Genomic DNA, 46,769 nt, shown 5'->3' on the forward strand with positions numbered 1-46,769 from the left:
GTCGGCCTCGGCCTCGTCGGACAGCAGCAGCGCCCGCGTCATCATCTTGGCGTCGGTCTTCTGCGCGCCGGGGCGAACGATGATGCGGCCCTGGAACACCGAATGGCCGCGCTCGTCGACCACGGCGCGGAAGATCTCGCGGCTGGCGCAGTTGGCCGCCGCGTGATCGAGAAACAGCGTGGTGTCGGCGTGCTGGCGGCCATTGAGCAGATTGACGCCGTTGGTCTCGACCCGGGAGCCCTCGCCTGCGACCGCGATGACGGCCTGATAGCGGCTGACGAGCGAACCGGTATTCATCCCGAAAGTGTTGAAATGCGCGCGGGCGCCCAGCGTCACCACCGCGGAGCAGACGTTGAAGGCCTCGCGACCGTCTTCGACCAGGCGCACATGATCAAGCCGCGCACCATCGCCAATCGAAACGATCAGGGAGTCGTGGACCTGATAGGCCTTCGCAGCCTCCGCGCCGATGTAGCTCTCCACCAGGGTCGCTGTTGCGGCCTTGCCGACACGGATCAACGAGCGCGTGAACATCGCCGCCGGCGCTGCACCGCTGGCGATATGGACGATGTGCAGGGGCTGGCTGAGCGCGGCGCCGTCGGCGACCTCGATCACGAGGCCATCGGTCATCATCGCGCTGTTGAGCGCTACCATGGAATTGGAGTTGTCAGGCGCGAACAGTTGCTCATGCAGCGCCGTGTCCCCGGCCTCGAGCACATCGCGCAGCGTGCGGATGCCGAGTCCGCGCTCCAGATCGGTCATTTCGGACAGCTTTGGCGCGAATACGCCATCCACCAGCACCATTCGGCGCACGCCCGCGATGGCGTGAAGCTTCAAGGCACTGCCTGCGCGCTTCAGCGCGGCGGCATCGGGTGCCGCGGCAAGCGGCAGCAACTCGCGCATCAACACGCGCAGGTCGGTGTATTTCCAGTCCTCGATCCGTCGGTGCGGCAGTCCCACGCGTTCGTAAGCCTCAAAGGCCCGCTGACGCGCATCCGCGACCGGGCCAGTCCCGGGCAGCCGGTCCCGCGCGATCGCAAAGATATCGTCCAATGCGCGCATGGTTTCGGTTTTTGCCAGTGCCAGATTCATCATCAATTCCGTCTTGAATTCCCTTTTTGGGCGTCAGGCCGCGTCTTCGAACTGGGCGTAACCGGACGCCTCGAGTTCCAGCGCCAGCTGCTTGTCGCCGCTTTTCACCACGCGGCCTTTCGACATCACGTGAACGAAGTCCGGCACGATGTAGTTCAACAGCCTCTGATAATGCGTGATCACCACCATCGCCCGATCGGGCGAACGCAGCGCGTTGACGCCATCGGCGGCAACCCGCAGCGCGTCGATGTCGAGGCCGGAATCCATTTCGTCCAAAATGCACAGGCTCGGCTCGAACAGCGCCATCTGCAGAATCTCGTTGCGCTTCTTTTCGCCGCCGGAGAACCCGACATTGACGCCGCGGCGAAGCATGTCCTGCGGAATATTCAGGCTTTTGGCGACCTCGCGCACCTTCTTGAGAAAATCCGGGGTCGAGAATTCGCTCTCGCCGCGCGCCTTGCGCTGGGCGTTCAACGCCGTGCGCAGGAATGTCATGGTGGCGACGCCGGGAATCTCGACCGGATACTGGAACGCCAGGAACACGCCCTTGGCGGCGCGCTCGTCGGGCGCCATCGCGAGCAGGTCCTCGCCCTTGAACAGGATTTCGCCGCCGGTGACTTCATAGCCCGGCTTGCCGGCGATGACATGGCTCAGCGTCGATTTGCCGGAACCGTTCGGCCCCATGATCGCGTGCACTTCGCCTTTGTTCACGGTGAGCAAAAGCCCATGGAGGATTTCACGCTCCTCGACGCGGACCTGCAGATTTCTGACTTCGAGTAGTGCAGTCATTCCTTTTCCTTCTGAACTGTCGCAACCGCATTCAGCTGCGCCGGCTTATTCAATCTAATCGGGTCGGTAGGGGCACCCATGGAACCGAGCACGATCACAAAAAAGAATCCCATACCGCCGAACTTTAAAAGCGCGCCTCCGAACAGCTTCGTCTCTTGCCAACCTCCGAACGCACCAACCATCGCGATGAAGCCACCGACGAACGCCGCAATCAGCGTCAGCGCGAGCAGCCACCAATAGGCGATAATGAGAGCGTTGATAACGAGTACCAAGACTCTCCCAATCGCCCGGATCACCCCACGCTCCCCTCCAGCGAGATCGAGATCAGCTTCTGCGCTTCCACCGCGAATTCCATCGGCAGTTGCTGCAGCACGTCCTTCACAAAGCCGTTGACCACGAGGCCGACCGCCTCTTCCTGGGACAGGCCGCGCTGCACGCAATAGAACAGCACGTCCTCGGAGATCTTCGACGTCGTCGCCTCGTGCTCGAACAGCGCCGAGGAATTCTTGGCCTCGATATAGGGCACGGTGTGCGCGCCGCATTTGTCGCCGATCAAAAGCGAATCGCAGGCGGTGAAATTGCGCGCGCCGGTCGCCTTGCGGTGCGCCGTCACAAGCCCGCGATAGGTGTTCTGCGAAACGCCGGCCGCGATGCCCTTGGAGATGATCCGGCTGGTGGTGTTCTTGCCGAGATGAATCATCTTGGTGCCGGAATCGACCTGCTGGTGGCCGTTCGAAATCGCGATCGAGTAGAACTCGCCGCGTGAATTGTCGCCGCGCAGGATACAGCTCGGATATTTCCAGGTGATCGCCGATCCGGTCTCGACCTGGGTCCAGGAAATCTTCGAATTGTTGCCGCGGCAATCGCCACGCTTGGTGACGAAATTGTAGATGCCGCCCAGCCCTTCCGAGTTGCCGGGATACCAGTTCTGCACCGTCGAATATTTGATCTCGGCGTCGTCCAGCGTGACCAGTTCGACCACGGCGGCGTGGAGCTGGTTCTCGTCGCGCTGCGGCGCGGTGCAGCCCTCGAGGTAGCTGACATAGGCGCCCTTGTCGGCGATGATCAGGGTGCGCTCGAACTGCCCAGTGTTGCGCTCGTTGATGCGGAAATAGGTCGACAGTTCCATCGGGCAGCGCACGCCCGGCGGCACGTAGACAAACGAGCCGTCGGAAAACACCGCCGAATTCAGCGTGGCAAAGTAATTGTCCGAGGTCGGCACCACCGTGCCGAGATACTTCTTCACCAGTTCGGGGTGCTCACGGATCGCTTCCGAGATCGGCATGAAGATCACGCCGGCCTGCTTGAGCTCCTTCTGGAAGGTGGTCGCCACCGAGACCGAATCAAAGACGGCATCGACCGCGATCTTGCGCTCGCCTTCAGGGCGCACCACGCCTTCGAGCACCTCGACTTCGCGCAAGGGAATGCCGAGTTTCTCGTAGGTCTTCAGGATTTCCGGATCGATCTCGTCGAGCGAGCCGATCGCCTTCTTCGGCTTCGGCGCCGAATAGTAATAGAGATCCTGATAATCGATCCTGGGATAGTTGACCCGCGCCCATGTCGGCTCGGTCATGGTCAGCCAGCGGCGATAGGCTTCCAGACGCCATTCCAGCATCCAGGCCGGTTCGTTCTTTTTCGCGGAGATGAAGCGGACGGTATCTTCCGATAACCCCTTCGGGGCCTTGTCGGACTCGATAAGCGTCTCAAATCCATATCGATACTGGTCGACGTCGATCTGGCGAACCCGATCGACCGTCTCTTGTACGGCAGCCATTTTCTTCCTCCGCTCGCGGTTTCAAGGACCGCGGTGGATCAATTCCGCAAGACTATTACGATGTTTCCCGGACGAAATCACCTACTTAGAACCGTTCAAGCCGTGTTTCGTTGCTGGTCCTTAAGTAAGGTACTGGCGAGCATTCGCCAAGCCTCAAGGCAACGATCGATGTCCGCGTCTGAGGTGGACCAGCCGAGACTGAGCCGCACAGCTCCCCTGGCGATTTCAGGACCAAATCCCATCGCCTCCAGCACATGCGAGGGCTGCACCTTGCCGGATGAGCAGGCGGAACCCGAAGACACCGCAATCCCGGCAAGATCAAAGCCGATCACGGCGGTCTCCGCCTTCAGGCCCGGAACCGTGAACAGCGTGGTGTTGGGCAATCGAGGCGCCTCGCTGGAGAACAGCAGGGCACCTGGGGTTTGCCGCAGGCCGCTTTCGAGCCGGGTCCGCAGACCTTCGAGACGAATGGCGTCGCCTGACATCGTTGCCAGCGCGGCCTTCGCGGCGGCTCTGAACCCAGCAATTCCCGTTACGTTCTCTGTTCCCGCCCGGCGACCGAGTTCCTGACCGCCGCCGCGCAACAGCGGCTCGAGCCCGAGCAGCCCTTCCGCCAGAATGAGGGCCCCCATCCCCTTGGGGCCACCGATCTTATGCCCTGACAGCGTCATCAGATCGGCATGCAACGTGTTCATATCTACGGGGATTTTTCCAAAGGCCTGGATCGCATCGACATGCAGCAGGCCGCCAGCGGCATGGACGATCTCGGCCGCCTCGGCCACCGGCTGCACCGCGCCGGTTTCATTGTTGGCCAGCATCACCGACACCAGCGCCGGGGGCTTGCCCTCCAACGCCGCGCGGAGCTGCTCCAGGTCCAGCCTTCCGGCGGACGTGACGCCGACGGCACTGGTGGCTTGCGCCGCAAACCGCCCCCCTGCGAGAACCGAGGCGTGCTCGATGGCCGAGACCACCAGCCTTTCGACGCCGGGGCTGGAGCCCCGCCTGAGCCCGGGCTCCAGCGCCAGCGCATTGGCCTCGGTTCCGCCGGACGTGAAGACGACATTTCTCAGCACCGCGCCGACCGCGCCCGCGACGATGGCGCGGGCGTCCTCCACCAGCTTCCGGGCCTGGCGGCCCTCGGCGTGGACCGAGGACGGGTTCCCGCAGAGCTCCCATGCCGCAGCCATCGCCTCCCGCGCCTCATTGCGAAGCGGTGTCGTTGCATTCCAATCAAGGTAGATCCGGCCTGACATTAAGTATTATAATACCTCAAAATGGAAGCTTTCGATCCGACGGCGCCGCCGACCGAAGCCGGTGGTGACGTCCGGCTTTATGCCAACTGGCGATGCTGGCGTCTCCCCGCAATCGAGACACTAACGTCTTGAACAGCCTGCCGGATGTTCAAAACCCTTGCTTTTTGCCCCTCGCCTCATGCTAGAACGCGGCCTCCAGTTCACCAGGCGCCGTTCGCGCATCGCCCCGACGACGTCTGATCAGCCCCTTGTTCTCCGCGAGTTCTTGTCTGCCAAAGCGCCAGACAGAGCCAGCACAAAGCCGGTTGATTTTGCCAAGGACCATCAATGCCTGAAGTCATTTTCACCGGCCCCGCAGGCCGCCTCGAAGGCCGTTACCATCCGGCGAAGCAGAAGAATGCGCCGATCGCGATGGTGCTGCATCCGCATCCGCAGTTTCACGGCACCATGAATCACCAAATCATCTACCAGTGCTATTACGCCTTCGCCCATCGCGGATTTTCGGTGCTGCGTTTCAATTTCCGCGGCGTCGGCCGCAGCCAGGGATCGTTCGATCACGGCACCGGCGAACTGTCCGATGCCGCGTCCGCGCTGGATTGGGCACAGACCATCAATCCGGAAGCGCGCGCCTGCTGGGTTGCGGGCTTCTCGTTCGGCGCCTGGATCGGCATGCAGCTGCTGATGCGCCGCCCCGAGGTCGAGGGTTTTATTTCGATCGCGCCGCCGGCCAACCTCTACGACTTCTCGTTCCTCGCGCCCTGCCCGTCCTCCGGGCTGATCGTGCATGGCGAGAAGGACGCGGTGGTGCCGCCCAAGGACGTCAACACGCTGGTCGAGAAGCTCAAGACCCAGAAGGGCATCGTGATCGACCAGCAGATCATCCCCGGCGCCAACCATTTCTTCGACGGCAAGCTGGAGCCGTTGATGCAGACAGTGACCGGCTATCTCGACATGCGGCTCGCCAACGTTCGCTGAGCCATCGGATCGGCCAGGGAATCGGTCAAGGGATCGATCATGACCTCGTTCGTGGCGCTGCTGCGTGCGGTCAATGTCGGCGGCACCGGCAAGCTGCCGATGAGCGACCTCAAGGCGTTGTGCGAGGAACTCGGCTTCGGAAGCGTCCGCACCTACATCGCCAGCGGCAACGTCGTGTTCGAAAGCCGCAAGTCCGAAGCCGCGATCAAGGCGGCTCTTGAAAAGCGGCTGCAGGCATTCGCCGGCAAGCCGGTCGGCGCGCTGGTTCGCACCGCCGCCGAGATGGCGCAGGTCCTCGCCGACAATCCATTCCCGAAGGCCGCGCCTAACCGCACCATGGCGGTGTTCCTCGACCGCGCACCGCCCGCGGATGCGCTCGCCGGCATTCGCGGCCAGCGGGACGAAGAGATCCGGTTGGGGCGCCGCGAGATCTACATCCATTACGGTCAGGGCATGGGCTCATCGAAGCTGGTCATTGCCGCCGCCAAATCAGGAACCGCGCGCAACATGAATACCGTGGCGACGCTCGCCCGGATGGCTGCCGAGTCCTGACACCGAACCGATGCGACTATGCCGCCGCCTGCGCCTGCAGGCGCGATATCCACGAATTCCGCCGCTTCAGGAAATCGCGCAGCAGCGCCGGGTAATCCGATCCGACGGCCGCGCGCACCGAGGGCCGTTCGGAAAGCGACTTGCGCCATCGCGCCAGCTTCGGTTTGCCGGCGAGAATTCCGAAGTCGCCGATTTCATCGAACACGTCGAAATAGCGAAACACCGGACCGAACACCGCATCCACCAGCGAGAAATTTCCGCCATCAAACCATGGCGCGGCGACGACGCGCATCTCTAGTCGCGCAGAACGCTGCTCCAGTTGAGCTGTCTTGGCTTGAAATGCCACATCGCTTGGCGCGCCATAGAAGCCCGCGATATCGTTGAGGACCGCGGAGCCAAATTCGATCCAGCCGCGGTGCTCCGCACGGCGCAAAGGATCCGCCGGATGCAGCGGCTTCGGTTCGGTCTCCTCGAGATATTCCAGGATGACGGCGGATTCGAAGATCGGGACGTCGCCGACCAGAAGCACCGGCGTCCGGCCGAGCGGAGAAATCGCCAGAAACCAGTCCGGCTTGTTGGCGAGATCGATGTCGATCCGCTCGAAGGCAACGCCCTTCTCCGTCAGCGCGATCACCGCTCGCTGCACATAGGGACAAAGTTTGTGACTGATCAGTTTGAGCGGGGCGGCCATCGCTAACTCGCAGCTTGATGCAGATGCATGTATCTAAATGCATCTGCATTAAACAGTCAAGGTCGCTGCGTTGGCGTAAATCGCCCGCTCACGGCCTTGCGATCACCCCGCCGGTCATCGGGATCGGCACGCCGGTCGTGGCGGGATAGCTGAGCGGCAGGCCTTTCAGCCCCCGCGCCGCCAGAAAGCCGAACGCCTGGGCCTCGATGGCGTCGGTCGACCAGCCCAGCGCATCGGCGGCCTCGACGGTGGCAGGCGCGAGCCGCTCGCGCAGCATTCGTAGCATGGTGAGATTGCGCGCGCCGCCGCCGGCGACGATCCAGCTTCGCGGCCGCTTCGGCAGCAGCGGAACGACCCGGGTAATCGCCGCGGCGGTAAACGCCGTCAGCGTCGCCGCACCATCGACAGGGCGCATATCGCGCAGCACCAGCTTGGCAAAATCGTTGCGATCGAGCGATTTCGGCGGCGGCAGCGCAAAGAACGGATGCTGCAGCGCCCCGGCAATCCAGGCTTCGTCGACGGCGCCCTGGGCCGCCATGCGGCCTTCGCAATCGAAGGGCTGGCCGGTCATGCGGTACATGAAATCGTCGAGCAGCGCGTTGCCGGGCCCGGTGTCGCAGGCGATCAGGACATCGCCGTCGATATAGGTGATGTTGGAAACGCCGCCGATATTGAGCACCACCATCGGCCCTTCGCGCTCAAGCGACTGGGCCAGCGCGCGGTGATAGACCGGAACGAACGGCGCGCCCTGCCCGCCGGCGGCGACATCGGCGGCGCGGAAATCGTGCATCACCGGGATATGGATCGCCTTGGCCAGCGCCGCGGCGTCGCCGATCTGCACGGTCATCCTGTCGGCCGGCCGGTGCAACACGGTCTGGCCATGGAAACCGACGATATCGATATCCTCGTACTTAATGTGATTGTGCGCGGTAAAGCTGGCCACGGCTTCGGCATGCGCCACCGTGACCACGCGCTCGGCCTCGCGCAGGATGCCCGGCCGCGCATCGCGCTGCGGCAGATGCACGGCTTCCGTCAGGGCATGGCGCAGCAGGCGGCGTTCGGTTTCGGTATAAGGCCGGTACCCCGAAGGGCCAAACGACTTCACCCGCTTGCCGTCGGTTTCGATCATGGCCACGTCTACCCCGTCGAGCGAGGTGCCGCTCATCAGACCGATGGCCGTCAACATCATCGCAATCAAGCCTCAGCCTTGGCCCTACCCCAGGACGTTCAGCTTGTGCCAAACAAGCACATCTTATAATGCCACAGCGCGCGCCCGGCGGCAGCCTGTCCGGACCGGGTTCCGCTATTTTGCTGCAAATATCGTAAAACAAGAATGATCCGAGTCGCAGACAGATGACAGCTTTTAAATCTGATTTTCTCAATGTGCTGCAGAGCCGCGGCTTTATTCATCAGATTTCGGACCCCGATTCGCTGGACGGGCTGGCGGCCCGAGGCGAGCTCGTGGCCTATATCGGCTTCGACTGCACCGCACCCTCGCTCCATGTCGGTTCCATGGTGCAGATCATGTGCCTGTACTGGCTGCAGCAGACCGGCAACAAGCCGATCGCGCTGATGGGCGGCGGAACCACGCGGGTCGGCGACCCCTCCGGCAAGGACGAGACGCGAAAAATCCTTTCGATCGAAGATATCGAACGCAACAAGGACGGCATCAAGCAGGTGTTCTCCCGCTTCCTGAAGTTCGGCGATGGCAAGGACGATGCCGTCATGCCGGACAATGCCGAATGGCTGACCAAGCTGAACTGGATCGAGATGCTGCGCGATATCGGCCGGCATTTCTCGGTCAACCGGATGCTGGCGATGGACTCGGTCAAGCTCCGGCTCGAGCGCGACCAGGAGATGAGCTTCATCGAATTCAACTACATGATCCTTCAGGCCTACGATTTTGCCGTGCTCAACCAGCGTTACGACTGTCGCCTGCAGATGGGCGGCTCCGACCAATGGGGCAACATCGTCAACGGCATCGACCTCGGCCGCCGCATGGGCACGCCGCAACTGCACGCGCTGACCACCCCGCTGATCACGACATCGTCCGGCGAGAAGATGGGCAAGACCGCCAGCGGCGCGGTCTGGCTCAACGCCGACATGAAGAGCCCTTACGAATACTGGCAGTTCTGGCGCAACACCGAGGACGCCGACGTGGCGCGTTTCCTGAAATTGTTCACCACCCTGCCGCTGGCCGAGATCGAGAAGCTCGCCGCGCTGAAGGGCGCCGAGATCAACGAGGCCAAGAAGGCGCTGGCGGATGCCGCGACCATGCTGCTGCACGGCGCCGACGCCGCGCGCACCGCCGCCGAAACCGCGCGGCAAACCTTCGAGGAAGGCGCGATCGCCGAAAATCTTCCCACGGTGGAAATTCCCCGTGCCGAACTCGAAGCCGGCATCGGCGTGCTGGCATCGTTCGTCAAGGCGGGCCTTGTGGCATCGAATGGCGAGGCGCGGCGCCAGATCAAGGGCGGTGGCTTGCGCGTCAACGATGCCGCGGTCGCTGACGAGAAGATGGTGCTGAAGCCTTCCGACCTCACGCCGGAAGGCGTGATCAAGCTGTCGATGGGCAAGAAGCGTCACATCCTGCTCAAGCCTGCATAGGCGCATTCGTTTTAGACACTTGCCCGGGAGCGCGGAAGCGCGCTCCCTGCTCTTGATGGACAAGAACGCGCCGCGGGAGGACACGCTTGCGAAGCCGCGAGAGGCCGCGCGCACGGCGCTTCATGTGCTGGCGTTGTGTTTCGCGCTTTCGGTGCTCGGTCGCGGTCTCGGCGAGAGTTTTACCGTGTTTCTGCTGCCGATCTCCGAGAGCTTCGGCTGGGACCGCGCCCAGGTCGTCTCGGTTTACTCCCTGACGGCGCTGGCGGGCGGGCTGGCATCGCCGCTGATCGGCCGGCTGTTCGATTATTCCGGACCCCGCAGCGTCTATTCGCTCGGATTGCTGCTGCTGGGCGGCGCGTTCCTGTTCGCAGCGAACGCGAGCTATCTGTGGCAGTTCCAGTTGAGCCTCGGCCTGTGCGTCGGTATCGGGATCGCGTTTATCGGCAACGTTCCGAACTCCATCCTGCTCGGCCGGTGGTTCGGCCCGCGATTGCCGACCGCGATGGCGGTGGTCTACTCCGCGACCGGCGCAGGCGTCCTGATCCTGCTGCCGGCATCGCAGGTTCTGATCGATCATGTCGGCTGGCGCGGGGCCTACCAGATCTTTGGCGGCGCGACGCTCGTCCTGCTTGTGCCGCTGTTGATCCTGCCCTGGCGATTGTTCTCCACCGGCTCACCCCATCTCGCCAAAAGCGCCGCCGCCGACGTCGCCGATGACGGCTGGACGCTTTCGGGCGCGATGCGCCACCACGCATTCTGGGCGTTGTTCTCGACGTTTTTCTTCACCGCGATCGGCATGTACGCGATCGCGCCGCAAGTCGTGGCCTACCTGATCGACGCGGGATTCCCGCCCTTGCAGGCGGCGACCGCCTGGGGATTTTCCGGCGTGGTGCTGCTGTTCGGCATGCTCGGCGTCTCCTGGCTCGACGGCATCATCGGCCGCAGGCCGTCGGTGCTATTGAGCTACGCGCTGTCGATTGTCGGGATTGTCCTGTTCTGGCTGCTGCAATGGTATCCGAACGTCTGGATACTGACCGGCTTCGTCGTTTGTTTCGGCAGCATGATCGGCTCGCGCGGCCCTCTGCTGAGCGCAACCGCCATGAAGCTCTTTCGCGGCAAGCGCGTCGGGACGATCTATGGATCGATTTCGATCGGCAGCGGGCTCGGATCGGCGTTCGGCTCCTGGAGCGGCGGCCTGATCCACGATTTCAGCCACAGCTATAATCCGCTGATTGCCTTCGCGCTCGTCAGCGTAATCCTCGGCATGATCCCGTTCCTGGTGGTGCCGGCGCTGCGGCGCTAGATTCGCTCCCCTGCCTGATTTGTTCACCATTGCTAAAACCGTTCCTGATACCCCTCTGCAAACAGTTTCCTGCCAGAGGCCGAAAATGAGTTTGCTTAGCCGACTGAAGATCCGCACGAAACTCGCGAGCATGGTTGCCCTGGCGGCACTGACGGTGTGCGTCATCATCGCGGTCGCAGCCTCGCTGAGCGAGAGGCGCATGATGGAGGACCGGGTCGTGCAGCTGCGTACGGCGGTCGATCTGCTGGTTGGCCTGGCGGAGACGCTGCAGAACGAGGTCGCGGCAGGGAGAATGACCCTCGCCGAGGCGCAAAACCAGTTCCGCCAGCGCGGCGGGCGCATGGTGTTCAATAAGGGGCAAGGCTATCCCATCGTCTACAATCCAGACACTTCTCTCTTGCTAAACGGCGCCAACCCTCAGCTCGAAGGCAAAATCACCGGTGCGGTGGATTCCAACGGTGTGATGATCGCTGACGCCATCATCAACGCCGGCCAGCGGAGCGCGGAGGGAGCGACGGCATCGTACCTCTACCCCCGACCGGGCCAGACCGTCCCGGTTCAGAAAATGGTCTTCGCACACCATTTTGCGCCGTGGAACGTCACCATGAGCTATGGGCTGTACGTGGATGACGTCAATGCAGACGTAAATGCGTTGCTGCTGCGTCTTGGCGCGATCGGCGCCGGCGTCATGGTACTGATGGCATTGTTGTCGTGGTTGATCGCCCGGGACATCCTGGGCGCGCTCGACCGACAGAAGAACCGCATGCAAAGCATCGCCAACGGATCGCTGGACCAGGCGGTCGAAGAAACCGAACGCGGCGACGAGATCGGACGCATGGCGGAAACGCTGGAGGTGTTGCGGCAGACGGCAATGACGGCGCGGGCGCTGGAAGCTGAGCAGATAGCGACGAAGCAACAAGCCGAAAACGAGAAGCGTGAAGCGCTTATTGCGCTCGCCGATCGATTTGACGCTTCCGTAGGCCGGCTTGTTGGATTGATGGCGTCGGGTTCGACCGAACTGGAATCGACCGCGCAATCCATGACCGGTACGGCGGAGCGCACCAACCACCGGGCGACAGTCGTCAACGCGGCGGCAACGGAAGCCTCCACACGCGTGCAAACGGTCGCCGCGGCGGCGGAAGAATTGTCCTCGTCGATCAACGAAATCAGCCGTCAGGTCGCGCAGTCCGCCGATATCACCGCCCGCGCCGTCGACAACGCGCGCCGCACCGACACCATCGTGCGCGCCCTTGCCGATGGAGCCCAGCAGATCGAGCACGTAGCGGAGCTCATTTCAGGTATCGCAGGCCAGACCAACCTGCTCGCGCTCAACGCCACCATCGAAGCCGCTCGCGCGGGCGAGGCCGGCAGGGGCTTCGCGGTGGTAGCGGCCGAGGTCAAAAGCCTCGCGAGCCAGACCGCCGAAGCCACCAAGGAGATCGGCACCCGCATTACCCAGATCCAGAGCGCGACCAAGGAGGCCGTCGAGGCGATCCATGTCATCACCGCCACCATCGAGGAAGTCAGCGTGATCGCAACCGCGATCGGTTCCGCGATCGAGGAACAAGGTGCGGCCACCGCGGAGATCGCGCGCAACGTTACCCAGACGGCGAAGGCGACGCAGGAGGTAACGACGAATATTGGCGGTGTCAGCAGCGCGGCCAACGAAACCGGCGACGCCGCCGGCCTCGTTCTTACCGCGGCCTCTAATCTCTCCAAGCAGGCCGAGCAACTGTCCGGCGAGGTCAACATCTTCCTGGTCGGCGTACGCGCGGCGTAAGGATGCATGTTAGCGGGACCGGCGCGCCGCGGCGTCCCGCCGGTGATGCACCAATTACGACGCCGTTCGGCAGCGGGCTGTGATCGGCGTTCGCTTCCTGGGGCGGCCTGATCCACGACTGGACCCACAGCTACAATCCGCTGATCGCGTTTTCGCCGGGCAGCGTGGGCGGCGCGGTGATCGGGATGATCCCGTTCCTGGTGGTGCCGGCGCTGCGAAGCCAGTGCGGTCTGCCCGCCGGCGCAGGCTTTTCGCCGACGTCAGTCCGGCGCTGCCGCACCCATCGCCCCGTAGTAATACCGGGTCATTTAAGCCCCGGCGAGGCGGTTGCGTGATCTCCTCCGCGCCCGCCCGGCGAACCAGCGTTCATCATTCGTAAGCCTGATTCTGCGCAGCTGTTTGAATCGGGAAGCCGTCAGGGGTCTGTGATGAATCTGCTCAGTCACTTCACTATCCGCGCGAAATTGACCAGCATGGTCGCGTTGTCGACCATCGCCCTGTGCGCGATCATTGGCCTTTCGGCCTCGCTGAGCCAGAAGCGCATGCTGCAGGACCGGATTGCGCAATTGCACGGCGCGGTGGACATGGTCACCGGTGTCGCCCAATCGCTGCAGGACGAGGTCGTGGCAGGCAAGCTCAGCCGGGCGGACGCGGAAGTGCAGTTTCGCACCCGCGCCGGGCGCATGATGTTCAACAACGGCCAGGGCTACGCTGCCGCCTATCGGACGTCGGATACGGGCGTAATGATGAATGCCGCCAATCCGAAGCTGGAAGGCAAGGTCACCGGCGCCACGGATTCGACCGGAGTGGTGATTTCACGCGCCATCATCGACGCCGCGATGCGCGAGTCCGGGGGCGGCACGGCGTCGTATCTCTACCCGCGCCCGGGTCAAACCAACCCTGTCGAGAAACTGGTATACGCCCGCCATTTCGCGCCCTGGGACATCGTCATCGGCGTCGGTCTGTATGTCGACGATCTCGACGATGACTTCAGGGCGCTGCTGATCCGGCTCGCCGGCATCGGCGCGGTCGTGATCGGGCTGATAGGGTTGCTGTCCTGGCTGATCGCCCGCGACGTGGTGGGCGCACTCGACCGGCAGAAGAACCGGATGCAGCGCATCGCGAGTGGATCTCTGGACCAGCCGGTCGAAGAGACCGAACGCGGCGACGAGATCGGGCGCATGGCCGAAACCCTGGAGATGCTGCGGCAGACGGCCATGACGGCGCGGACGCTGGAGGCGGAGCAGGTCAAGAGCAAGCAGTAGGCCGAAAGCGAGAAGCGCGAAGCCCTGATCGCGCTCGCCAACCGCTTTGACGCTTCCGTGGGCCGGCTGGTCGGACTGATGGCATCGGGATCCACCGAACTGGAAACGACCGCGCAATCCATGACCGGCACGGCGGCGCGCACCAACCAGCAGGCGACGATCGTCTCGACGGCGGCCACGGAAGCCTCCGACCGCGTGCAGACGGTCGCGGCAGCCCCGGAGGAGTTATCCTCCTCGATCTCCGAGATCAGCCGTCAGGTCGCACAGTCCGCCAGTATCACCACCCGCGCGGTCGACAACGCGCCCCGCACCGACACCATCGTGCGCGCGCTCGCCGACGGAGCCCAGCAGATCGAGCACGTGGCCGAGCTGATTTCGAATATCGCCGGACAGACCAACCTGCTCGCGCTCAATGCCACCATCGAAGCCGCGCGCGCCGGCGAGGCCGGCCGCGGTTTCGCGGTGGTCGCCGCAGAGGTCAAGGACCTGGCGAGCCAGACCGCCGAAGCCACCAAGGAGATCGGCACCCGCATCAGCCAGATCCAGAGCGCGACCAAGGAAGCGGTCGAGGCGATCCAGGGCATCACCGCCACGATCGAGGAGGTCAGCGTAATCGCGACCGCGATCGGCTCGGCGATCGAGGAACAGGGCGCGGCGACCGCGGAGATCGCGCGCAACGTCACCCAGACGGCGAAGGCGACGCAGGATGTGACGACGAATATCAGCGGGGTCAGCGCCGCGGCCAACGAGACCGGGGGTGCCGCCGGCCTCGTACTCACCGCAGCCACCAATCTCTCCAAGCAGGCGAGCAACTGTCCGGCGAGGTCAACATCTTCCTGGCTGGCGTACGCGCGGCTTAGAGCGTTCTCAAGCGAAGTGGCGACCGGCTCGCGTCAGGAAACGCGTCAAATCAAGAATCTAGAGCCCCGTTTCGGTTCCATCGAAACGGAAAAGGCATCTGGAGGATGCCGCCGCACGATCAGTTGTTGTTCGGTGCTGGAAATTCGACCGGATTGTTTTGCTTGCCGGTGTTGAAGTCCCAGATCTTTCTGGCGACCCCGGGGAAGATCGCCGAAATCGGATTGACGCGAAGCGTCGGCTTGTCCGGGGTGCCGACGACCTCGTAGGTGACGCCGAACAGCCCCTCATTGCTGCCGCCAAAGAACAGCCCGAAAACCGGGATTTGGCCCAACATATTGTTCAGCCCGTAAATCGGCACAAAGGTGCCGCTCATGCGCACCTGGTTGCCGGGATAATCGATGCTGCCCTCGATGGTCCCGCCGATCGTCAGCCCCTTCAGCACGCCTTCCCGGATCGTAAGTTGTCCATTCTGCCGGGTGAACTCGGCGCGCAAGCGCGAGAAGGAGATGCCGTTTTGAACGCCGGTCGATCCCCCCGCCGCCAGCCGATCAAGCGCGCCCTCGCCCTTGACGGAGAAGTCCCTGACGTTGATCAAGCCCTCTTTGGCGCTGGGCTCGACCGTCGGAGGGTCCATCGCCAGTTCAAGCTGGCCGCCCACCACCTTGGAGTAGGTGTCGGTGAAGCGCAGGAAAGCGCCGGCGTCATTGGTTTCGAGATAGATCACGTCGCGTCCCTGGGCGCGGCCGCGCAAATCCGCGGTCAGCGGCGTATCCCGTCCAAGCTTGCCGCTGAACGCTAGGCTTCTGATCACGCCATTGCGCCGGGATAATTTGACGTCGACGCTGCGCAGTGCCTCGCCAAAATAGCCGGCAACCGCTCCGAGCTTGACGTCGAGATCGAAATCGACGTTCTTGGATTTGCTTTTGGCGTCGGCTTCCTTGCCCGAGATCGCCGATTTGAGAAAGCCGCGACCGTCGAACACATCGCCGCGCATGGTTACCTTGAGAACGCCATCGGGACCGCGATCGGCCCTCAACGAGGTCTTGTCGCCTTCGGAGGGCGAATAGGTCGGGAAATTCGCATTCATCAGGTCGCTGTTCTGATCGACTTCGAGTGATCCCTTGATCGATACGCCGCCGCCGTCGATGACAATGTTTTCGAGGCGGGTGGATTGCGGCGTCTGGATCACGTTGAATACGGCGCGGCTCGACTTGCCCGGCAATTTGACCCAGCCCGGCAGGATATTGTCGAGCTTCAACGCGGTCAGATCGGCGTCGATGCCCATACGGGCGTCGCCGCCGATCTTGCCGACCAGCTTGATCGGAATGGGGCCGCTGACCGCCGGTCCGAGATCGAACCCGAGGCGCGCGCGGCTCGCTTCGTCGAGCGTCGCCTGCAATTTGATATCGGCGTCGCCGTCAGCCGGCTTGCGGTAGTCAAGCGAGGCCGACTGCCCGTTGATCTTCACGTCGCCCTTGACCTGATAGCCCTGATTGTTGGCGACAACCTTCAGCGAATTGGCCTCCAACTTCTGATTCATCACCAGGCGATCGGCGGCAAATCCGCCGAGGTCGGCGGTAACCGCATAGGTCGTGTCCGCCTTCGTCAATTCGCGCTTGATCGGCAAACCGAGCGTGACCACGGCCGAAATCGTTCCCTTGCTCGCATTGGGGTCGACCAGGGTGCCGGAAAATTCACTGAGGCGATCCGATGCGAGAATCTCCGCCGCCGCCGGCACCGGGCCGTCGATGCGGAACTTGACCCGCGCCGGCGCGGGCTTCGGCGCCATATCCGGCACCTCGAACACGAAATCCGAGATGTTGAGCTTGCGACCCGCCGGCGTATCGGCGGTGCCCTGCCCGATCGTCACCGTCGCGGTGCGACCCGTCACATGGGCTTTCAGATCCGCGTCGCGCACTGATGGCAATTCGTCCACCGGATGCAACGTCACGCCATTGGCGACGATGTTGACCGCGAGGCCGTCGTCGGGAATCGGGGGACCTCGCCGCGACAGGTTTCGAACCGGCGAGTTGACGCCGACTTCGATGCGCTGCAGCGAGCCGCGTTCCACCCTGTCGATCACCCATTCGCGGACCTCTGGAACGACCAAAGTCGGCCACATCCGCTTCAGTGCGGACGCCGACATCGGCGTTCCGGCAAAACCCAGCGTCAGGCGCGGTTCCGCCGCATAGTCGACGCTGCCGGTTCCGGCGATGCCGATGTCGCCGTTGCTGATATCGGCCTGCGTCAGCAGCACGCGGCGCTTGTCGGTGTCGAAGCGCACGCCGATGGCGATGCGATTGAAAATCAGCGGCGGTTCGCTGTCGATCCCGGCCAGCACGATGGTGCCGCCGCTGAGGCCCAACTGCCAATCGGTGACATTGCCGTTGGGCGGCTCGAGGTGTGCGAGCAGCGTGATCCGATTCTGCCCGGACACGATCTTGAAGGGTGCCAGCAGCACGCGCCGGGCGGAATCCCATTCGAGGTTCGCTTCCGCCGAATCGATCGCCATCGGATAATCCGGCGTATCGCTGTCGATGATGTTTCCGGCACCCGCGGTGATCTTGCCGCGGAAATAGGTCGGCAGGCCGTCCCGACCCAATTCCCCCTTCAACTCGCCGCTCAGCGGCAAATCCGCGCTGTAGGTCAGATCCTTCAGCCGCAATGCCAGCAGGATGTTTGTGGTCGAAACCTTGTCGGCTCGAATATCGACCGATCGTACGCCATTCGCGGAAGGTCCGACCGCCACACGCAGCGACCAGGCGCGACCGCCCTCTTCGCCGACGCTCAGCGCTATCCCGCCGCCACTGGGCCGCCGCAGACTGAGGGTGATATTTTCGAAATTCCATTTGTTGCCGCGTTGCTGGTCGTCAACGATCAGGTTACCGTTCTTCAGACCGATTTCATTGAGGTTTTGTCCGTCAAGTCCGGTCAGGCTCAGGCTGTCGAGCCAGTCAAGGCCGGCAAGCAGGCCGTTTTGGGTATCGGGACCTGCCGGCGCGGCGGCGGATTGACCAGCGGGCGAAGACGGAGAAGAAGCTCCTGGCGGCGCCCCCTGGCGCGGAAACGTGGCCGGAATGCCTGCCTCTCTCTTTGAGGCGACGCCGGTGGCGATCGGCCGGGCGTTGTCGCCGGTGGAAACGGTCACGTAGCCATCCGGTGTGATTCGCACCGCCAGTTCGGCGTCGACCAGATTGAGGCTCTCGGCGCGAAGACGCCCCATCAATAGCGCGTAGCCGGAAAGCTTCACCTCGGCTTTCGGCGCGCTGGCCACGATCGCATGGTCGCGATCCCTGACAATGATATCGCGGATGCGCACGGCGATGCGAATTCTGCCGGCGCGCTCGATCTGCGTGCCACCCACCTCGACGGTATTGCCGTGACCTATGTTTTCCGCAATCGCCGCGGCCAGCCAGGGCGTGGCCATCTCGAGGTTGATCGGACCGGCGCCGAGCCGCCACCACAGTCCGCCGAAGCACCCCGCAAAGATCACCAGCAAAGCCGCGATGACGATAGCAAGACGCCTTACCCAGCGTTCACTGGCGAGCCAGTGGCGGACCGCTCCGAGGCGATCGCCGAGGCGATAAAGGCGGGAGTTCGACTTCGACAGCAGCCGGCGCGCGCGACGGCCCGCCGCCTCGTCGTGTTCCTGATCCCAATCGGCATCATCCCACTGCGAGAGCTCGACGTCAGCACGCGGATTTGACCCCTGGGGCGACGTATTCCTTACCATTGCCTCTCGGTGCTGGCGCTGATTGTAAGATTGATAGCCGCCGGGGCCTCGCCCCCTCGACACGCGACGAGGACTCCCGTGCCGGCTTTGCTACCAATCCTCACCTGGTACCCACGCACGTCGTCCGGCCCAACCGGCAGGTTCAACGAGCGCGTGGGTGGCGAGTCGAATTCCTTTTAAGCATACTCCGAAGCGATCAGGCTTGCCCAGCAATCGGCTTGATTCCGGCTCGCATCAATACCCCAATGATTGATCCGCGGAAAGCGACGAAAGGAAGGCGTATGTCCAAGAAGACGCATGAGAAATCTCCCAGAGCCTCCGTCGGGAAGGCAACCCGTGCTCGCGCGACGAAGGCAGCAAAAACGACGCCCTCGAAAACCAGCAGACCGGCCGCAAGCAAGTCAAGCAAGAACGCAAAAGCCAGGCAAACCGGGAACTTGGTCTCGAAAGTATCGCGTGATCGCTCGTCGAAGGCGTTGAAATTACCCCGCGCAGCAAAGCCGGTTCAGCCGATCACCGCTGGATCGAAGACCAAGGCGGCGAACCCTTCCCCGAAGAAGGCTGGGGCATCGGCGGCCTCCCGATCGGCCTTGGCGGACGGCACGCAGGCGCCCTCGTTTAGTCTGCCGCGGGACGGCGGCGGCAGCGTCTCGCTTGGCGATTACGCCGGGAGAAAACTGGTGCTGTTTTTCTATCCGCGCGCGGACACGCCGGGCTGCACCAAGGAGGCCGTCGACTTCACCCGGTTGTCGGCCACGTTTGCGGCGCACCAGATCGCCGTCCTCGGGATTTCAGCCGACCCGGTCAAGGCGCAAGAAGCCTTCCGAAACAAGCACCAGCTCTCCATTCCTCTGGTTTCAGACGAGAACCACGAGATGCTGCAGGCCTATGGTGCCTGGGGTGAAAAATCGATGTATGGCAGAACCTTCCAGGGAATTCTTCGTACAACAGTTCTGGTTGGGGCGGATGGCCGCATTCTCCGAGTCTGGCGCAGTGTGAAGGTTGATGGCCATGCCGATGAAGTGCTTGCCGCCGCGCAGGCAGTCTAATTCGAGCGGTTCCGTTGGCGAAAAATTAACCATGACAGGGTCAAATCACCCCCGCAAATTGGGCCGTAAGGAACTCACCTCCGACCGGCGCGGGAGTGCCGATGTCGTACCGATCCGGTCATCATACCGAGTATCACCACAACCATGATCATGGCAGGCAGTCTGCCCGCCACCCGGTCGGAAATGCCCCGGCCACGCCGCAGCCGGCGCAAAACGGCTACACGCTGGTCCATGCCGGCAAGCAGGTTCGGTTTGGTCCGGTTGCGTTCTGGATCGTGATCGGCAGCGTGACGGCGCTTGGCATGTGGTCGGCTGCGACCGCGACCTATTTCGCGTTCCGCGACGACGTCCTCACCCGGCTGATCGCGCGCCAGGCCGAGATGCAATACGCCTATGAAGACCGCATCGCGGAACTGCGCGCCAAGGTTGACCGCACCACCAGCCGCCAGTTGCTGGATCAGGAACAATTCGACCAGAAACTCGAACAGGTCATGCGGCGCCAGACCACACTGGAATCGCGCGCGACCGCGCTTGGCGCCATTCCGGATATGCAGGCCACCGGATCGATCAGGGCGCCGTCGCGCGGTGCCGCCGCGACCGACCCGGCCGCGGCAGGCATTCCGAAGCCATCCCCGATCAGCGACACCGCCGTCTTCGTGGCGCCTCCGGACCGCGAAGCGCGGCTGGAATCGCGCGCGCCGATCGTCATCAATCCGCCGCCGAACAAATTTGCGAAAATCCAGGGCGTCGACAATGTGATCGTTCGCCTGCAGACCTCGCTCGACCGTGTCGAGGGGCGCCAGCTCGCCGCACTGAGCTCGGTCGAAGACGGCATGGAATCCCGCGTCCGCCGAATGCGCGGCGTGTTCAGCGATCTCGGTCTGGACATCGCCCAGCTGGAAGCCGCGACCCCGCGCGCGGGCATGGGCGGTCCGTTTGTTGCCGTCAAGCTTGGCGCCGACGCCGGCCCGTTCGAGCGCCAGCTCTACCGGATCAACGTCACCCGTGCCCAGGTTGAACGCCTGAACCGGACGCTAGCTTTGGTGCCCTATCGAAAGCCGGTGATCGGCGAAGTCGAATTCACGTCCGGCTTCGGGGTCCGCAGCGATCCGTTCCTCGGCCGCCCGGCCATGCACACCGGTCTGGATTTCCGCGCCGCAACCGGCGACCCTGTGCGCGCCACCGCGAACGGAAAAGTGGTGTCGTCCGGATGGGCCGGCGGCTATGGCCGCATGGTGGAAATCGACCACGGCAACGGCCTGTCGACCCGCTACGGGCATCTCTCGGAGATCGGCGTCAAGGTCGGCGATTCCATCAAGATCGGACAGGTGATCGGCGCCGTCGGTTCGACCGGCCGATCGACCGGACCGCATCTGCACTACGAAACCCGGATCGACGGCGAAGCGGTCGATCCGCAAAAGTTCCTGCGCGCCGGCGTGCGGCTGAGTGCCGGCTGAAAATCGGCCCCGGCCGATCGACCGATCCGCGACCGAATCGCCCAGGCCGATAAAGCCAAAGCGGGTGATGCCTTAATCCACGTCCTCGACCGCGCCCGGCGATTCACCGAAGGCGCGCTGTGCCAGCGTCGCCGCCATGAATTCGTCGAGGTCCCCGTCGAGCACGCCGGAAGTATCCGACGTCTGCACGCCGGTACGGAGATCCTTCACCATCTGATAGGGCTGCAACACGTAGGAGCGGATCTGATGGCCCCAGCCGATATCGGTCTTGGCGGCCTGGTCGGCGGCGGCCTGCTGCTCGCGCTTTTTCAGCTCGATCTCATAAAGCCGTGCGCGCAGCATGTCCCAGGCCTGCGCCTTGTTCTTGTGTTGTGACCGGCCGGCCTGACAGACCACCGCAACACCGGTCGGAATGTGGGTCAGCCTTACTGCGGATTCGGTCTTGTTGACATGCTGACCGCCCGCCCCGCCCGAGCGCATGGTGTCGGTGCGGACATCGGATTCCTTGATGTCGATCTTGATGCTGTCGTCGACCACCGGGAAGATCGCGACGCTGGAAAACGAGGTGTGCCGGCGCGCATTGGAATCGAACGGCGAGATTCTCACCAGCCGGTGCACGCCCGCTTCGGTTTTCAGCCAGCCATAGGCGTTATGACCGCTGATCTGGATGGTAGCGGACTTGATGCCGGCCTCTTCGCCTTGCGTCTCTTCCAGATATTCGATCTTGAAGCCGTGCTTCTCGGCCCAGCGCGTGTACATCCGCAGCAGCATCGCGGCCCAGTCCTGGCTCTCGGTACCGCCGGCACCGGCGTGAACCTCGAGGTAGGAATCGAAGCGGTCGGCCTCGCCTCCCAGCAACGCTTCCAGTTCGCGGCGCGCAACTTCCTTCTTCAGCGCCTTCAGCGCGGCCTCGGCTTCGGCGACCACACCTTCATCGTTCTCGGCCTCGCCGAGTTCGATCATGCCGACATTGTCCTCGAGCTCGCGCTCGACCTTGCCGATGCCGGAAAGCGAATCCTCCAGCGAGGTTCGCTCCTGCATCAGCTTCTGCGCCTTCTGCGGATCGTTCCAGAGATTGGGATCTTCGGCGAGCTTGTTCAGCTCCGCCAGGCGCGCGGTGGATGCATCGACGTCAAAGATGCCTCCTCAGCAGCCCGACTGACTGCTTGATCTCTTCAACGAGGCGTTCGACTTCGGCGCGCATGGGCTCTCTGATCTGCGGCGCTGGGCCGCTGTGACAAATGCTGCGAGGGATGTAGCGGCGGACGCCGCAAAGCGCAATCGGGCTGGTTCGGTTTGGCTGCTTTCTTGATGAACCGCGAACCGGCGGCCGCTTCGCTCAAAAAGCGGGCTAGTAAAGTCCGCCGGTGCCGGAGCGCATGATGCTGCGGTCGGCGTCCGGCGACACCGTCAGCTGGCGGCCATCGGCATCGGCAACACCGATGACGGAGTAATTATCCGGCGGCGCGGTGCCCGGCTTGAAGGCCTCGAGAATAGTCCTGCCGCCGTCGTTCGGACCGGCGCGCATGCCGCTCTTGGCATCGACGCGGATCAGCTTGATTCCCGCCGGCACCTTGAACGGGATGGCGGGCTTGTCGGCGAGCGCGAGCTTGAGGAAATCGCGCGCGATCGGCGCGGCCAGATGGCCGCCGGTCGCGGCATTGCCCCTGCCGAGCGGCCGCGGCTTGTCGAAGCCGAGATAAATGCCAACCACGATGTCGGGCGAGAAACCGATAAACCAGGCGTCCTTCGCTTCATTGGTGGTGCCGGTCTTGCCGGCGATCGGCTTGCCGACTTCCTTCACCGCGATGGCGGTGCCGCCCTGTACCACGCCTTCCATCATCGAGGTGATCTGATAGGCCGTCATCGTATCCAGCACCTGCTCGCGGCGGTCGACAAGCTGCGGCTCGGGCTGGTTCTTCCAGCCGCCGGGCACGTCGCAGCCGCGACATTCTCTGGCATCGTGCTTGAAGATGGTGTGGCCGTAGCGGTCCTGGATGCGATCAATCAGCGTCGGCTTCACCCGCCGGCCGCCATTGGCGAACATCGAATAGGCCGTGACCATCCGCATGACCGTGGTTTCGCCGGCGCCGAGCGCATAGGAGAGATAGTTGGGCAACTCGTCATAGACGCCGAACCGCCTAGCATATTCTCCGATCAAGGGCATGCCAATGTCCTGCGCCAAGCGCACCGTCACCGTGTTCAACGACAGGCGCAGCGCGTTCCTCAGCGTGGTCGGCCCCTGATACTTGCCGTTCGAGAAATTCTCCGGGCGCCAGACGCCGCCGCCCTGCCCCTGGTCGATTTCAATCGGCGCGTCCACCACGACGGTCGAGGGCGTATAGCCATTGTCGAGCGCCGACGAATAGACGATCGGCTTGAACGACGAGCCCGGCTGTCGATAGGCCTGGGTCGCGCGGTTGAACTGACTCTGGTCGAACGAGAAGCCGCCGACCATGGCCAGCACGCGACCGGTCCAGGGATCCATGACGACCATCGCACCCGACACTTCCGGCAATTGGCGCAGCCGATACTGGCCTTCGACCGGATTGCCGTCCTTGAACAACGGATCCGCGTAGATGACGTCCCCCGGCGACAGCACCTGCGACACCGAAGTCGGCGTCCTGCCCTTCGCGGATCCGGTCGTGGGCTTGGCCCAGCGGACGCCGTCGAGCGTGATGATTCCGGTTTGCCGTTCCTTGGCTACGGCGCCGCCGAGCTCGCGGCCGGGCTGAAAACCGATTCGCGCCGATTGATCGCTGGTCTCCAGCACCACCGCCATTCGCCAGGGCGAGATGTCCGACAACGATTTGATGTCGACCAGTTTCATGCCCCAGTCGCCCGAAATATCGAGCTTGCTGGTCGCGCCGCGCCAGCCCTGCGCCTCGTCGTAATTGACGATGCCGGCGGCCATGGTCTTGCGCGCCATCACCTGGATCTTCGGATCCAGCGTGGCTCTGACCGACAGGCCGCCTTCGTAAAGCTTTTTCTCGCCGTATCGCTCGAAAATATCGCGGCGGACCTCCTCGGCAAAATACTCGCCGGCGAAAATATGAGCGCCATTGGTCCGGCTGGTCACGGTCAGCGGATCCTTGCGGGCCTTGTCCGCATCGGCCTGCTTGATCCAGCCATTCTCCACAAGACGGTCGACCACGTAGTTGCGTCGCTCGATCGCCCGGTCGCGGTTGCGCACCGGATGCAGCGCCGCCGGCGCCTTCGGCAGCGCGGCGAGGTAGGCGGCCTCCGCGACGGTGAGTTCATTCACCGACTTGTCGAAATAGACCAGCGACGCTGCGGCGACGCCGTAGGCGCCGAGGCCGAGATAGATTTCATTGAGATAAAGTTCGAGAATCTTGTCCTTCGAATAGGCGCGCTCGATCCGCATCGCCAGCAAGGCTTCCTTGATCTTGCGGGTGAACGAAACTTCGTTGGTCAGAAGGAAGTTCTTCGCCACCTGCTGGGTGATCGTGGAAGCACCCTGCGGACGCCGGTTGGAACCGAAGTTTTGCGCGTAGAGAACGGCGGCACGCGCCATGCCGGAGAAATCGATGCCGCCATGCTCGTAGAAATTCTTGTCCTCGGCCGCCAGGAACGCATTGATCACCAGCTTCGGAACGGCCTGGATCGGCAGATACAGCCGGCGTTCCTTGGAATATTCGCCGAGCAGCGCGCCATCGGCCGCATGAACCCGCGTCATGACCGGCGGCTCGTAATCCTGAAGCTGCGAATAGTCCGGCAAGTCCTTGGAGAAATGCCAGATCAGCCCTGCCATGGCGGCCACGCCCACCAGGAACACGACGGTTCCGGCGGCGAACAGGAATCCCAAGAACCGCACCAGCAAGCGCATTATCGAATGTCCGTTTCAGCCCTTGCGCCGCAACCGGCGGCGCTCTCCTCATGTAGCGAAGTCCAGTACGGAACAACCTGCCGTCCCGCACCAGGCGCATCATACGTTGGCCGCGAGGCAAATTTGATCGATTCCGGAGACCTCGCGGTCGTTTTTTTATAGTGCCGCCGCTGTGGCCAAACTAGGGCTTCCAGCATGCTGGTGGCGTTTTCAGTTCCCCGCCCCGGCCGTTGCCAGACGTTTGGCGAAGAACGTGTCGATGGCGTGCGCCACGGATCCAACGGTACGGGAACGCCAGTTCTCCGACACCAGGTGTTCGAGGTCATCCTTGTTCGAGACGTAGCCGAGCTCGATCAGCACCGACGGCACGTCGGGAGCCTTCAGCACTCTGAAGCCGGCGGACTTGAGGGGATGCTTATGCATCCTTGTCGTCGTCTTCATATCCCCCATCAGCAGGCGCGCAAACCGGTTGGAGAAGGTGCGGGTTTCACGCTGCGCCAGATCAATCAGAATATCGGCAACGTCGGTCGGCTCCTCGGTCAGATTGACGCCGCCGATCGCATCCGCCTTGTTCTCTGCCTCGGCCAGCCTTTCCGCCTCCACGTCGGAGGCGCGGTCGGATAGCGTGTAAATCGTGGCGCCCTGGGCGTCACCCTCGTGACGCGGCAAGGCGTCGGCATGGATCGAGACAAACAGCGCGGCCGATTGATTGCGCGCGATCCTGACACGGTCCGAAAGCGGAATGAAGGTGTCGTCGGTGCGGGTCATGACCACGCGGTATTTGCCGCTTTTCTCGATGCGATCGCGCAATGCCAGCCCAAATCCCAACACCAGGCTCTTTTCGTTTTCGCTGCCCGATTGCGTGCCATTGTCGGGGCCGCCATGGCCGGGATCGATGACGACCACGGGGCGCAGATCGGGCGCCGCCGCCGGCTTTGGCGGCGCCGCCTCCTCCACCTTTGCCGGCAGCGCAACGGTGGCGTCCCTGGCGTCGGCGATGGCCGGCCTCAGCTCGGGCCGGCCGTCGGCCGACAGCGACTGCACGAAGGTCGTGCGATCCACTTCTTCAAGCTCAAGGACCAGCCGAGGCGGTTGGCCGTTGGCCGCCTCAAGCACATAGGCGTTGGCGATCCTGGCCGGGCCGGTGAGATCAAATACGATCCGCGAGCCGCCCGGCATCACCAGGCCGTAGCGGAATGCCTTGATCAGCCCGCGCCCCGCGCTACCGACGTCGGCCGGAAGCTGGAAGCTGAGCTGGGGGAGATCGACGACCACGCGATAGGGATCGGCAAGCGGAAAGGCGCGAAACGAGATGGTCTGGTCGAGGTCAAGTATGAAGCGGGTCTGCTTGCCGTCACCGGCCAGGCGGGCATCCGAGGCGACCGGAAAACGCGACGCGCCCATCGGTTTCGAGGGCTGGCCGTCGCTCACACCACCGACGGCGCCCTGGGAACACAGCAATGCTGCGGCGCACAACAGCCCACAGCTCAGCAAAACCCTATGATTTGCGCGGCTCGCCAACGAATCTATGCCTCCGAGCAGCCCTCTTACCGCAATAGAACCACAGGGTTAATCGCGGCTTAAGGCTCTTGCGGCGAATAAGACCGAGTGTTGCCGAGCGGCGACGCTTCACTTGCACCCGGCGGCCAATCCACGTATGTAAAGAGGGCTGACGGCTAAAACTCCCGGTTGTGTCGCGTTCAGCCTCCCGGTGCAGCGCCGGAACCTCCGAAATGTTGGAGATTCCAGCGTCCTTCCGATCCCTCCACAGCCAGCGCAGCGCGCGGTTGACTAGGAGCGGCGGTTTCGAGCCCGAGCGGCGTCCGGTCCCAGGTTACCATCTTGTTCCAGGGACGGCTTTAGATACGGCATAATCGATTATCGGGCCGCAGGGCTCCGATAAGATGGCCCCGGCGGGCGCCTTGGCGCCGCGCCGGTGCTTTCAGCGAAAGACAAGGCGGCGCCTTTTGCCGCCAACCTGTTCAGACGGGCCGACGCTTGATGCGCCAGACTGTGTTGCCGACCAAGATCCATGGGAGAACCGCGCCGACGCGGAGCGAAAGCTCTGCGCGTCGTTTTGCATCCATGGGATCCCGTTCGGTGCGGCGCCCCGGGTTGCGTTTTGGCCTTCCCCTCACCCCCGAATCAGGTGGACCGTCGCGTCACCCGGCCGCGCGATACGCGCGCACCGTGATACGCGCCCGCCGCCGTCAAGAGTTCCAAAATGCCCAACAAAATGCTTATCGATGCCACCCACCCGGAAGAGACCCGGGTCGTTGTGGTCCGCGGCAATCGCGTCGAAGAGTTTGATTTCGAGACCGCTCAACGCAAGCAACTTCGCGGTAACATCTATCTCGCCAAGGTCACGCGCGTAGAGCCGTCCCTACAGGCGGCCTTCATCGAGTACGGCGGCAACCGTCACGGTTTTCTGGCCTTCAGCGAAATTCATCCGGACTATTACCAAATTCCGGTCGCCGATCGCCAGGCACTGATCGAAGCCGACGAACGCGCCCATCGCGAGGCCGAGGAAGAAACCGAAAACCGCTCGAACCGGCGCCGTCCGCGTCACCGCAATTCGCGCCGCCGCGGCAATGGCGAGCGCGTCCAGAGCGAGGTCGTCGAGCACGCAAGCGCCGATCCGTCACAGGCTTCCCAGCCCCATGACAACCACGGGCACGCCGACGACGATCACACCCACCCGCATGACGCCGAACTTCACCACACCGACGCCGGACATCATGATGATGCCGAGCATCATGAGCATTCGCACGATCATGAACATGCGCATGACGAGCACGGCCATTTTGATGCGGACGAGACGCCGGCAGCGGTGACCGAGCCCGGTACGGCCGCTGTCGAGATGTCAGCGGATGCGCCGGACGTCTCCGGCCACATGGGAGCTCACGAAGAGCACCATGACGAGGCCAGCCACGAGGAACATGCGCGCGAAAACGCCGCCCATGCGGACGACGCGGCGCAGGCCGAAGACCGTAACGGGGAGCGCGCCGCCGGCGAGCCCGCCGCATCCGAACACGTCACCGCCCGGGATGGCGACGAAAACCACGACGATGAAGACGACGGCGACGAGGCCGAGGAAGAAGTCGTGGAATCCGTCGGCGGCGACGACGTGCTGGAAGAGGTACCGGAGCGCGCCTTCCGCCCGCGCCGCCAGTACAAGATTCAGGAAGTCATCAAGCGCCGCCAGGTGATGCTGGTGCAGGTCGTCAAGGAAGAACGCGGCAACAAGGGCGCTGCGCTGACCACCTATCTGTCGCTCGCCGGGCGCTACGCGGTACTGATGCCCAATACCGCCCGCGGCGGCGGCATCAGCCGCAAGATCACGAGCGCGCAGGATCGCTCACGGCTGAAGGACGTTGTGCAGGATCTCGACGTACCCGAGGGCATGGGTATCATTCTGCGCACCGCGGGGGCTTCCCGCACCAAGCCCGAGATCAAGCGCGACTTCGAGTATCTGATCCGCATGTGGGAAACCGTGCGCGACATGACCCTGAAGTCGCAGGCGCCGACGCTGGTCTACGAGGAGGGCTCGCTGATCAAGCGATCGCTGCGCGACCTCTACAACAAGGAAATCGACGAGATTCAGGTCGCCGGTGAAGCCGGCTATCAGGAAGCCCGCGATTTCATGAAGATGCTGATGCCCTCGAACGTGCGCGCGGTGAAACAATACCGCGACGGCCAGCCGCTGTTCTCGCGCATGGGCGTCGAAAGCCAGCTCGATGCGATGTTCTCGCCGACCGTGCAGTTGCGCTCCGGCGGCTACATCGTGATCAACCAGACCGAGGCGCTGGTCTCGATCGACGTCAACTCGGGCCGCTCGACCCGCGAACATCACATCGAGGATACCGCGCTCAAGACCAATCTCGAAGCCTCCGAGGAAGTCGCGCGGCAGCTTCGGCTGCGCGACCTCGCCGGCCTGATCGTCATCGACTTCATCGACATGGACGAGAAGCGCAACAACCGTGCGGTGGAGCGCAAGCTTAGCGATTGCCTCCGGCAGGACCGCGCCCGAATCCAGGTCGGACGCATCTCGCATTTCGGACTGCTGGAGATGTCGCGCCAGCGCATCCGCGCCAGCGTGCTGGAGAGCTCGACCGAGCCCTGCCCGCAATGCGGCGGCAGCGGCCATGTCCGTTCGGTTTCCTCGGTGGCGTTGCAGCTGCTGCGCGGGCTCGAGGAAATATTGATGAAGGGCGCGACCCACAATCTCGTGGTGCGGACCCGGACCGATGTCGCGCTTTACGTTCTTAATCACAAGCGCGGCCATCTGCGCGATCTCGAAAACAGCTTCAAGGTAACCCTTGCGGTGATCGCCGACCCGACGGTGAGCGGCCAGCAGTCGTTTGTCATCGATCGCGGCGAACAGGTGCACACGCTAGAGGCCGCCAAGGCGCTGCTGGCGGCGCAAGTGGCAGCGTTCCCCGTGCAGGTGGAGGAACCGTTCGACGAGGACGAGCCGTTCGACATCGAAGTCGAATCGGAAGTGGAAACCGAAGAGACCGAAGGGCTCGCCGAGGATAGCGCCGGCGGCGAAGAGGCCGGCACCGAAGCCGGAGCCGACGGCCCGCGGCGCAAGCGGCGGCGGCGGCGGCGTGGTCGCGGCGCCGAGCCGCGCGAGGGAGGCCCCGCGCGTGACGAGAACGACATGGCCCACACGGCGCCCGGCCCGGCCGAGGTTGCGGCCACGGACGAGAATGATTCCGACGAGGACGAATCCGAGGAGCAGCCCGGCCCGGTTCGCGCCGATCAGGCGGCAGCTGGCGAGCGACGGCCCCGCCGTCGCGGGCGTCGTGGCGGACGCCGTCGGCGCGGCGGACCTGAGGACGGCCTGGCCGGATCGATCGTGGACGAGCTCGGGCCGACATCGCCGCCGGAAGTGACGAGCGCTGTTGCCGATTTCGACGGGTATTCCGCTGAGCCATCGCTGTCGGTGCTCCAACCCGAATCCATTGCGCCACGGCCCGAACAGCAACCCGCGGATCGGAATCATCAGGAACCCGCGCGGGAGGAACCCGCGCGGCCAGCCATCGAAGCCGAGACCGCTCAGGAGGCCGAAAGAGCCGCCGCGCGGCGCCGCTCGACGGTGCGCGAGAAAGTGAGCTTCCTGGTCAATGCCCAGCCTGACGCGGTCGCGCCGGTCAACCACAGCCCGCCCGAGCCATCTGCGCCGCCCGCCCCGGCCGAGTCCGGTTCGGAGGCAACAGATTCCCAGCCTCGTCGCGCGGGATGGTGGTCGCGGCGCTTCGGCAACGGCGAATAAGCGATCTGATTTTGTGAAACGAAAAACCGCCCGGCAAAACCGGGCGGTTTTTGTTAGAGCGTTTTCCAGCGAAGTGGGCCCCGGTTCGCGTAAAGAAAACGCGTCAAAACAAAAAGCCTGTTCAGAGCCACGCCGCTGGAAAACGCCCTACCCCGTGGTGATCGCGGTCTCCACGTCGGTTGGATCGATCTGCTTGTTGAGATTGGCGTGCAGCTTGTCGCGATCGAGTTCGCCCTCCCACCACGACACCACCACGCAGGCAACGCCGTTGCCGCATAGGTTCGTCAGCGCGCGGCATTCGCTCATGAACTTGTCGATGCCGAGAACGATCGCCATGCCCGGGACCAGGCGCGGATCGACCACGGCCAGTGTCGCCGCCAGCGTGATGAAGCCCGCGCCGGTAATGCCGGACGCCCCCTTCGAGGTCAGCATCGCGACCAGCAGGATGGTGATTTGCTGTCCGAGGCTGAGGTCGAAATTGAGCGCCTGCGCGATGAACAGGGTTGCCAGCGTCATGTAGATGTTGGTGCCGTCGAGGTTGAACGAATATCCGGTCGGCACCACGAGTCCCACCACCGACTTGGAACAGCCGAGCCGTTCGAGTTTTTCCATCAGGGAGGGAAGCGCGCTTTCCGACGACGACGTGCCGAGCACGATCAGCAATTCGTCCTTGATATAGGCCAGGAATTTGAAGATCGAGAACCCGACAATTCGCGCGACGATGCCGAGGATCACCAGCACGAACAACGCTGCCGTGAGATAGAACGTCGCGATCAGGCCGATGAGATTGAGAATGGCGCCGGTGCCGAACTTGCCGATGGTGTAGGCCATCGCGCCAAACGCCCCGATCGGCGCGGCCCTCATGACAATGGCGATGACGCCGAAAACCCCGTGCGCCGCGTCGTCGATGAAGGAGCGCAAGGTGTGACCGCGCTCGCCAAGGCCCATCACCGAAAACCCGAACAGGATCGAGAACAGCAGGACCTGCAAGATCTCGCCATTTGCGAAGGCGCCGACCACCGTGTCGGGAATGATGTGCAGGAAGAAATCGACGCTCTTCTGGGCTTTGGCCTGGTCGGCGAAAGTTTGTACTTTCTGGGCATCGGCCATGGCGCCGCCAAAGCCGGCGCCTGGGCGAACCAGATTTCCGACGGCGAGCCCGATCACCAGCGCGAAGGTCGAAACGATCTCGAAATAGAGCAGCGCCTTGACGCCGATGCGCCCGACCTTCCGGGCATCCTGGATATGCGCAATGCCCGATACCACCGTGCAGAAGATGATCGGCGCGATCACCATCTTGATCAGCTTGATGAAGCCATCGCCGAGCGCCTTGATCCAGTCGTTGGTCGCAACACCCGGCCAAAGCCAGCCGACCAAGGCGCCAAGCATGATCGCAATCAGCACCTGAATATAGAGGACCTTGTACCACGGTTTCGCGGCGCGGGCCGGCGCCGCTATTGCGATCGTTGACGCCATCAATTTCACTCCCCCAACGAGCCTGGCTCTTTGCGTTTGGCGATCCGTGCGTCGCTTGTTGCGCGGACCGCCATGCTGCCGGACCAGCCAAAGGCAATTGGGTCCGCAGAGTCAATGGCACCGATCCATTTTCCGAGGTCAAGATCAAGCGCTGCGATTCGAGCTCGCGATAACCCGTTTCACCCAAGCCATCGCGTGATGCGCGCAACGGCCTCGCGCATCTCATCGGCCGAACGGGCGTAGGAGAACCGGATGAAGCGGCGGCCGTGAACCGGATCGAAGTCGACGCCGGGGGTTGCGGCGACCCGCGCGTGTTCCAGCATCTCGCCGGCGAATTTGAAACTGTCGCCGGTAAAATCCGAGACGTCGGCATAGAGATAAAACGCGCCGTCGGCGGGCAGAAACTTGTTGAGGCCGGCCCGCGGCAAACCCTCGATCAAAATTCGGCGGTTCTCCAGATAGCCGCGTTTCACCTCTTCCATCTCCTGGCGGCCTTCGAATGCGGCCTCGGCGGCGATCTGCGACAGCGTCGGCACCGAGATCGCGAGATTTTGCTGGAGCCGCTCGATCGGGCGAACCAGCGGTTCCGGCGCCACCATCCAGCCGACCCGCCAGCCGGTCATGCAGAAATATTTCGAGAACGAATTGATGACGAGCGCATGTGGAGAAAGCTCAGCCGCCGTTACCGCCGAAAACGCGTAGTCGAGCCCATGATAGATTTCGTCCGAAATGAACCGGATCCCGGCGCTTTCCGCCGCCATGATCAGGTTCGTAAGCGCCTCGCGAGACATCATCGTGCCGGTGGGATTGGCGGGGCTCCCGACCAGCACGCCCTTCAGCGGCGTCCGGCGATGGGCGGCCAGCAGCGCTTCTCCGGTCAGCGCATGCCGGGTTTCGTCCGATGTCTCGATCAGCACCGGTTCGCAGCCCAGTGCCGTGAGAATATGCCGGTAAGGCGGATAGCCGGGCACCGTGACCGCAACCCGGTCGCCGGGCTCGAACATGGCCAGAAAGCCCAGGATGAACGCACCAGACGAGCCCGTGGTGACCACGATTCGCTCGGCCTCCACCGCAAAACCGTAACTTTCACGGTAATGCCGGGAGATGCGTTCACGCAGCGAGGGAATGCCCAGCGCCGAGGTGTAGTCGATCCGCGCCCCTTCCAGCGCGGCGTGCGCGGCCAAAATCGCCGTTTTTGGCGCCGGGGCCGCCGGTTGCCCCACTTCCATGTGAATAACGTGACCGCCGGCCGCCTCGATGCGCGCCGCCGCCGCCATCACATCCATCACCATGAATGGCGGGACGTCGCTTCGCCCGGATGCCGTCAACAGGCCTTTCGCCCGCTCGCTTAGTGTCGCATCAAGCATCGATCTCTGCTATTTTGCCGGGTGCCCCAGACTAGCCTTATTCGGCGGTTTGGTAGGGCATATCCGGTATCAGACCCGCCGCCAATCATTTAAAGACTGCCCGATGCTGCTCCGCCTAGCGCTACTCAGGAAAACAAGGAAGCTCACCGCCGTCGCCACCGCGGTCGCGCTCATCCTTGCGCCGATTCCAGCGCTCGCGCAGGAGGAGAAGGGCCTCGCGATCCTCCGCGACACCGAGAGCGAGCAACTCCTGCGCGACTATACACGGCCGATCCTGCGGGTCGCCGGCCTGGAGAAGCAGAACATCCAGGTGACGATCATCAATCAGGCGGTATTTAACGCCTTCGTCGCGGACGGCCGCCGCATTTTCGTGAACCATGGCGCGTTGCTGCAGTCGGAAACCCCGAACCAGATCATCGGGGTGCTGGCGCACGAAACGGGCCATCTGGCCGGCGGTCATCTCGCCCGGTTGCGCGAGCAACTGGCACAGGCGCAGACCCAGATGATCATCGCCATGCTGCTGGGCGTCGGCGCCATCGCGGCCGGCGCAAAAAGCAACACCTACGGCGGTGGCGGCCTGAGCAACGCCGGCGCCGCCGCGCTCGCCGGGCCGCAGAGCATGATCATGCGCTCGCTGCTATCCTATCAACGCCAGCAGGAGGAAAGCGCCGACCGCGCCGGGGTCAAGTTTTTGACCGCGACCGGCCAATCCGCCAAGGGCATGTACGAGACCTTCAAGCGGTTCACCAACGACAGCCTGTTCTCCGCCCACGGGGCGGACCCCTATTACCAGTCGCACCCGATGCCTGCCGACCGCGTCGCCGCGCTCGAGGAACTCGCCCGCACAAGCCCGTATTGGGACAAGAAGGACGAACCGGGCCTGCAGCTGCGCCACGACATGATGCGCGCCAAGATCTCGGCCTTCATGGAGCGACAGGACACCGTCTATCGGCGCTATCCACTGTCCGACAACAGCCTGCCGGCGCGCTACGCGCACGCGATCTCGACCTATCTGCACGGCGATTTGCACAACGCGCTCGCCCAGATCGACGGGCTGATCCAGGTGCAGCCCAACAACCCCTATTTCTATGAATTGCGTGGGCAGGCGCTGATGGAGGGTGGCAAGCCCGCCGAGGCGATTGCGCCCTTGCGCAAGGCGGTTCAGCTCTCGAATAACGCCCCGCTCATCGAGATGTTACTGGGGCAAGCGCTCGTGGCGTCCGATAATAAGGCCTATACCGACGAAGCGATCGCGATACTGCGTGCCGCGGTGGCGCGGGAGACCGAGGCGCCGATCGGTTATATGCAGCTCGCCATGGCCTATGGCCGAAAGGGAGATTTGGCCGAGGCCGACCTGGCATCGGCGCAGGCGGCGTTTCTACGCGGCGACAACAAGACCGCGCGCGATCTCGCCTCGCGCGCCAAGACGCGCTTCGCCGTCGGTACACCCGGATGGGTCAAGGCCGACGATATCGTGACCGCAAAACCGCTGCCCGGCCAAAAGAATGGCTCGAAATTTGGCGTTACCACCCCGAACGATCCGGAAGCCAACACGGATGAACCAAAGGCGTTTTTCAGAACCGGTCCTGCCAGAAACTCGCCCTAGGAAACGCACTCACAAAGGATTTCCCGATGCCTACGTTCCGCCTGCTCCTTCCCGCATTGTTCGCGCTCGCATTCTGCGCCACGCCGCCGGCCGCGTCGGCACAGAGTTTCTCCGACGGTCAGCGCGGGGAGATCGAGACCATCATCAGGAGCTATCTTGTTGCCCATCCCGAAGTGCTGGAAGAGGCCATGGCCGAATTGAACAAGCGCCAGGCCGCCGCGGAAGCCGAGAAGCATGAAGCCAGTGTCGCTCAGAACGCGGACGCGATTTTCAATTCGCCGCGCGGCGTCGTGCTCGGCAACAAGGACGGCGACGTCACCTTCGTGGAATTCTTCGACTACAATTGCGGTTACTGCAAACGCGCCATGACCGACATGCTCGATCTCATGAAAGCCGACCCCAAGCTGAAAGTCGTGCTGAAGGAATTCCCGGTGTTGAGCGAGGGGTCGGTCGAAGCCGCGAAGGTCGCGGTCGCTGTGCGCATGCAGGACCCGAGCGGCAAGAAATATCTCGATTTTCACCAGCGGCTGCTCGGCGGCCGTGGTCCGGCCGACAAGGCGCGCGCGATCGCGGCCGCCAAGGAAGCCGGCCTCGATACCGCCAGGATAGAGAAGGATCTGGCGAGCCCGGAAGTGCGCGCCACGATCGAGGAAAACTTCAAGCTCGCGGAATCGATGGGCATGAACGGCACGCCGAGCTACGTGATCGGAAAGCAGGTGGTGATCGGCGCGGTCGGCCTTGACAATCTCAAGGAGAAAATCGGCCTCGCCCGCTGCGGCAAGGCGACGTGCTAACCCGCGGGAAGCCCGGCGTTTCCAACCGCCGAGCATTGCATTTCGAATCGAGGCCGGCGCATCTCGCCGGCCTTTTTTGTTGGCGAAATCTTTGCGGCAACGCGATTCATCTCATCGCGCATTCATAAAAGAAAATTGAAGAAACCGCGAACCGTCGGGGAACATCGCACATCCGCTTTCGTTGTCGACGCGGGCATAGAAACACGTGAGGAGATATTCGATGATGAATCGTTTGATGATCACTGCGGCCACGGCGGCATTGATCGCGGGAACCGGGTTCGCCAACGCACAGGGAACCGGAATGGGCCGCGAAGGGCCGTCCGCCGGTTCCGCCGCCCAGCAGAGCCAGGGCGCGGCGCCGTCAACCGAGCGCGGAAGCTCGGCTGCGCCGGCAAATCGAGACGCGACGGAATCGACCGGGCCTTCGGGCATGAAGAAGTCGACCCAGTCCGAGGAAAAGATGCAGCCCCAGGGCGGCAAGAACCAGCGCGCTCAGCAGGACATGAAGTCCGGTCCCAGGGACGAGAAATCGGCCCAGGACAACAATATGAAGGAAAACAACACCACGGGCGACAAGTCCAAGAGCATGAGCTCGCAGAATGACAAGGGCGCAGCGGGCAAGGACATGAAGGCCGAGGGCCGCGAGGGCCAGAACGGCGACGTGAAAGCCGAAGGCCGCAACGGCAACATGAACGCGCAGACCAAGGGTACTGCGGACAGCAAGGCCACCACCACCACCACCGGACAGGCCGGCGCCGGCGCCAAGCTCTCGAGCGAGCAACGCACCAAGATCACCTCGGTGATCCGCAACCAGCGCGTCGAATCGCTCAACAACGTCGACTTCAACATCTCGATCGGTACCCGCGTTCCGCGCGAACGCGTACACCTGTACCCGCTTCCCGAGGAAGTCGTCGTCATCTATCCGGAGTGGCGCGGCTATGAGTTCATCCGCGTCCGCGACCAGATCCTGGTGGTGGACCCGCGGACGCTCGAGATCGTGGACGTGATTCAGGCCTGACCAATTTCGCTGGATCCGGGGCGGGCCTTCGGCCCGCCCTTTTCTTGTCGCGGCCCGCGTTCGGCCCGCTCAGGTCGGAGCGGCGCGCGCCATCCTCCAACATTGGTTAACTTGTGGTTTCCGTAGGTTCCGCACAGGTTTTTATCAAGTGGATGAGGGATTTGGGGGCGATCCCGCGCGGCCTAAAGGCTTCCCCTCTGCCCCCAAGTTACCTATAACCCCGGCCACCTACCGCCACATTGCCGGGATCTGGATGGCCAAGACCACTGCCGAGACAATTTACGTGCTCAACGGCCCCAACCTCAATTTATTGGGGATTCGCGAGCCCGAGACTTACGGCCATGCCAAACTCGCCGACGTCGAGAAACTATGCGCGGAGACGTCGGCGCAATTCGGCCTGAAGGCCGACTGCAGGCAATCGAACCGCGAGGGTGAACTGATCGATTTCATCCACGAGGCCCATGCCAGGAAGGCGGCCGGGATTATCATCAATGCCGGCGGCTATTCGCACACCTCGATCGCCCTGCATGATGCGCTGGTGGCGGTGAAAATTCCCACCGTCGAAGTCCATATCAGCAATATTCACGCCCGCGAGAGTTTCCGTCATCATTCCTTCACCGCCAAGGCTGCTTTCGCAACGCTATGCGGCTTCGGCATCGACGGTTACCGGCTTGCGATCAACGGCCTTGCCGCCAGGATTGGCGCCAAGGCAAAAGCCTGACATATCCGCCCGTCACCACCAAAGAAAGCTCCGGATCAAGATCATGGCGCGCCAGCCTGACGACAAGACAGCCGCACAATCCAAGAGCGACGACAGCGCGCTGATCCGCGAACTCGCCTTGCTGCTTGACGAGACCTATCTCACCGAGATCGAGATCGAGCGCGCCGGCTTGCGGGTACGGGTCGCGCGCAACGTCTCGATCGCGGCATCGCTGCCGCCGAGCTATCAACCCGCCGCTGCCGCGCCGGCGGCTGCGGCGGTGACGCCTGCCGCTGTCGCCGATTTCGCCAAGCACCCTGGCGTGGTGCCCTCGCCGATGGTGGGCACGGCCTATTGGGCTTCCGAGCCCGGCGCCAAGCCCTTCATCGAAGTCGGCACCAAGGTCACGATCGGACAAACGCTGCTGATCATCGAAGCCATGAAAACGATGAACCAGATTCCGTCGACGCGCGCGGGCACCGTGACGCAGATTCTCGTCGAGGACGGCCAGCCGGTCGAATTCGGCGAACCGCTGGTCATTATTGAATAGAACTCGTCAACGTCAGGCGCCGCGATGTTCGACAAGATCCTGATAGCCAATCGCGGCGAAATCGCACTGCGTATCCTGCGCGCGTGCAAGGAACTCGGCATCGCCACGGTTGCGGTGCATTCCACCGCCGACGCCGACGCCATGCATGTGCGGCTTGCCGACGAGAGCGTCTGCATCGGCCCGCCGCCGTCGAAGGACAGCTACCTCAACGTGCCGGCGCTGCTTGCGGCTTGCGAGATCACCGGCGCCGACGCGGTGCATCCCGGCTACGGCTTTCTGTCGGAAAACGCCCGTTTCGCCGAAATCCTCGCCGATCACAATCTGCATTTCATCGGGCCCAAGGCCGAACACATCCGTCTGATGGGCGACAAGATCGAGGCCAAGAAGACCGCGAAGAAGCTCGGCATTCCCGTGGTGCCCGGTTCCGAGGGCGCCGTCGGTCCCAACGACGACGCGATGGCGATTGCCAAAGCGATCGGCTTCCCGGTTCTGGTGAAGGCGGCCTCTGGCGGCGGCGGGCGCGGCATGAAAGTCGCGCACACCGCCGACGACCTGATGCTGGCGCTGTCGACCGCGGCCAACGAAGCCAAATCGGCCTTCGGCGACGCCTCGGTCTATCTCGAAAAATACCTGCAGAAGCCGCGCCACATCGAAATCCAGGTCCTCGGCGACGGCCGCGGCGGCGCGATCCATCTCGGCGAACGGGATTGTTCGCTGCAGCGGCGTCATCAAAAGGTCTGGGAGGAAGGCCCCTCGCCTGCGCTCGATGCCACCGCGCGCGCCAGGATTGGCGCGACGGTCGCGAAGGCGATGCAGCAGATGAAATATCTCGGCGTCGGCACGGTGGAATTCCTCTATGAAGAAGGCGAATTCTATTTCATCGAGATGAATACCCGCATCCAGGTTGAACATCCCGTCACCGAGATGATCACCGGCATCGACCTCGTGCTGGAGCAGATCCGCATCGCCGCCGGCGGCGATCTGCCGGTGACGCAGGATGAAGTCATCATCAACGGCCACGCCATCGAGTGCCGGGTCAATGCCGAGAACCCCGTGACCTTCCGGCCCTCGCCGGGCAAGATCCTGCAATATCACCCGCCGGGCGGCCTCGGCGTTCGGATCGATTCCGCCGTCTATCAGGGCTACGTGATCCCGCCTTATTACGATTCGCTGGTCGGCAAGCTGATCGTCCACGGCAAGACCCGCGGCGAATGCCTGATGCGGCTGCGCCGTGCGCTGGACGAAATGGTGGTGGAAGGCATTGAAACGACCTTGCCGCTGTTTCGGGCCCTGGTGCGGGAGCCCGCCATTATCGACGGCGACTACCACATCCACTGGCTCGAACAATATCTGGCCGGCCAGCCCGCTAATTGAGCGGCCACCTTGTCCCCTAAAATGTCTGGAACCAATTGCCGCGACAGGCGTTTTGGTCGGCTGGGAACTTTTTGCTCCGGGGGGAAAACCTTTGCATCCCGCTGCCACATGACGCGAGATTGTCATGACCTCTGATGCCACGCGCCGTCGCGCGGTTGGGCATATCCTGCTGCTGGTCGCGGGCCTTGTGGTGCTGACCGTGATCAGTGCGGGCTCGGTCATTCTGGTAAACGAGGCGCGGGACGATGCGCGCTGGGTTGTTCATACGCTGGAGGTCGAGAGCCAGATATCGTTGGTTCAATTGCAGCTGCGCCGGGCCGAAAGCGCGCAGCGCGGTTATCTCTCGACATTGCTGCCGGCCTTTCAGGCCGATTTCGAGGAAGCCGCCACTCAACTCACACCGGCCCTCACACGGCTGAACCAGTCTACCATCGACAACTCCGTGCAAAGGAACATTCTCGTTGAGTTGCTTCCGCTCATTAAGCAGCGGATCGAGGAATTCCGCGAGACCATTGCACTGGCCCAGACCGAGCACGTCAACGACGCCGCCCGGATCGTACGCGAGGGCACCGGCCGCGACGCCATGAGCCACATCGACGATCTCGCCGGCCAGATGCGGAGCGAAGAAGATCGCCTTTTTGTCCTTCGCACCCGGAGCGCCGACCGCAGCCAAACCCTGGCTGCTTCGCTGACGGCCACGGGTTCGGGATTGGTTGTCGTGCTGGCCGGCATCTCGATTTTTCTGGTGCGACGCTCGGCACGCGCGCGTGACCACGCCGAAACGCAACTGCGCGACAACAACCTCAATCTTGAGGCCACGGTCGACGAGCGCACCGCCGACCTTCGCGAGGCCAACAGCGAGATCCAGCGCTTTGCCTACATCGTCAGCCACGATCTGCGTTCGCCGCTGGTCAATATCATGGGTTTCACCAGCGAACTCGAGGAGCTGCGCACCGACATCTTCAAACGGATCGGGGCTCTTCGCGCCACCGCCGCCTCGGTGCCGCCGGCGCCGGTCGCTGACGGGACGGCCGAGCCGGTCCTCGAGGGTGAGGACAAGCAGCTGCTGCAGGACTTTTCCGAGGCGCTGGAATTCATCAAATCATCGATCGCCAAGATGGACCGCCTGATAACGGCCATCCTCAACCTCACCCGCGAGGGACGGCGCGAATTCGAACCGGTGCGGATCGACACCCGCGAGCTGATCGAAGCCATCGTCACGACCGTCGCGCACCAGGCGGCCGAGGCCCATGCCGAGATTCGCATCGCGCCGCTGCCGGAAATCACCAGCGATCGCCTCGCTTTGGAGCAGATTTTCTCGAACCTGATCGATAACGCGCTCAAATATCTCAGGCCGGGGGTTCCCGGCGAGGTCTCCGTCCGGGGCCGGACAAAATTGGGCTTTGCGATTTTCGAGATCGCCGACAACGGCCGAGGCATCGATCCAAAGGACCATCAGCGCATTTTTGACCTATTTCGACGTGCTGGTACGCAGGACAAGCCGGGACAGGGAATTGGACTTGCCCATGTGCGCGCCCTCGTGCGGCGGCTCGGAGGAACCATGTCGGTATCTTCGGAACTTGATCATGGCAGCACATTCACCATCACGCTGCCGATCCATTGGACGGCCGCTAATCGGAACAGGGATGCATGAGCAAGCCAGTCACCATCATCATGATCGAAGATGACGAGGGACACGCCCGCCTGATCGAGCGAAACATTCGTCGCTCCGGCGTCAACAACGAGATCATGCCGTTCACCAACGGTACAGAAGCGGTAAACTATCTGTTCGGCAGCGACGGTTCCGGCCTCGATCACAAGGGCAGAGCGCTGCTGATCCTGCTCGATCTGAACCTGCCGGACATGACCGGCATCGAGATCTTGCGGCGGGTCAAGGAAGACAAATATTTGAAATGCGCGCCGGTGGTGGTGCTGACCACCACGGACGACTCCCTCGAAATCAAGCGCTGCTATGAGCTGGGCTGCAATGTCTACATCACCAAGCCGGTGAATTACGAAAGCTTCGCCAACGCCATTCGCCAGCTCGGATTGTTCTTTTCGGTCATTCAGGTCCCGCCCGCCGCCACATGAACCCCGCGACACCCACACTGCTTTATATCGACGACGACGCCGGGCTGGCCCGGCTTGTCGATCGCGGCCTGACGCGGCTCGGCTTCAAGGTCGTTCATGCCGCGAGCGGCACGCAGGGTCTGGATCGCCTCGCGCAGGGCGGTATCGACGTCGTCGCGCTCGACCAGTACATGCCTGGCCTGGACGGGCTGGAAACCCTCGAGCGGATTATGGCAGTCCCGAACGCGCCTCCGGTGGTGTTCGTCACCGCTGCGCAGGATTCGAGTATCGCCGTGACTGCCCTGAAGGCCGGCGCCGCCGATTATCTGATGAAGGATGTGCACGGCGATTTCATTCCCCTGCTTCAGGTCGCGGTCGACGGCGCGCTGCGGCAGGCACGCATTCAAAAGGCCCGTGACGACGCCGAGGCCGAAGTGCACGCCTCGCGCGACCGCTTCGCCGCGCTTGCCGCCGAGCGCGAAATGCTGTTGCGCGAGGTCAATCACCGCGTCGGCAACAGTCTGCAGATCATCGCCTCACTGCTGCACCTGCAAGCCAATTCGAGCACGCAGGACGACGTCAAGGCCGCGCTGACCAATGCGATGGGACGGGTCGCCGCGGTGGCCCAGGTTCACCGCCGGCTTTACACCTCGCACGACCTGAAGAGCGTGCTCTTGAACCAGTATCTCGACGCCTTGCTTGAGGATCTCAGAAGGTCGGCCGAGGGCAACAGGATGTCGCGCCTGACGTTGGCGGCGGAGCCGATCGAGATCGATCCCGATCGCGCGGTGGCGATCGGCATCATCGTCAACGAACTGGTGATGAACGCGGTGAAATACGCCTACCCCGACGGCGCGGGTCCGATTCATGTCGTCCTCAACGCGCAGGACGACAACCTCGTGCTGTCGATTGCCGACGATGGCGTCGGCCTCAACGTCAGGACCGACCCGCGTTCCACCGGCATGGGGCAGCGCATCGTCAGCGCCATGGCGTCAAAGCTCGACGCCAGCGTCGAGCGCGATTCCGCCCATGCCGGCACCCGGATCGTGCTGCGGTTTTGCCGTGTCGACAAGCCCGCGGCGAAGCCCGGCTGCGTGGAGGCGAGCTAGCCGACCACGGTTCGTTTTTAGCCTTCATCCTGCTATCCTCCCGGCCATGACATCGCGCGACTCCGCCTCTTCCGACATCACGCCCGAAGTGCTGCTGCGCGCCTATGCCTGCGGGATCTTCCCGATGGCCGAGAGCGCCGACGATCCGACCCTGTTCTGGGTCGAGCCGGAAATGCGCGGCGTGATTCCGCTTGCCGGCTTTCGCATCGCTTCGCGCCTGGCGCGCACGGTTCGCGCCGATGGCTTCACGGTCACGGTCAATACGGCATTCAAGGCTGTCATCGCCGGCTGCGCTGCGCCGCAGCCGGGCCGCGACGATACCTGGATCAACACGCGCATCCGCGATCTCTACGTCGGACTGCACGACCTCGGACACGCTCACAGCGTCGAGGTCTGGCAGAACGACGACCTCGTCGGCGGGCTCTATGGCGTCAGCCTCGGCAGAGCCTTCTTCGGCGAGAGCATGTTTCACCGCGCCCGCGACGCCTCGAAAGTGGCGCTGGTTCATCTGGTGGCCCGCCTGATCGCCGGTGGATTCGAACTGCTCGACACGCAATATGTGACCGAGCACTTGCGCAGCTTTGGCGCGGTCGAGATCCCGCGGCGGCGCTATACCGCCCTGCTCGACAAGGCGATCAAGGGAGAAGCGGATTTCGCGATGTTACCGATTGATCGGCCGATCTGCGGCGCGCGGGCGTTAGAGATCATCGCGGGCCGAAGCTAGGCGACGCCCCGCTCTACTGCCTGAAAATCCCGAACAGGCCGCCGGGTTGCTGGGGCGGCGGTGGTGGCGGAGGCGGAGGCTGCTGCTGGAATTGCGGCTGTGGCGGCGGCGGCGGACGCTGCTGGGCCTGCTTTGGCGGCGGCGGACGTTTCTGCGCCGGCGGCGGCGCGGGTTTTGGCAGGTCGGGCTGAGCGCTGACGACGGTGGCGTCAGGGCCTTTGCAGTCGGTCAGCCAGATGTCGTAGATCGGGTGCTCGACGCCGTGCAGGCCGGGGCTTGCCGCGAACATCCAGCCCGAAAAAATCCGCTTCACCTCGCCCTGCAACGTGATCTCGTCGACCTCGACGAAGGCGTCGGTGTTAGCGGCTTCGGTGGCCGGGCGCGTATAGCAGGCATCGGTCTTGACGCGCAGCGCGCCGAACTGGACGGTCTCGCCGATATCCTCGTCGAAATTGATGATGCGGCCAGTGATCTTGTCGAGCCCCGAAAAGCTCGCCTTCTTGTTGACGATCTTCTGCGCCGGCGGCTCGGAGACCACCTCGTCGCCGGGCTGCAACGTCGCAGGAGTCTGCGGCACGCCCTTCTGCTGACGCTGTCCCGGCGGTTGCGGATTGGCGCCGGGCGGCGCGACCGCGACGCCCTGATTGGGCTGCGGCGGCGCCACGGCGACGCCCGGCGGCGTATTCTGCGGAATCACGGTGGTGCCCGGCGGCGGGGCGAGCGGTTGCGACTGCACGCTTCCCGGCGGAGGTACGCCCTGCCCGGGCAGCGGACGATTGGGGGTCGGCAGCAAGCGGCCCTGCGGAAGTTCCGGCACTTCCTCTTCGTCCTCAGGCATCTGCTGCTGCTGCTGCTGCTGCTGCTGATTGCCGCGGGGAACGGCGCCGGGTGGCCGCGGCTGATCGGAAAAAATGTTGCCGATCTGCGCGCGCGCCGGCGGCGCAAGCGAGATCGCTGTGGCGGCAACAAGGGCCGCAAAACCGGTCAGGACAATGGTTCGAAACATCTCGCGGCTTTATCGGGCGAATCGGGCTCGCGACATTGTAAAGGCTACCGCCGCTCGCAGGGTCTCCCGTTAACACGCCGAATACGGCAGGGAAAGGGCGGCTTGCCGCCTGTTCCGGCCAGTGATGTCCCGATTCCGAAGACCGCCCGGCAACCTGACGGGAGCTTCCAGTCCACCGCACTAGCCAGCCCGCGCCGCAGATGAAATAGTCGGGCCAACACGGGCTCGCGCGCCACACGCAACACCCCAAAAAAGCCGGGGAATCGCACGAGCCAGGGGAACGCCGCGCATGCCCGATCGCATTCGTCTGGACGGCCGGGTCGCCGTCGTCACCGGCGCCGCCGGGGTCATTGGCACGGCGACCATGCGGCTGTTGGCCGAGCGCGGGGCGCATATTGTCGCAGTCGACCGCAGCCAGCAGCACCTGCAAACGGCGATCGCGGATTTACCGGCTGCCGCGCGGGCGCTTGCGGTCGCCGCCGACGTGACCCGCGAGGATGAGGTCGCCGACTATGTCCGCGTCGCCGTCGACGCCTTCGGCACCATCGACGTGTTCCATAACAATGCCGGCGTCGAGGGCGACATCGCGCCGATCACGCGATGTTCGCTCGAGGCATTTCGAAGGGTGATCGACGTCAACGTGGTCGGCGTATTCCTGGGATTGAAGCACGTGCTGCCGGTGATGCTCAAACAGAACAAGGGCAGCATCATCAACACCGCCTCGATCGCCGGCCTGATCGGCTCCCCCGACATCGCGGCCTACAGCGCCAGCAAGCATGCGGTGATCGGCCTCACCAAAAGCGCCGCGCTGGAATGCACCGCAACCGGCGTGCGCGTGAATTGCGTCTGCCCCGGATTGATCGACAGCCGCATGCTGAGCGCCATCATCGAAGGCCGCAATCCCGGCCAGGCGCCGATTCCCGATGGCAAGATCGTGGAGCGGATTCCGGCGCGCCGGCTTGGACAGGCGTCGGAAGTCGCGTCCGTCGTGGCGTTTCTTGCCTCCGACGAAGCAAGCTATGTCTCGGGCTCGGCCTACACGATCGATGGCGGACGCACCGCCGGTTGAAAACCGTCATTCCGGGGCGACGCGTCGCGTCGAACTACGATGTGCAGTTGCACATCGGAGAATCTCGAGATTCCAGTTCTGCGCTTCGCGTATCCCGGAATGACGTGTTCAGGTATCAGGATCAAGTATCAGGAAGTCCTCTGACCATGCCCGTGACCCTCGATCCCGACGCTGCCTTTGTGTTCAAGGCATTTCAGGAGGCCGGCCGGCCCGCTTACGAAACGCTTTCGCCAGCCGAAGCGCGCGACTATTATTTGCAGGCTCGCCTCGTCACCAATCCCGAACCGCCCGAACTGAAATCGGTCGCGCCGCTTGCGATCCCCTCCCCGCACGGACTGATCCCGGCACGGATCTACACGCCGAAGGCGCTGAACCAGACCAATGGGCTGGCGCCCGGCCTGGTGTTCTTTCATGGCGGCGGATGGGTGATCGGCGATCTCGAAACCCATGACGTCGTGTGCCGAAGATTGGCCGACGAAGGACGGCTCATGGTCATCTCCGTCGATTACCGCCTCGCGCCCGAGCACAAATTCCCCGCCGCCGTCGATGACGCCATTGCCGCGGCAACGTGGATCGCTGCCCATGCCAGGGAGCTCGGCATCGACGCGGCGCGGCTTTTGGTCGGCGGCGACAGCGCCGGCGGCAACCTCGCTGCGGTGGTCGCGATAGCCGCGCGCGACGGCAACGGCCCGGCGATCGCGGGCCAGCTGCTGATCTATCCGGCAACCGATTTTGCGATGACGCATCCCTCGCACAGCGAACCCGAGACCAGCATCCTGCTCACCCATTCCGTCATCCGTTGGTTTCGCGATCACTATCTCAACGATGCCGCCGACGTTCACGACTGGCGCGCATCGCCCGCGCGTGCCGGGACGCTGATCGGCTTGCCGCCGGCCTATGTGCTAACCGCGGGCGCCGATCCCCTGCGCGACGAAGGCGACGAATATGCCAGACGACTGAAGCAAGCCGGCGTCCCCGTGACGCACCGGACCTTTCCCGGACAATTCCACGGCTTCTTCACCATGGGAAAGCTGCTGCAGCAGGCCAATGTCGCGGCGCGCGAAATCGGCGTCTGGCTCAGGGCGCTGCATGAGCCGGGCCGCGCTGATTGAAGCCGTTTCAGGCTGAACGATATTCGAGGTTTGCTACTCTGGATTTCGATCAAAGCGAATGACGAAGCGATCGCCGCACCAAAGTTCGATGTCGCGACCCTCGACAAGACCCTCCATCTTCTCGGCTGCCTCGACGTCGTCGGCACAATCCAGCGCCTTGACGGCGATCAGGTGACCGTCGGGCCCGATGGCATAAGCCATATATTCTGGCATCCCAATCCCCCGCCGGATCCTCTGCCTTGACCGAGGTGGTCCTATTCCAAAGCTTCGGTTGTGAGTCAGAGGCGAATGGACGCGGCTCCGGCTCCGACGCGCACCTGACTGAAATAGCGCGGCACGATCGCAGATTAATAAGCCGGCCCGTGCTTGTCGGTCCGGTGCCCGACAAAACGCCGGGGGCCGCGTTCGCGGTTGCGATGGCCGTGACCGCCGATGTCGGCTTTGGATCGAATGACAGATTCAAGCCGGACATCACGCCAAGTCCGCGAGAC

The 46,769-nt window shown here is 63.5% G+C and carries 35 protein-coding genes and 2 pseudogenes; 22 read left to right on the plus strand and 15 right to left on the minus strand.

Features of this window, described 5'->3' with window-relative positions; translation table 11 throughout:
* The 5 genes from E8A46_RS14395 to E8A46_RS14415 all read right to left on the minus strand — a co-directional run.
* The coding region (locus E8A46_RS14395; protein WP_291561715.1) for a SufD family Fe-S cluster assembly protein at positions 1–1,092 on the minus strand (1,092 nt) is incomplete at its 3' end.
* Positions 1,093–1,122: 30 nt separating this feature from the next.
* Complete coding sequence (gene sufC / locus E8A46_RS14400; protein WP_291561716.1) at positions 1,123–1,878, minus strand: Fe-S cluster assembly ATPase SufC; 756 nt, start codon at positions 1,876–1,878, stop codon at positions 1,123–1,125.
* Complete coding sequence (locus tag E8A46_RS14405; RefSeq protein ID WP_291561718.1) at positions 1,875–2,150, minus strand: hypothetical protein; 276 nt, start codon at positions 2,148–2,150, stop codon at positions 1,875–1,877. The genes sufC and E8A46_RS14405 overlap by 4 nt, the downstream gene beginning before the upstream one ends.
* Positions 2,151–2,170: 20 nt before the next feature.
* Positions 2,171–3,652 carry a Fe-S cluster assembly protein SufB gene (gene sufB / locus E8A46_RS14410; RefSeq protein ID WP_291561720.1) on the minus strand — a complete coding sequence of 494 codons (1,482 nt, stop codon included), beginning with the start codon at positions 3,650–3,652 and terminating at the stop codon, positions 2,171–2,173.
* A 95-nt stretch (positions 3,653–3,747) separates the two neighbouring features.
* Positions 3,748–4,905 (minus strand): cysteine desulfurase family protein, encoded by a 1,158-nt coding sequence (locus tag E8A46_RS14415; protein WP_291561722.1) that lies wholly within the window; start codon positions 4,903–4,905, stop codon positions 3,748–3,750.
* 327 nt (positions 4,906–5,232) lie between these two features.
* Here E8A46_RS14415 and E8A46_RS14420 point away from each other — a divergent pair, with 327 nt between their 5' ends.
* The gene (locus E8A46_RS14420; protein WP_079602584.1) at positions 5,233–5,880 is read left to right on the plus strand and encodes an alpha/beta hydrolase; all 648 of its coding nucleotides are present in this window, start codon (positions 5,233–5,235) and stop codon (positions 5,878–5,880) included.
* 39 nt (positions 5,881–5,919) lie between these two features.
* Complete coding sequence (locus E8A46_RS14425; protein ID WP_291561726.1) at positions 5,920–6,432, plus strand: DUF1697 domain-containing protein; 513 nt, start codon at positions 5,920–5,922, stop codon at positions 6,430–6,432.
* A gap of 16 nt (positions 6,433–6,448) precedes the next feature.
* On the opposite strand, the gene E8A46_RS14430 is transcribed toward E8A46_RS14425, so the two are convergent.
* On the minus strand, positions 6,449–7,123 hold the full coding sequence (locus E8A46_RS14430; RefSeq protein WP_291561728.1) for a glutathione S-transferase family protein: 675 nt from the start codon (positions 7,121–7,123) through the stop codon (positions 6,449–6,451).
* Positions 7,124–7,211: 88 nt separating this feature from the next.
* Positions 7,212–8,312, minus strand: a complete 1,101-nt coding sequence (locus E8A46_RS14435) for an anhydro-N-acetylmuramic acid kinase (RefSeq protein ID WP_291561730.1) — start codon at positions 8,310–8,312, stop codon at positions 7,212–7,214.
* A 164-nt stretch (positions 8,313–8,476) separates the two neighbouring features.
* Here E8A46_RS14435 and tyrS point away from each other — a divergent pair, with 164 nt between their 5' ends.
* From tyrS to E8A46_RS14460, 5 genes and pseudogenes are all read left to right on the plus strand, one after another.
* On the plus strand, positions 8,477–9,730 hold the full coding sequence (gene tyrS, locus E8A46_RS14440) for a tyrosine--tRNA ligase (protein ID WP_291561732.1): 1,254 nt from the start codon (positions 8,477–8,479) through the stop codon (positions 9,728–9,730).
* 55 nt (positions 9,731–9,785) lie between these two features.
* Positions 9,786–11,033: an MFS transporter gene (locus tag E8A46_RS14445; RefSeq protein ID WP_291561778.1), complete on the plus strand. Its 1,248-nt coding sequence runs from the start codon at positions 9,786–9,788 to the stop codon at positions 11,031–11,033.
* A gap of 85 nt (positions 11,034–11,118) precedes the next feature.
* Positions 11,119–12,813 carry a methyl-accepting chemotaxis protein gene (locus tag E8A46_RS14450; protein ID WP_291561734.1) on the plus strand — a complete coding sequence of 565 codons (1,695 nt, stop codon included), beginning with the start codon at positions 11,119–11,121 and terminating at the stop codon, positions 12,811–12,813.
* Between the two features lie 68 nt (positions 12,814–12,881).
* Positions 12,882–13,031 (plus strand): annotated as a pseudogene (locus E8A46_RS14455) (MFS transporter); the annotation flags it as partial.
* A 210-nt stretch (positions 13,032–13,241) separates the two neighbouring features.
* A pseudogene (locus tag E8A46_RS14460) lies at positions 13,242–14,938 on the plus strand (methyl-accepting chemotaxis protein).
* A gap of 119 nt (positions 14,939–15,057) precedes the next feature.
* Here the strand turns inward: E8A46_RS14460 and E8A46_RS14465 are convergent.
* A complete protein-coding gene (locus E8A46_RS14465) occupies positions 15,058–18,672 on the minus strand; it encodes a DUF3971 domain-containing protein (RefSeq protein ID WP_291561736.1) in 3,615 nt (1,204 codons plus the stop codon).
* 281 nt (positions 18,673–18,953) lie between these two features.
* Here E8A46_RS14465 and E8A46_RS14470 point away from each other — a divergent pair, with 281 nt between their 5' ends.
* Both E8A46_RS14470 and E8A46_RS14475 read left to right on the plus strand, forming a co-directional pair.
* Positions 18,954–19,721 carry a peroxiredoxin gene (locus tag E8A46_RS14470; RefSeq protein ID WP_291561738.1) on the plus strand — a complete coding sequence of 256 codons (768 nt, stop codon included), beginning with the start codon at positions 18,954–18,956 and terminating at the stop codon, positions 19,719–19,721.
* A gap of 101 nt (positions 19,722–19,822) precedes the next feature.
* On the plus strand, positions 19,823–21,178 hold the full coding sequence (locus tag E8A46_RS14475; protein WP_291561740.1) for a M23 family metallopeptidase: 1,356 nt from the start codon (positions 19,823–19,825) through the stop codon (positions 21,176–21,178).
* Positions 21,179–21,250: 72 nt separating this feature from the next.
* Here the strand turns inward: E8A46_RS14475 and prfB are convergent.
* The 3 genes from prfB to E8A46_RS14490 all read right to left on the minus strand — a co-directional run bounded on the left by prfB (position 21,251) and on the right by E8A46_RS14490 (position 26,546).
* Positions 21,251–22,382, minus strand: a protein-coding gene (prfB, locus tag E8A46_RS14480; protein ID WP_291561741.1) for a peptide chain release factor 2 whose coding sequence is annotated in 2 segments (ribosomal slippage) — positions 21,251–22,312 and positions 22,314–22,382 — 1,131 coding nt in all. Because the reading frame shifts where the segments join, the coding sequence is not laid out codon by codon here.
* A gap of 147 nt (positions 22,383–22,529) precedes the next feature.
* Positions 22,530–25,025 carry a penicillin-binding protein 1A gene (locus tag E8A46_RS14485; RefSeq protein ID WP_291561743.1) on the minus strand — a complete coding sequence of 832 codons (2,496 nt, stop codon included), beginning with the start codon at positions 25,023–25,025 and terminating at the stop codon, positions 22,530–22,532.
* Between the two features lie 210 nt (positions 25,026–25,235).
* Positions 25,236–26,546 (minus strand): N-acetylmuramoyl-L-alanine amidase, encoded by a 1,311-nt coding sequence (locus tag E8A46_RS14490; protein ID WP_291561745.1) that lies wholly within the window; start codon positions 26,544–26,546, stop codon positions 25,236–25,238.
* Positions 26,547–27,249: 703 nt separating this feature from the next.
* On the opposite strand from E8A46_RS14490, the gene E8A46_RS14495 reads away from it, so the two are divergent.
* Positions 27,250–30,303: a ribonuclease E/G gene (locus E8A46_RS14495; protein ID WP_291561747.1), complete on the plus strand. Its 3,054-nt coding sequence runs from the start codon at positions 27,250–27,252 to the stop codon at positions 30,301–30,303.
* A gap of 147 nt (positions 30,304–30,450) precedes the next feature.
* Here E8A46_RS14495 and E8A46_RS14500 read toward each other — a convergent pair whose 3' ends face one another.
* The gene (locus tag E8A46_RS14500; RefSeq protein ID WP_291561748.1) at positions 30,451–31,779 is read right to left on the minus strand and encodes a dicarboxylate/amino acid:cation symporter; all 1,329 of its coding nucleotides are present in this window, start codon (positions 31,777–31,779) and stop codon (positions 30,451–30,453) included.
* 179 nt (positions 31,780–31,958) lie between these two features.
* On the minus strand, positions 31,959–33,146 hold the full coding sequence (locus E8A46_RS14505) for an aminotransferase class I/II-fold pyridoxal phosphate-dependent enzyme (protein WP_291561750.1): 1,188 nt from the start codon (positions 33,144–33,146) through the stop codon (positions 31,959–31,961).
* 103 nt (positions 33,147–33,249) lie between these two features.
* Here E8A46_RS14505 and E8A46_RS14510 point away from each other — a divergent pair, with 103 nt between their 5' ends.
* From E8A46_RS14510 to aat, 10 genes are all read left to right on the plus strand, one after another.
* A complete protein-coding gene (locus E8A46_RS14510; protein ID WP_291561752.1) occupies positions 33,250–34,752 on the plus strand; it encodes a M48 family metalloprotease in 1,503 nt (500 codons plus the stop codon).
* 26 nt (positions 34,753–34,778) lie between these two features.
* Positions 34,779–35,546 carry a DsbA family protein gene (locus E8A46_RS14515; RefSeq protein WP_291561756.1) on the plus strand — a complete coding sequence of 256 codons (768 nt, stop codon included), beginning with the start codon at positions 34,779–34,781 and terminating at the stop codon, positions 35,544–35,546.
* Between the two features lie 220 nt (positions 35,547–35,766).
* Positions 35,767–36,564, plus strand: a complete 798-nt coding sequence (locus tag E8A46_RS14520) for a DUF1236 domain-containing protein (RefSeq protein ID WP_291561758.1) — start codon at positions 35,767–35,769, stop codon at positions 36,562–36,564.
* A gap of 253 nt (positions 36,565–36,817) precedes the next feature.
* On the plus strand, positions 36,818–37,285 hold the full coding sequence (gene aroQ / locus E8A46_RS14525; protein WP_291561760.1) for a type II 3-dehydroquinate dehydratase: 468 nt from the start codon (positions 36,818–36,820) through the stop codon (positions 37,283–37,285).
* A 43-nt stretch (positions 37,286–37,328) separates the two neighbouring features.
* On the plus strand, positions 37,329–37,814 hold the full coding sequence (gene accB / locus E8A46_RS14530; protein ID WP_291561761.1) for an acetyl-CoA carboxylase biotin carboxyl carrier protein: 486 nt from the start codon (positions 37,329–37,331) through the stop codon (positions 37,812–37,814).
* Positions 37,815–37,838: 24 nt separating this feature from the next.
* On the plus strand, positions 37,839–39,188 hold the full coding sequence (gene accC, locus E8A46_RS14535; RefSeq protein WP_291561764.1) for an acetyl-CoA carboxylase biotin carboxylase subunit: 1,350 nt from the start codon (positions 37,839–37,841) through the stop codon (positions 39,186–39,188).
* A gap of 124 nt (positions 39,189–39,312) precedes the next feature.
* Entirely contained in the window at positions 39,313–40,842 is a 1,530-nt protein-coding gene (locus E8A46_RS14540) for a CHASE3 domain-containing protein (protein ID WP_291561765.1), read from the plus strand.
* Complete coding sequence (locus tag E8A46_RS14545; protein ID WP_291561768.1) at positions 40,839–41,279, plus strand: response regulator; 441 nt, start codon at positions 40,839–40,841, stop codon at positions 41,277–41,279. The genes E8A46_RS14540 and E8A46_RS14545 overlap by 4 nt, the downstream gene beginning before the upstream one ends.
* Positions 41,276–42,367, plus strand: coding sequence for a response regulator (locus tag E8A46_RS14550; protein ID WP_291561770.1), 1,092 nt, complete (start codon positions 41,276–41,278; stop codon positions 42,365–42,367). Before E8A46_RS14545 ends, E8A46_RS14550 begins: the two co-directional genes overlap by 4 nt.
* A gap of 46 nt (positions 42,368–42,413) precedes the next feature.
* Entirely contained in the window at positions 42,414–43,091 is a 678-nt protein-coding gene (gene aat / locus E8A46_RS14555) for a leucyl/phenylalanyl-tRNA--protein transferase (protein WP_291561771.1), read from the plus strand.
* Between the two features lie 13 nt (positions 43,092–43,104).
* Here the strand turns inward: aat and E8A46_RS14560 are convergent, their stop codons facing one another.
* Positions 43,105–44,097 (minus strand): DUF2155 domain-containing protein, encoded by a 993-nt coding sequence (locus tag E8A46_RS14560; RefSeq protein ID WP_291561772.1) that lies wholly within the window; start codon positions 44,095–44,097, stop codon positions 43,105–43,107.
* Positions 44,098–44,386: 289 nt separating this feature from the next.
* Here E8A46_RS14560 and E8A46_RS14565 point away from each other — a divergent pair, with 289 nt between their 5' ends.
* Both E8A46_RS14565 and E8A46_RS14570 read left to right on the plus strand, forming a co-directional pair.
* The gene (locus E8A46_RS14565; RefSeq protein WP_291561773.1) at positions 44,387–45,166 is read left to right on the plus strand and encodes an SDR family NAD(P)-dependent oxidoreductase; all 780 of its coding nucleotides are present in this window, start codon (positions 44,387–44,389) and stop codon (positions 45,164–45,166) included.
* Positions 45,167–45,312: 146 nt separating this feature from the next.
* Entirely contained in the window at positions 45,313–46,278 is a 966-nt protein-coding gene (locus tag E8A46_RS14570) for an alpha/beta hydrolase (RefSeq protein WP_291561774.1), read from the plus strand.
* Between the two features lie 33 nt (positions 46,279–46,311).
* Here the strand turns inward: E8A46_RS14570 and E8A46_RS14575 are convergent, their stop codons facing one another.
* Complete coding sequence (locus E8A46_RS14575; RefSeq protein ID WP_291561776.1) at positions 46,312–46,491, minus strand: hypothetical protein; 180 nt, start codon at positions 46,489–46,491, stop codon at positions 46,312–46,314.
* Between the last annotated feature and the right edge of the window lie 278 nt (positions 46,492–46,769).

Source organism: Bradyrhizobium sp., from assembly GCF_004799445.1.
Lineage (GTDB): Bacteria > Pseudomonadota > Alphaproteobacteria > Rhizobiales > Xanthobacteraceae > Bradyrhizobium.

What these genes read in the sequence shown, in the direction of transcription:
- accB (WP_291561761.1), top strand. Translation starts at nt 37,329, where the DNA reads ATGGCGCGCCAGCCTGACGACAAGACAGCCGCACAATCCAAGAGCGAC.
- accC (WP_291561764.1), top strand. Translation starts at nt 37,839, where the DNA reads ATGTTCGACAAGATCCTGATAGCCAATCGCGGCGAAATCGCACTGCGT.
- E8A46_RS14575 (WP_291561776.1), bottom strand. Translation starts at nt 46,491, where the DNA reads ATGCCAGAATATATGGCTTATGCCATCGGGCCCGACGGTCACCTGATC.
- tyrS (WP_291561732.1), top strand. Translation starts at nt 8,477, where the DNA reads ATGACAGCTTTTAAATCTGATTTTCTCAATGTGCTGCAGAGCCGCGGC.
- aroQ (WP_291561760.1), top strand. Translation starts at nt 36,818, where the DNA reads ATGGCCAAGACCACTGCCGAGACAATTTACGTGCTCAACGGCCCCAAC.
- E8A46_RS14465 (WP_291561736.1), bottom strand. Translation starts at nt 18,672, where the DNA reads ATGGTAAGGAATACGTCGCCCCAGGGGTCAAATCCGCGTGCTGACGTC.
- E8A46_RS14495 (WP_291561747.1), top strand. Translation starts at nt 27,250, where the DNA reads ATGCCCAACAAAATGCTTATCGATGCCACCCACCCGGAAGAGACCCGG.
- E8A46_RS14565 (WP_291561773.1), top strand. Translation starts at nt 44,387, where the DNA reads ATGCCCGATCGCATTCGTCTGGACGGCCGGGTCGCCGTCGTCACCGGC.
- E8A46_RS14435 (WP_291561730.1), bottom strand. Translation starts at nt 8,312, where the DNA reads ATGATGTTGACGGCCATCGGTCTGATGAGCGGCACCTCGCTCGACGGG.
- aat (WP_291561771.1), top strand. Translation starts at nt 42,414, where the DNA reads ATGACATCGCGCGACTCCGCCTCTTCCGACATCACGCCCGAAGTGCTG.
- sufC (WP_291561716.1), bottom strand. Translation starts at nt 1,878, where the DNA reads ATGACTGCACTACTCGAAGTCAGAAATCTGCAGGTCCGCGTCGAGGAG.
- E8A46_RS14425 (WP_291561726.1), top strand. Translation starts at nt 5,920, where the DNA reads ATGACCTCGTTCGTGGCGCTGCTGCGTGCGGTCAATGTCGGCGGCACC.
- E8A46_RS14540 (WP_291561765.1), top strand. Translation starts at nt 39,313, where the DNA reads ATGACCTCTGATGCCACGCGCCGTCGCGCGGTTGGGCATATCCTGCTG.
- E8A46_RS14520 (WP_291561758.1), top strand. Translation starts at nt 35,767, where the DNA reads ATGATGAATCGTTTGATGATCACTGCGGCCACGGCGGCATTGATCGCG.
- E8A46_RS14545 (WP_291561768.1), top strand. Translation starts at nt 40,839, where the DNA reads ATGAGCAAGCCAGTCACCATCATCATGATCGAAGATGACGAGGGACAC.
- E8A46_RS14560 (WP_291561772.1), bottom strand. Translation starts at nt 44,097, where the DNA reads ATGTTTCGAACCATTGTCCTGACCGGTTTTGCGGCCCTTGTTGCCGCC.
- E8A46_RS14550 (WP_291561770.1), top strand. Translation starts at nt 41,276, where the DNA reads ATGAACCCCGCGACACCCACACTGCTTTATATCGACGACGACGCCGGG.
- E8A46_RS14430 (WP_291561728.1), bottom strand. Translation starts at nt 7,123, where the DNA reads ATGGCCGCCCCGCTCAAACTGATCAGTCACAAACTTTGTCCCTATGTG.
- E8A46_RS14505 (WP_291561750.1), bottom strand. Translation starts at nt 33,146, where the DNA reads ATGCTTGATGCGACACTAAGCGAGCGGGCGAAAGGCCTGTTGACGGCA.
- E8A46_RS14570 (WP_291561774.1), top strand. Translation starts at nt 45,313, where the DNA reads ATGCCCGTGACCCTCGATCCCGACGCTGCCTTTGTGTTCAAGGCATTT.
- E8A46_RS14485 (WP_291561743.1), bottom strand. Translation starts at nt 25,025, where the DNA reads ATGCGCTTGCTGGTGCGGTTCTTGGGATTCCTGTTCGCCGCCGGAACC.
- E8A46_RS14445 (WP_291561778.1), top strand. Translation starts at nt 9,786, where the DNA reads ATGGACAAGAACGCGCCGCGGGAGGACACGCTTGCGAAGCCGCGAGAG.
- E8A46_RS14470 (WP_291561738.1), top strand. Translation starts at nt 18,954, where the DNA reads ATGTCCAAGAAGACGCATGAGAAATCTCCCAGAGCCTCCGTCGGGAAG.
- E8A46_RS14515 (WP_291561756.1), top strand. Translation starts at nt 34,779, where the DNA reads ATGCCTACGTTCCGCCTGCTCCTTCCCGCATTGTTCGCGCTCGCATTC.
- E8A46_RS14450 (WP_291561734.1), top strand. Translation starts at nt 11,119, where the DNA reads ATGAGTTTGCTTAGCCGACTGAAGATCCGCACGAAACTCGCGAGCATG.
- E8A46_RS14510 (WP_291561752.1), top strand. Translation starts at nt 33,250, where the DNA reads ATGCTGCTCCGCCTAGCGCTACTCAGGAAAACAAGGAAGCTCACCGCC.
- E8A46_RS14475 (WP_291561740.1), top strand. Translation starts at nt 19,823, where the DNA reads ATGTCGTACCGATCCGGTCATCATACCGAGTATCACCACAACCATGAT.
- E8A46_RS14415 (WP_291561722.1), bottom strand. Translation starts at nt 4,905, where the DNA reads ATGTCAGGCCGGATCTACCTTGATTGGAATGCAACGACACCGCTTCGC.
- E8A46_RS14500 (WP_291561748.1), bottom strand. Translation starts at nt 31,779, where the DNA reads ATGGCGTCAACGATCGCAATAGCGGCGCCGGCCCGCGCCGCGAAACCG.
- sufB (WP_291561720.1), bottom strand. Translation starts at nt 3,652, where the DNA reads ATGGCTGCCGTACAAGAGACGGTCGATCGGGTTCGCCAGATCGACGTC.
- E8A46_RS14420 (WP_079602584.1), top strand. Translation starts at nt 5,233, where the DNA reads ATGCCTGAAGTCATTTTCACCGGCCCCGCAGGCCGCCTCGAAGGCCGT.